Source organism: Pseudomonas bananamidigenes, from assembly GCF_001679645.1.
In the GTDB taxonomy this organism is placed as follows: Bacteria; Pseudomonadota; Gammaproteobacteria; order Pseudomonadales; family Pseudomonadaceae; genus Aquipseudomonas; species Aquipseudomonas bananamidigenes.
Genome location: NZ_LRUN01000022.1, coordinates 228,791 through 286,461, shown reverse-complemented (window position 1 = coordinate 286,461; position 57,671 = coordinate 228,791). Strand labels below are relative to the sequence as shown.

39 protein-coding genes (1 of these 39 cut by a window edge) are annotated in these 57,671 nt (G+C 60.9%); 20 read left to right on the top strand and 19 right to left on the bottom strand.

Annotated elements, in window-relative coordinates; all coding sequences use genetic code 11:
* Positions 1-162 precede the first annotated feature (162 nt).
* From mvaD to BBF94_RS09060, 5 genes are all read right to left on the bottom strand, one after another.
* Positions 163-1,164, bottom strand: coding sequence for a diphosphomevalonate decarboxylase (gene mvaD / locus BBF94_RS09080; RefSeq protein WP_065258704.1), 1,002 nt, complete (start codon positions 1,162-1,164; stop codon positions 163-165).
* Positions 1,161-2,216 (bottom strand): mevalonate kinase family protein, encoded by a 1,056-nt coding sequence (locus BBF94_RS09075; RefSeq protein WP_065258703.1) that lies wholly within the window; start codon positions 2,214-2,216, stop codon positions 1,161-1,163. The genes mvaD and BBF94_RS09075 overlap by 4 nt, the downstream gene beginning before the upstream one ends.
* 2 nt (positions 2,217-2,218) lie before the next feature.
* Entirely contained in the window at positions 2,219-3,445 is a 1,227-nt protein-coding gene (locus BBF94_RS09070) for a hydroxymethylglutaryl-CoA reductase (protein ID WP_065258702.1), read from the bottom strand.
* A gap of 165 nt (positions 3,446-3,610) precedes the next feature.
* Positions 3,611-6,022 carry a glucose/quinate/shikimate family membrane-bound PQQ-dependent dehydrogenase gene (locus BBF94_RS09065; protein WP_065258701.1) on the bottom strand — a complete coding sequence of 804 codons (2,412 nt, stop codon included), beginning with the start codon at positions 6,020-6,022 and terminating at the stop codon, positions 3,611-3,613.
* Between the two features lie 92 nt (positions 6,023-6,114).
* Positions 6,115-7,476, bottom strand: coding sequence for a carbohydrate porin (locus BBF94_RS09060; protein WP_065258700.1), 1,362 nt, complete (start codon positions 7,474-7,476; stop codon positions 6,115-6,117).
* A 299-nt stretch (positions 7,477-7,775) separates the two neighbouring features.
* On the opposite strand from BBF94_RS09060, the gene BBF94_RS09055 reads away from it, so the two are divergent.
* Positions 7,776-8,006 carry a VF530 family protein gene (locus BBF94_RS09055; RefSeq protein ID WP_065258699.1) on the top strand — a complete coding sequence of 77 codons (231 nt, stop codon included), beginning with the start codon at positions 7,776-7,778 and terminating at the stop codon, positions 8,004-8,006.
* A gap of 1 nt (position 8,007) precedes the next feature.
* A complete protein-coding gene (locus BBF94_RS09050; protein ID WP_065258698.1) occupies positions 8,008-8,652 on the top strand; it encodes a Pr6Pr family membrane protein in 645 nt (214 codons plus the stop codon).
* A gap of 78 nt (positions 8,653-8,730) precedes the next feature.
* Here the strand turns inward: BBF94_RS09050 and BBF94_RS09045 are convergent, their stop codons facing one another.
* Together BBF94_RS09045 and BBF94_RS09040 are read right to left on the bottom strand one after the other, a co-directional pair.
* Positions 8,731-9,516 (bottom strand): siderophore-interacting protein, encoded by a 786-nt coding sequence (locus tag BBF94_RS09045; protein WP_065258697.1) that lies wholly within the window; start codon positions 9,514-9,516, stop codon positions 8,731-8,733.
* On the bottom strand, positions 9,513-10,091 hold the full coding sequence (locus tag BBF94_RS09040; protein ID WP_065258696.1) for a PadR family transcriptional regulator: 579 nt from the start codon (positions 10,089-10,091) through the stop codon (positions 9,513-9,515). Before BBF94_RS09040 ends, BBF94_RS09045 begins: the two co-directional genes overlap by 4 nt.
* Before the next feature lie 504 nt (positions 10,092-10,595).
* Here BBF94_RS09040 and BBF94_RS09035 point away from each other — a divergent pair.
* From BBF94_RS09035 to BBF94_RS08995, 9 genes are all read left to right on the top strand, one after another.
* Positions 10,596-11,087: a CS1 type fimbrial major subunit gene (locus BBF94_RS09035; RefSeq protein ID WP_065258695.1), complete on the top strand. Its 492-nt coding sequence runs from the start codon at positions 10,596-10,598 to the stop codon at positions 11,085-11,087.
* A 103-nt stretch (positions 11,088-11,190) separates the two neighbouring features.
* Positions 11,191-13,713, top strand: coding sequence for a TcfC E-set like domain-containing protein (locus BBF94_RS09030; protein WP_065258694.1), 2,523 nt, complete (start codon positions 11,191-11,193; stop codon positions 13,711-13,713).
* 4 nt (positions 13,714-13,717) lie between these two features.
* Complete coding sequence (locus BBF94_RS09025; protein WP_065258693.1) at positions 13,718-14,938, top strand: hypothetical protein; 1,221 nt, start codon at positions 13,718-13,720, stop codon at positions 14,936-14,938.
* 32 nt (positions 14,939-14,970) lie between these two features.
* On the top strand, positions 14,971-15,471 hold the full coding sequence (locus BBF94_RS09020; protein WP_065258692.1) for a CS1 type fimbrial major subunit: 501 nt from the start codon (positions 14,971-14,973) through the stop codon (positions 15,469-15,471).
* A 41-nt stretch (positions 15,472-15,512) separates the two neighbouring features.
* Positions 15,513-16,736 (top strand): hypothetical protein, encoded by a 1,224-nt coding sequence (locus tag BBF94_RS09015; RefSeq protein ID WP_065258691.1) that lies wholly within the window; start codon positions 15,513-15,515, stop codon positions 16,734-16,736.
* A 44-nt stretch (positions 16,737-16,780) separates the two neighbouring features.
* The gene (locus BBF94_RS09010) at positions 16,781-17,524 is read left to right on the top strand and encodes a pilus assembly protein (protein WP_065258690.1); all 744 of its coding nucleotides are present in this window, start codon (positions 16,781-16,783) and stop codon (positions 17,522-17,524) included.
* Positions 17,525-17,539: 15 nt separating this feature from the next.
* Positions 17,540-18,040, top strand: coding sequence for a fimbrial assembly protein (locus BBF94_RS09005; protein WP_065258689.1), 501 nt, complete (start codon positions 17,540-17,542; stop codon positions 18,038-18,040).
* 112 nt (positions 18,041-18,152) lie between these two features.
* The gene (locus BBF94_RS09000; RefSeq protein ID WP_065258688.1) at positions 18,153-18,656 is read left to right on the top strand and encodes a CS1 type fimbrial major subunit; all 504 of its coding nucleotides are present in this window, start codon (positions 18,153-18,155) and stop codon (positions 18,654-18,656) included.
* Between the two features lie 44 nt (positions 18,657-18,700).
* Positions 18,701-19,954 carry a hypothetical protein gene (locus BBF94_RS08995; RefSeq protein WP_082302380.1) on the top strand — a complete coding sequence of 418 codons (1,254 nt, stop codon included), beginning with the start codon at positions 18,701-18,703 and terminating at the stop codon, positions 19,952-19,954.
* A 52-nt stretch (positions 19,955-20,006) separates the two neighbouring features.
* On the opposite strand, the gene BBF94_RS08990 is transcribed toward BBF94_RS08995, so the two are convergent.
* Positions 20,007-24,953, bottom strand: coding sequence for an NEL-type E3 ubiquitin ligase domain-containing protein (locus tag BBF94_RS08990; protein ID WP_225875042.1), 4,947 nt, complete (start codon positions 24,951-24,953; stop codon positions 20,007-20,009).
* A 224-nt stretch (positions 24,954-25,177) separates the two neighbouring features.
* Positions 25,178-28,321: a transglycosylase domain-containing protein gene (locus tag BBF94_RS08985; protein WP_065258686.1), complete on the bottom strand. Its 3,144-nt coding sequence runs from the start codon at positions 28,319-28,321 to the stop codon at positions 25,178-25,180.
* 496 nt (positions 28,322-28,817) lie between these two features.
* Here BBF94_RS08985 and BBF94_RS08980 point away from each other — a divergent pair, with 496 nt between their 5' ends.
* A complete protein-coding gene (locus tag BBF94_RS08980; RefSeq protein WP_065258685.1) occupies positions 28,818-30,236 on the top strand; it encodes an amino acid permease in 1,419 nt (472 codons plus the stop codon).
* Between the two features lie 171 nt (positions 30,237-30,407).
* Complete coding sequence (locus BBF94_RS08975) at positions 30,408-31,913, top strand: glucosyltransferase domain-containing protein (RefSeq protein WP_065258684.1); 1,506 nt, start codon at positions 30,408-30,410, stop codon at positions 31,911-31,913.
* 9 nt (positions 31,914-31,922) lie between these two features.
* Here BBF94_RS08975 and BBF94_RS08970 read toward each other — a convergent pair whose 3' ends face one another.
* Positions 31,923-33,542, bottom strand: a complete 1,620-nt coding sequence (locus BBF94_RS08970) for an FMN-binding glutamate synthase family protein (protein ID WP_065258683.1) — start codon at positions 33,540-33,542, stop codon at positions 31,923-31,925.
* A gap of 155 nt (positions 33,543-33,697) precedes the next feature.
* The gene (locus BBF94_RS08965) at positions 33,698-34,498 is read right to left on the bottom strand and encodes a helix-turn-helix transcriptional regulator (protein WP_065258682.1); all 801 of its coding nucleotides are present in this window, start codon (positions 34,496-34,498) and stop codon (positions 33,698-33,700) included.
* Between the two features lie 124 nt (positions 34,499-34,622).
* On the opposite strand from BBF94_RS08965, the gene BBF94_RS08960 reads away from it, so the two are divergent.
* Entirely contained in the window at positions 34,623-35,444 is an 822-nt protein-coding gene (locus tag BBF94_RS08960) for a carbon-nitrogen hydrolase family protein (RefSeq protein ID WP_065258681.1), read from the top strand.
* Between the two features lie 297 nt (positions 35,445-35,741).
* A complete protein-coding gene (locus BBF94_RS08955; RefSeq protein ID WP_065258680.1) occupies positions 35,742-37,067 on the top strand; it encodes an APC family permease in 1,326 nt (441 codons plus the stop codon).
* 7 nt (positions 37,068-37,074) lie between these two features.
* On the opposite strand, the gene BBF94_RS08950 is transcribed toward BBF94_RS08955, so the two are convergent.
* Genes BBF94_RS08950 through BBF94_RS08930 form a run of 5 tightly spaced genes read right to left on the bottom strand, consistent with a single transcriptional unit; the run spans position 37,075 to position 45,398 of the window.
* Positions 37,075-38,478 (bottom strand): ATP-binding protein, encoded by a 1,404-nt coding sequence (locus BBF94_RS08950; RefSeq protein ID WP_065258679.1) that lies wholly within the window; start codon positions 38,476-38,478, stop codon positions 37,075-37,077.
* Positions 38,475-40,289 (bottom strand): DAHL domain-containing protein, encoded by a 1,815-nt coding sequence (locus BBF94_RS08945; RefSeq protein WP_065258712.1) that lies wholly within the window; start codon positions 40,287-40,289, stop codon positions 38,475-38,477. The genes BBF94_RS08950 and BBF94_RS08945 overlap by 4 nt, the downstream gene beginning before the upstream one ends.
* The gene (locus BBF94_RS08940; protein ID WP_225875044.1) at positions 40,289-41,212 is read right to left on the bottom strand and encodes a cytochrome-c peroxidase; all 924 of its coding nucleotides are present in this window, start codon (positions 41,210-41,212) and stop codon (positions 40,289-40,291) included. The genes BBF94_RS08945 and BBF94_RS08940 overlap by 1 nt, the downstream gene beginning before the upstream one ends.
* A gap of 41 nt (positions 41,213-41,253) precedes the next feature.
* Positions 41,254-43,128 carry a putative bifunctional diguanylate cyclase/phosphodiesterase gene (locus BBF94_RS08935; protein WP_065258677.1) on the bottom strand — a complete coding sequence of 625 codons (1,875 nt, stop codon included), beginning with the start codon at positions 43,126-43,128 and terminating at the stop codon, positions 41,254-41,256.
* Positions 43,125-45,398 (bottom strand): EAL domain-containing protein, encoded by a 2,274-nt coding sequence (locus tag BBF94_RS08930; RefSeq protein WP_065258676.1) that lies wholly within the window; start codon positions 45,396-45,398, stop codon positions 43,125-43,127. Before BBF94_RS08930 ends, BBF94_RS08935 begins: the two co-directional genes overlap by 4 nt.
* Positions 45,399-45,654: 256 nt before the next feature.
* Between BBF94_RS08930 and BBF94_RS08925 the strand changes: the two genes are divergently transcribed.
* Genes BBF94_RS08925 through BBF94_RS08910 form a run of 4 tightly spaced genes read left to right on the top strand, consistent with a single transcriptional unit; the run spans position 45,655 to position 48,684 of the window.
* Positions 45,655-47,016, top strand: a complete 1,362-nt coding sequence (locus BBF94_RS08925) for an HD domain-containing phosphohydrolase (RefSeq protein WP_065258675.1) — start codon at positions 45,655-45,657, stop codon at positions 47,014-47,016.
* A gap of 56 nt (positions 47,017-47,072) precedes the next feature.
* Entirely contained in the window at positions 47,073-47,507 is a 435-nt protein-coding gene (locus BBF94_RS08920) for an NUDIX hydrolase (protein WP_065258674.1), read from the top strand.
* 23 nt (positions 47,508-47,530) lie between these two features.
* The gene (locus BBF94_RS08915; protein ID WP_065258673.1) at positions 47,531-48,169 is read left to right on the top strand and encodes a LysE family translocator; all 639 of its coding nucleotides are present in this window, start codon (positions 47,531-47,533) and stop codon (positions 48,167-48,169) included.
* Between the two features lie 2 nt (positions 48,170-48,171).
* Positions 48,172-48,684 carry a GNAT family N-acetyltransferase gene (locus tag BBF94_RS08910; RefSeq protein WP_065258672.1) on the top strand — a complete coding sequence of 171 codons (513 nt, stop codon included), beginning with the start codon at positions 48,172-48,174 and terminating at the stop codon, positions 48,682-48,684.
* A 37-nt stretch (positions 48,685-48,721) separates the two neighbouring features.
* Here BBF94_RS08910 and BBF94_RS08905 read toward each other — a convergent pair whose 3' ends face one another.
* Together BBF94_RS08905 and metR are read right to left on the bottom strand one after the other, a co-directional pair.
* Positions 48,722-50,227, bottom strand: coding sequence for an Ig-like domain-containing protein (locus BBF94_RS08905; protein WP_065258671.1), 1,506 nt, complete (start codon positions 50,225-50,227; stop codon positions 48,722-48,724).
* A gap of 135 nt (positions 50,228-50,362) precedes the next feature.
* Complete coding sequence (gene metR, locus BBF94_RS08900) at positions 50,363-51,280, bottom strand: transcriptional regulator MetR (RefSeq protein WP_065258670.1); 918 nt, start codon at positions 51,278-51,280, stop codon at positions 50,363-50,365.
* A 111-nt stretch (positions 51,281-51,391) separates the two neighbouring features.
* Between metR and metE the strand changes: the two genes are divergently transcribed.
* Positions 51,392-53,704, top strand: coding sequence for a 5-methyltetrahydropteroyltriglutamate--homocysteine S-methyltransferase (gene metE, locus BBF94_RS08895; protein WP_065258669.1), 2,313 nt, complete (start codon positions 51,392-51,394; stop codon positions 53,702-53,704).
* Positions 53,705-53,747: 43 nt separating this feature from the next.
* On the opposite strand, the gene BBF94_RS08890 is transcribed toward metE, so the two are convergent.
* A protein-coding gene (locus tag BBF94_RS08890) for a dermonecrotic toxin domain-containing protein (protein ID WP_065258668.1) crosses the window boundary here: on the bottom strand, positions 53,748-57,671 show its 3' portion. It continues 1,602 nt past the right edge of the window; only the last 3,924 of its 5,526 coding nucleotides appear in the window; the start codon falls outside the window, past its right edge; it ends in the stop codon at positions 53,748-53,750.

Genomic DNA, 57,671 nt, shown 5'->3' with positions numbered 1-57,671 from the left:
GCCGGCGATTATGCATCAAATTGAATGAACTGCTCGGGCCGCGACGCCCCATCGCTGAATTTGCAGCGACCCCCAAAGCCTATCCACCCCGTTTCACAGGGACAACCGACGCGCCTTGTCGGAATCGTCCCCGAAAAACACCTCGTCTGTAGGACGCAAGCATCAAAACAGATGCTGCTCCAGTCGCCTTGGCCCGTCGCCCGCCCTATCGAGTATCCAGCGCTGGATGTCAGGCAGTTTGCGCAGCTCGGCGAAGACCCTGGGGGAGTGTTGCGGCGTGCACAGCACGTGTACGTTGGGCCCGGCGTCGAGGGTGGCGCAGACGTCCAGGCCTTCCTGGCGCAACTGGCGGACCCGTTCCAGCACGGTCAGTGTCGCCGAGCGCCAATAGAAAACCGGTGGTTGCGACGTCATGGCGATCAGGTGCATTTCGATGGCTTCGCGTTCCACGGCATCGGCCAGCCGGGTGAAGTCGCGTTCGAGAATGGCGCGGCGCACTTGTTCCAGACGCTCAGGCAGCAGCTTCAGGCGGGTCGGGTAAAACTCGCTGCTGGTGGCGAGCAGATGACCCTGGCGGGAGCTGACGGTTTTGTGTCGTGCATCGACCACGGCGATCAGGTCATGCAGCGGCCAGTGGCGTGCCGGGGCGATCTGCTGGGCCGGCTCCGAGAGCAGACGCGCATTGCCGGGCCACTGCACGAAACCACCACAGACCGAGCGCGCCGCCGAGCCGGAGCCGGAGAGGCGCGCCAGATCGCTGAGGACGGGATGGCTCAGCGATTGCCCGCAATGCAGGGCAAACGCCGCCGCCAAGGCGCTGAAACCGGAGGCCGATGACGCGATTCCGGCTCCGGTCGGGAAACTGTTGGTGGTGGCGATGCGCAGCGGTTGCCAGTGATCGAAGTGTTCGCGCAAGGCCTGCAGGTGATGTTCGATCCCGGCTCGCAGGGTAGGGTCGGCCGGCACCAGTGCACCGCGTGCGGTTTTCCACAGAATTTCATCGGTTGCGCCATCGACCCGTGGGGCCAGCGTGCAGAGGCTGACGCAACGGCTGAGGGTCATGGAAAGCGAGGCGTTGTTGGGCAGTGTGTTCAGTGCGTCGCGCATGCCCCAGTACTTGATCAGTGCGATGTTGGCGGGGGAGGAGACGCTGGTGCGATTCATGGTCGGGTGATCTCGAGACCCGCCACCGCGAGAGGGGCGTCGAGTTGCCGGTAGCGCGCCAGTTCCAGCAGATTCGTTGCACCCATTACCAGCAGTGCGCCGGCCTGATCCCCGGTCAATGCTCCGGCGCCGCAGATCTTGGCTGCACCGCCAGCCTTTTCTACCGCGCGAATCAGTTGGGCGACGGCATCGGGGACGACGCCCAGGGCTTCAAGATCGGCTTCGTAATCGCGTATCACCGCGCGAACGGTTTCAGGCATCGGGCGTGTCTGGCGCAGCAAGGTACTGAAACGCTCAGTGTTGCGCCGCATGCTGGCCAGCAGCGGACTATCGGGGCCTTCGAGTCGATGGCGGGTGGCGGCAATGACCTGGCCGGTGCTCTCGAGGGCGGTGCCGGTGTTGAAGAGGCGCAGGGCGGCCGGCAGCAGCTCCGAGGTGATGACGGGTAGCGCGTGCACGTCGAGCTTGCCTTTTGCGTTGCGTCTGCCTTCGACGACCGATCCCAGCAGGCTGGTGTTGTGATCGATGCCCGATGGGTCGCCGTGCTGAAAACGTTCGATCGACAGGGCCAGGGGTTCCAGCGGGCAATCGTTTTCTGTCAGGCCGAACCATTGCATCAGTGCAGCCGAGAGAGAAACGGCAAGCGCACCCGAGCTGCCGAAACCGGCACCCGGCGGAATCTGCGATTGCACCCGCAAGGTAAAACCACGCCAGTGCTGCGGTGCGAGTCGCAGGAGGACTTCACCGATGGCGCATTTGACCAGGTGATCGTGGCCGGCGTTGGCCAGGGCGGCGAAGGTCTGTGCGCCTGGCGTGGCCTGATATCGCTTCAGGGCCATGCGCATGCGTGCGGTGTAGTCGATCAATTGCCTGGCTGAATACGTCTGTTGCAGCAACAGATCGGGCAATTGCAGTTCAATCTCGCCATCCTGTCGCGGCCTGATCCACACATTGCAGTAAAGCCCCACGGAACAGGCGATCACCGGGCATCCGTGCAGCGCCGCATGTTCGCCCATGAGGATGATTTTGCCGGGTGCTCTGGCGTGGATCATGGTCAGCGCCCGAGCCGCTGATGGGCCGATACCAGTTGATGCGAGGCCAGGGCGGCCATGATCGACAGTTCGCCGGCGAGTACCGTTGCGCCGAGAATTTCTGCCAGGCGCCGGGTGTCCTTGCCCGGTTTCTTGCTGCCCGGGATGATTCCCATCAAGGCCAGGGCTTCGCGTTGCGTACAAAGGGAGGTGCCGCCGCCGACGGTGCCCAGTGGCACGTCCGGCATCGTGACCGAGGCGTAGATGGCATCGTGTTCACAGGCTTCGAAGCAGGTGATGCCGATGGCACTTTCCGCTACTTGAGCGACGTCCTGACCGGTGGCGATGAAGAAGGCGGCGAGGATGTTGGCATGATGGGCATTGCAGCCGATGGCGCCGGCCATGGCCGAGCCCATGAGGTTTTTCCGGTACTGCAGCTCGCAAAGTGCCTGGGCATCGGTTTTGAGAATGTCGTGCAGTATGTCTTTGCTCAGACGGACTTCGGCGTGGATCCGCTGGCCGCGTCCGTTGATGAAGTTGACCATCGCCGGTTTCTTGTCCGTGCAGTAGTTGCCCGAAATGCCTAGGCACGAGACGCCGGTTGCGGGGGTGATCAACTCGCGGATGACCCGGTCACAGGCAATGCTGGCCATGTTCATGCCCATCGCGTCCTCGGTACGGAAACGAAAGCGCAGATAGATTGTGGTACCGACCACCGCAGGCTGAATGTCTCGCAGATGCAAGTGAGCGCTGCCCTGTTCGCAGGCCTGCCGGATCTGCTGGAGGTTGTCGCGGATCCAGGCCAGAAAAGTCTCGGTCTGCAGGATGCCCGTGGAGCGAAATACCGGTGCACGGGTGATGCCCACCTCTTCGACCCGAACCACTGCGCCGCCAGCTGCATGCAATGCCCGGCATCCACGGGAGGTACTGGCAATCAGCGCGCCTTCGGTGGTCGCCAGTGGGACATAGACCGGTTCCTGGGCCGTGATGGCCTGGCCCTTGACGAGCAAGGGGCCGGCGATGCCCAGCGGAATCTGGACGGAGCCGATGCGGTTCTCGCAATGGGCCGGCTGCGGTTCGCGGGTGTAATCGCCAATGCTGCGCAGCGAAGCTCCACTGATGTGTTGCAGGGCTTCACGGCGAATCAGGGCGGCTTCATTGTGATCAAGATCGGCGGGCAACTGGTGAAAGCGGGCCTGTCCCTTGGTCAGTGCTTCGATCCAGTGATTGCCAAAGCGCGTATCGGCCATGGGGGCTCCGTGATTCAACCGCTGCATGGGGTTGATGATCGGAGCAAACGGGAATAACCGCGCCTGTCAGAGTTGACAGTCTTTTATATCGATTGGCGATTGGCGCCCGCAAAAAAGGCGACACCCCATCGCAGGGTGTCGCCTTTTGTTTACCGCCGCTGAAGCTTATTCCGGCAGTTTGTACGCAATCACATAGTCACCCATCTTGGTGCCCAGCGAACCGTGACCGCCGACGACGAGCAGGACGTATTGCTTGCCGTCCTTGCCGGTGTAGGTCATCGGCGTGGCCTGGCCGCCCGCAGGCAGACGGGATTTCCACAGCTCTTTACCGGTGTTCACGTCATAGGCGCGCAGGTATTGGTCCAGCGTGCCGCTGAGGAAGCCGACGCCGCCGGCAGTGACGATCGAGCCGCCCATGCTTGGCACGCCCAGGGTGAAGCCGATCGGGATCGGTGAGCTGTCGCGGCTGGTGCCGTTCTTGCGTTTCCACACGACTTTGCCGGTGGTCAGGTCGATACCGGCGACGTAACCCCAGGCCGGGGCCTGGCACGGTACGCCGAAGGGCGACATGAACGGATGCATGATCACCGCATAAGGCGCGCCGGTGTTCGGTTGCACACCAGCGGTTTCGCTCTCGCGCTTGCTGCCGGCAGCGACTTTTTCGCGTGGCACCATTTTCGAGACGAAAGCCATGTAGTTCGGACTGGTGAACAGCATCTGGCGAACCGGGTCGACCGACACGCCGCCCCAGTTGAACACGCCGACGTTACCCGGATAGATCAGGCTGCCCTGTTCCGACGGAGGCGTGTACTGGCCTTCGTAGCGCAGTTCCTTGAACTGGATGCGGCACAGCATCTGGTCGAACGGGCTGGCGCCCCACATGGCTTTTTCGGTCAGTTCCGGGGCCAGCAGGTTCAGGTCCGAACGGGCCTGGGTCGGGGCGGTGTGGTCGCCTTTCACGGCGCCCTGTGGAACCGGGATTTCGCGGATCGGGATGATCGGCGTGCCGTCACGACGGTCGAGGACGTACAGGCTGCCCTGTTTGGTCGGGGCGATCAGCGCAGGCTTGATGCCGTCGGCGGTTTTCATGTCCAGCAGGGTTGGCTGGCTGCCGACGTCCATGTCCCACAGGTCGTGGTGGGTGAACTGGTAGTTCCAGCGCACCTTGCCGGTGGCCAGGTCCAGGGCGACGACACCGGCGCTGAATTTCTCGGCGCCCGGGGTACGGTCGGCGCCCCACTGGTCAGGGGTCTGGTTGCCCAGTGGCAGGTAAACCATGCCGAGTTTTTCATCGACGCTGGCCAGCGACCACATGTTGGCCGAGTTGCGGCTGTAGATCTGGCCCGGGGCCAAAGGCTCGGTGGCGTCCGGCTTGTCGCTGTCCCAGTTCCACACCAGGTGACCGTCGCGCACGTCGAAGGCGCGGATCACGCCCGATGGCTCGTTGGTCGATTCGTTGTCGGTGACGTGACCGCCCATGATCACCAGATCACGGGTGATCGCCGCTGGCGAGGTGGAGTAGTAGCCACCGGCGGTGAACGGGCCGATGCCCTGGGTCAGGTCGACTACGCCTTTGTTGCCGAAGCCTTCGCAGATCTTGCCGGTGTCGGCGTTCAATGCGATCAGGCGGGCATCGGCGGTCGGCAGGTACAGGCGACGCGGGCAGGCCTGGGCGACGGCCTTGCCGGCTTCGGAGATAACGGCGGAGGCAGCGTTTTCAGACTTGGCGTAAGCCGCTTCGTCGTAGTAAGACACGCCACGGCAGGTCATGTGGGCGAAGCCCTTGAAGCCGACCGGGCTCTTGATCTGCGGGTCGAAGCGCCACAGTTCCTTGCCGGTGTCCGGGTCCAGCGCCAGCACCTTGCTGTGGGCAGTGCAGGCGTACAGCATGCCGTTGGCTTTCAGCGGGGTGTTTTCGTTGGTCAGCTCTACCGGGTCATCGGCGGTCGGCAGGTCGCCGGTGCGGATGCGCCAGGCTTCCTGCAGCTTGCCGACGTTGGCCGGGGTGATCTGCTTCAGTGGCGAGTAGCGGTCACCGAACTCGGTGCGGCCATACGCCTGCCAGTCGCCGTCCGGCATTTGCGGTGCGGTGCTGGTGGTGTCGGCGGTTTCGCGACCCAGTTCGCCGAAGGTTTCGCCCGGATGGGTGAACAGGCTGGCCAGGGCGGTGACGCCGGCCAGAATCACGGCGACGGTCAGACCGCCGGTGCCCATCGGTGCAGGGCCGTTGAGCAACAGCGGGCGACGGAACCACGGCAGCAGCATCACGAAGCCGAGGACGAACCACAGGGCCAGACGCGGCACCAGTTGCCACCAGTCCAGACCGACTTCCCACAGCGCCCAGACGGTGCTGGCGAACAGCACGATGGCGTACAGGCCCAGTGCTGCGCGACGGCGCATCAGCAGCAGGATGCCGGTCAGCGTGATGCCGATACCGGCCAGCAGGTAGTACAGCGAGCCGCCGAGCGTGCTCAGCTTGATTCCCCCGGCCAGCATGGCCAGGCCCATCAGTAGAAGCAGAATGCCGAGCAGGCTCGGTAGCAGACGGCCTCGACCCGAAGCACTTTCGGTGCTCATAGTGTGGTTCTCCGTGACGTTTCAAGTAGTCCCGCGCTTTAGTCACTTTAGATGACGATCAGGCGCGGGCATGGTTCATTGCAAAATTGAAATCAGAACGACGACTGGATCTTGATCCCGCCGATCAGGGCGTCGTCGACCTTGTCCACACCGCCCGGATGGCGGATGTATTGCAGGTTCGGGCGAACGGTCAGCCAGTTCGTGACGTGCACGCCGTAATAGAGCTCGGCGCTGTATTCGGTGTCCTGCGGCGGCAGGTAGGACGGATCGTCGTAGTCGTAGACGGCGCGGGTCTGGTTGGTCGCTTCGGCGTTCTTGCGGTAGGCCGGGTTTACGTGGACACGGGCGAGGGCGAAACCGATGTCGTCTTTGGCGCGGGCGTCGAACAGGCCTTTGTAGACCAGTCCGGCCTGGACATAGTTGTCGACGGCGTTGGTTTTCTTGTCGTGCATCGTGCCGTTGGCGAACAGGCTCAAACCGCGGGAATTGTCGCTGGCGACGCTGGTGATCTGTTGCTGCACACCCAGCCACACACCATGCTTGCTCGAAGCGCTGCGATAGGCCTCGCCGCTCAGGGCCGCCGGCTGGCCGTTGCTGTCCTTATAGGCGTCGGTGGCCTTGGCGTTGCTGTAGTAGTAACCGGCACGGTATTCGCCCGGCAGGCCGTTGAGCTTTGGCGTCCACACCAGCTCGACTGGCAGGATGGCGCCCTGGGTGCCGCTGCCGCTGAGTTTGAAACCGTTGCCGCGATCGAGGTTCGACGGATTCTGCTCGTAGGCGCCGACCTGTGCGTACAGCTCCGGCGTCAGGTGATATTTGACCCGCAGCGCCCATTGGCTGACCGGCCAGTTGTACCAGATGCCGCCGACCCAGTTGCCGACCTGGGAGCCGCAGAACGCCAGGTTCTGGAAGTCGCACGGAAAGCTGTTGAAGTCTTCGCCTTCACCGAAGCGGCCGACCTTGATGTCGAGCTTCTGATCGAAGAATTTCTGCTGGTACCACATCTGCGTCAGGCGCGTGGTCTGGCCACGGCCCCAGACTTCCTGCGCCGAAGTGAAGCCACCGACACGGGGGTCGTTGATGCGATCGTTGCTGATGTTGTTGCCGCTGCGTTTGGTTACGGTCAACTGAAATTCGGCGTCGTTCCAGCCCAGCAGTTTTTGCAGGTTCAGATGGGTGCCCAGGCCCCATTGGTCGCTGTAGCGCGCGGTACGATCGTGGTCGTAGCCGCCGTGCAGGTTGCTGCCCATTTCGCCGGTGTAATCGAGTTTGAAGTCGATGCCTTTTTCCGAGAGTTCGCTGCGGGTGCCGTTCCAGTCACCGAGCATGTACGGTGATTCGCTGTCGAAGGCCGGAGCGGCCTGGGTGCAGGTGGCGAGGCCAAGGGCGGTGCAGCCGCCGATCAGGCGCAGGGTTGAGATAGCGCTGTCTCGGAAGAACGGAAAATCGGGCATTGAGTAGGTCTTTCTTGATCTTTTTGGGGGATGGCTGACCGCTACGATTTGACGCAGGGAGTGAAGCGATTCAGCAGAAGGGCGGCAGGATAATGTCCAGTTACAAAAACACAAAGTGCTTTTGCAGACATGAACCCTTTCGGATTCGGTAACAGTGCGGCAATCGATCACATTGCCGGTGTCGACGGAGCCTGCGATCTTGCGCGGTTCACCTACAGTTGAAGGAAGGCCTTCCACCGGCCCGGCCCCTCGGCTAAGGTGCGCGGCTTCTGCATTTTCACTTCGCTCAAAGGCCCGGCATGAACGAACACAATCCCGATCCGCTGCACGGCGTGACCCTCGAACAGATCCTCAATGCACTGGTGACCCACTACGAATGGTCGGGCCTGGCCGAACGCATCGACATCCGCTGCTTCAAGAGCGATCCGACCATCAAGTCGAGCCTGACCTTTTTGCGCAAGACGCCCTGGGCGCGGGAAAAGGTTGAACGCCTGTACGTGAAGCTGATGCGCACCAAGCGTCCGCTCTGAAATGAACGCGCTGTTGCGGCGACGCCTGATCACTTCGGCGGCGGTGCTGGGCTGGGCCGGGCTGGGGATTCAGCTGTACCTGATTTTCTTTGCGCGCCTGAGCGTCGGCGCCAGTTTGCTGGGCGGGCTGGTGAGTTTCTTCAGTTACTTCACCGTGATCACCAACACCCTGGTGGCGGTGGTGCTGACCTGCGCGGTGACGGATCGCGAATCCGCTGCTCGCCGCTGGTTTCTGCAACCCTGGGTCAGCAGCGGCATCGCGGTGAGCATTGCCGTGGTGGCCCTGGCGTACAGCATTCTGCTGCGGCACTTGTGGCATCCGCAGGGCTGGCAGTTCATTGCCGACGAATTGCTCCACGACGTGATGCCGCTGCTGTTCCTGGCGTATTGGTGGTTGTGCGTGCCCAAGGGCACCTTGCGCCTGAAGCATCTGCCGTTGTGGCTGATCTATCCGCTGGTGTACTTCGTTTATGCGCTGCTGCGCGGGCATTTGCTGGGGGCCTACGCCTATCCGTTCATTGACGTGGCGCTGCTGGGTTATCCACAGGTGTTCGTCAATGCCGGGGGGATTCTGGTAGGGTTTGTGCTGATTGCGTTGCTCTTCATCGGCCTTGACCGCGGGTTCACCCCTGAACGGCACAACTGAGCGAACCCTGTGGCGAGGGAGCTTGCTCCCGCTGGGCTGCGAAACGGGAGCAAGCTCCCTCGCCACCAATGTATGCAGTTACTCTTCTTCGGAGCCTGCGGCACGCCAGTAGCCGACGGCTTTGACGAACTGTTCGTCCAGCCCGTGCTCATCGAGCAGCACCCGGCGGATCTGCCGCGAGACTTTGGTTTCGGTCGCCACCCACGCATACAGATTGCCCTTGGGCACCTGCAATTGCTTCACGGTGGTCAGCAGGCTGTCCTTGTTGGCTCCACGCAGCACCCAGATCACGTTGACCTGCGCTGCGCTCTCAAGCGTTTGCTGTTCCTTGCCGTTTTCCACTTCGACCACCACCAGCGCCTTGCGATTGGCCGCCAGGCCTTCGAGTCGGCGGGCGATGGCGGGCAGGGCGGTTTCGTCGCCGATCAGCAGGTAGCTGTCGAATATGTCCGGCACGATCATCGAGCCACGCGGGCCGCCGATGTGCAGGAACTGCCCCGGTTTCACCTGTTCGGCCCAGGTCGATGCCGGGCCGTCGCCGTGGAGGACGAAATCGATGTCCAGTTCCAGCTTGTCGAGATCGTAGCGGCGTGGGGTGTAGTCACGCATTTCGGGCATCGGCACGTCGTTTTTGCCGGCACCAAGCACCAGGGTTTCCAGTGCCGCAGCCTGTTCGGCGTTCTGCGGGAACAGCAGCTTGACGTGATCGTCAGTGCCGAGGCTGATGAAGCCGGCCAGTTCCGGCCCGCCAAGGGTGATGCGACGCATGCGTGGGGTCAGGTCGACCACGCGCAACACTTCCAAGCGACGACGTTTGATTTCATGCATCACACGATGGATGCCTTGGGTCTGGGCCTCAGTCATTCGGCTTTCTCCGGGGCAGATTGAACGGCAGGGCCGTCGACGATGGCTTTGGCGGTGTCGTTGAGCAGATCGCGGACCCTCAGGATTTCTTCCGGGCTCCAGCGCCCGTGGTGCATTTGCAGGGCGTGGCGCAGGTTGTGCACCGCTTCATGGATTTCCGGCGGCCGGTCGTGGCCGCGCAACGAACGCTTGCTGACGTCGATACGCATGCGCACCCCGTCCAGTGCCACGGCCTGTTCGCCGAGGGACTGACGGCCGGCATCGGTGACCGCATAGCGTTTTTTGCCGCCCTCGGCATCGCCTGTGATCATTTCGCTCTCTTCGAGAAATGTCAGAGTCGGGTAGATCACACCTGGGCTGGGGCTGTAGGCGCCGTCGAACATGGTTTCGATCTGGCGGATCAGGTCGTAGCCGTGACACGGCTGCTCGGCAATCAATGCCAGCAACAGCAATTTCAGATCGCCGGGGGCGAATACCCGTGGACCGCGCCCGCCGCGTTCGCGGCCGTGGCGTTTTTCGAAGCCGTCACGGCTGTCGCCGTGGTCTCGGTGATGATGGGGATGATGGTCTCTCATTTCAGTCTTCTCTCGTCGTGTTTAGATACAACTTAAGATATATCTTTTGGCGTGAGCAAGGCCTTTTTTCCCGAGAGGGAATGGCAACTGACGAATGGTCGGGGAACCCGAGCGCAGTTTTTCAGGGATGTGGCGTCAACGATCCCGGTCATGCGGAAATAACCGTGAAGTTAAAGCTACCGCTCTATTAATAGTTGAGCTTATATTCTAAAAATACAAGAAAGTGCTGCTGGCCAGTATTGAAAGTGCTGTAACTTTTTTACTGAAAAACTGTATGTAGGTGAAGGCTGACAGTTGAATTTGGTTATTGTTTGTTTTTGATGTTTTTTCTTTCGAATTGCGAGGTTGTTGAACTACGCGCTCGTGGGAAGTTGCCTGCTTACTTCCGCTGAACAAGCGTCGATCATGCCCCGGCGTTGAACTTACATGTTTCAGGCCTTATCGGCCGGTATGGCATGAACTTCAATGTTCCGATTCATTAAAAAAGAAAACAGGTACTGATCGATGTTCAAGAAAACCGCAATCACCGCTTCTCTCGCCGCCCTGGCCCTGGGCTCCTCGGTGACCTTCGCCGCCGGTGAAGCGCGCCACTCCATCAGCCTCATCGCCCATGTGCCGACCAATGGTTTCTACGTGGTGCCGACCGATGCGGATCTGGTCAACAAGGACCAGGACATGAGCTATCAGCCGAGCACCGGCAAAATGCGTGAAGTCAATGGCTTCTTCGACGTGCGCAACAACAATGGTTCGGTTCACGCCAGCCTGGAAAGCGTTCCGCAACTGATTTACGGAAACGAAGTCATTCCGTTGGAAGTGGCCTTCAACAACAAGGTACTGACCCAGACTCCGCAAATGGTCGTAGGCGAGTCCGAGTCCGATGTGAACTACCGTGCGCCGCTGAAAATCAGCGCCAAGGGCACCACGTTCAACCCGGGTGATTACACCGGCACTGTCGCAATGACCTTCGACGCCGTACCTCCGGTCGCTGCGCGTTGATCCGGGCACCTGCGCTGACTGCCCGATAGCGTTTCCCGGCGGGACAACCACTCCCCGATTGTCCCGCCGGACTTCAATTCGTTCGAAATCAGAGTAAGAGTTCATGTTCCCGATGACACCCATCGCGGTCGCGCTTGCGCTGCTGTTTTGTGCTGGCGCAATGGCAGCCCCTGCTCCTGCGGGTACGACACCTCGCAGCCTGCTGGCGCAGGCCAAAGGTTTGCCGGCGGATTTCGAGGAGCATTTCTTCGACGTGCCCCTGGCGGTGCGGGTCGAGCTTGATCAGCAGCCGCTGGGCGAGGCCCTGGTGGTGCTGTCGCGCGATGATCGCATCACCCTGCTCGAATTCACCGATACCAGTGAAAACCGTTACGGTCCTGCCGAGCGGGAGAAATGGGCGGCTTATCTCAAGCCCGGCGTACCCTTGGGCGATTGCACCGGTACGTGCCCGAATGACGTGCTGGCGGTGCATTACAACCTGGAAAGCTCGCTGGTATCGATCCTCACCCGTCATGCCGAGCGCGATCTTGAAGCCAAGCGTTATCACGATCAGCCTCTGGAAGGCAGCAGCGGCCTGATGGTGCGCAACCAGCTCAATCTCAATGGTGGCCAGGATCAGGACCTGGGCGGGCGCTATGGCCTGGAGGCCAGCGGCAGTCTGGGCAACTGGAGCCAGACGTTCAACATGCAACTGGCGCGCATGGGCGGTCCCGACGACAAGCTGTACCACGCCGTGCACGAGCTTTACACCCAGCGCGAGCTGCAAGGCAGCTTCTTTCGCCTGGGCTATTTCACCCCCAATTCCGAAGGCCTGACCCGTCAGCCGCGTACGTTCGGCACCAGCCCCGACACGGCGGTCGGTGTGATGTACGGCAGCTCCGACAGCCTGGCCATCAACCATGCGATGCCCAGCGTCTACCCGATTTACGTCACTGCCAACCGTCAGGGTTCGGTGGAAATCTACCGCGACGGCTTGTTGATCAATACCCAGTCGGTGCCCGCCGGTTTGCAGACACTGGACACCCGGCCATTGCCCGGCGGCATCTATGAAGTGGAAGTCCGGCTGATCGAAGACGGCCAGATCACCTCCACCACCCAGGAGCTGGTCTACAAGCCGAACAACTGGCGCAACCTCGACGAGCGCTGGCGCTACAACCTGTTCGCCGGTGAAGAGAGCAAACTGCTCAGCAACTGGGATCAACAGGCCAGCGGCAGTCCCACGGCTGGAGCGTCGATCAACTACCTGGCGCATCCGCGGGTCATTCTCGGACTGTCGGCCCGTCAGATCCGGGAAAAGCTGCAATACGGCACGTCCATCGACTGGACCCTGGCCAATCATCTCAGCCTGTATGCCAACGTCTACCAGACCCGCGATTACGGCACTGGTCTGGACCTGCAAAGCCTTTACAACTATGGCAGCGGCAGTGTGATTCTCAGCCACAACCGCAGCTGGCTGGACACCACCAATCTCTATGACACCCTGCCGGACGGCACCCGTGTGCGCCAACGCAACGTGTTTGTCGGCCAGACCAGCAATTCATCGCTGGCGATCAACCATCGCGTCGATCAGCGCAACTCCCTCAATGCCCGGGTTTCTCACAGTGAAGGCAACGTCGAAGGCGTCGGTGTGGATCTGGGCTGGAACCGGCGCGCGGTACTGTTCGGCAACGATGCCAACTGGCGCCTGTCGCTGTTCGACCGGCCGGGCAGTTTCAGCAGCGGCAATGATCGCAGCCGGGGTGTTGATCTAAGCCTGAACCTGGCCGTCGGTGCACCGGGCCAGCAACTGACCGGCAGCATCGGTTCGCGCACCGACCGTGACGGCGGGCGCGACAACAATGCCTCGCTGGGCTGGCGCAAGGACTTCAAGGATCACGTGCTGCAGAACGTATCGGTCACCGCGCTGAGCGATACCTACGGCATGGGCCTGTCGAGCCTGGCCAACTTCCGCACCGATACGGTCAATGGCGACGGTTTCGTTCAGCGTTCGTCCTACAACAACAAGTTCACCGGCGGCCTGAACCTCGACAGCACGCTGGTGGTGGGCGGGCAGAAAATGCTGATGACCAGCGAATACGAGATGCGCGGCGCCGGCATGATCGTCGACGTCGAGTCGGACATCGACGGGATCGTCCTGCGGGCCGATGACCTCAGCGGTGGCGGCGCGGCATTGAAGCCGGGGCGCAATTTCATCCCGCTGACTGCGTACCAGAACAGCTCCGTGAGCTTCGATTTCGAGGGCAACCATGTGCCCGCCGCGACCATCGCCCCGGCCCGCACCCGCTACCACTTGAACAAGGGCGGCGTGGATTACCGGCACATCCGGGTGATGAAGACCCTCACTGTGCTCGGCCGTCTGGTGGATGCACAGGGCCGGCCGCTTCGAGGACATCACGTGATCAACCATGCCAGTCGCGGGGTCACGGAGGTCGACGGATTCTTCTCGATGGAAATGAACGCCGGCTCGCCGACGCTGGAAGTGCGTCGGGAAAACAGCCTGCTGTGTCAGTTCCGTCTCAACGAGAAGGATCATCGCAGCGAAAACAATGTGCTGATGATTGGTGACCTGCGCTGCACGCCGGACACCCTGGCCGATCTTGCATCCACCGAACAGAAGGCGGGTTGAGATCATGAAGGGATCTGCATACTGGTTGGGATGGCTGGCGGCGTTGTGCCTGCCGTCGGCTGAGGCAGTCAATCAGGAGATCCGCGCGCTGTTCCAGCCGGACTCCTCGCAGCCGAACAAGAATGTGTTCGTCAACAAGACGCCGAACAGTGGTTATTGCGCGAATTATCCCGGTCAATGTTTCGACAACAATATGTTCAGTATTCAGATACCCGTGCAGTTCTCGTCCACGCGAGCCCTGGTGCCTGGCGATGCCCTGGGTGTGAAGGCTCCCGCCAATTGGCGGCGACTGACGGTCACGAACCGGGATACACAGGAAGCCGAAACCGTTGAAGTGCGAATAGTCGGTATCGGGTCCAACTTTTTCCTGAGTGATTCGGCCGCCAATCTGACAGGGGTGACAAACATCCTCGAAGGGCATCAGAAACTCTGGACCAGCAGCAGTTGGGTCTACGCACCGTCGCCCTGCGAATACAGTGGTGTTGGCGCATATGGTCCTGCGAGCTACCTGTTTTTCTGGAAATCGCCTGTAGAGGCCGCCTGTTCCAAAGTGGCTGCGTACAGGATCCCGTCGATGTACTTCGATACGCTCAACTTCGCCTACGAACTGCGCACGCCGAATCCGTTGGGCATGTCGTCCGGGCTGTACACCGGTTCGTTGTCGTACTCCCTCGGCCCCGGCGGCGATTTCCAGATGGGGCCGATGATGGTCCCGGATGACAACAACCTGACCCTGGACTTCGTGCTGGATGTACAGCATGTGCTGAAGGTGGATATTCCGCCGGGCGGCGACAAGGTCGTGCTTGAGCCGCCGGGCGGCTGGCAGAGCTGGCTGGATCAGGGACGACACCCGGTGCGGCTGTTCCGCGATCAACTGTTCCATATCTCGGCTTCGTCGAGATTCACCATGAAGCTGGAATGTGAAGACCGGTTGAACAACGGCTGTGCAGTCTCTGATCACCAGCCTCCCTCCACCTATAAGGCCGAAGTCACAGTGTCCGTCAGCTTGCCCGACGGGATGACCGACAGCAGCGGACGTCCGGTCAGAAACCTGCCGGTGACCCATGTGCCGACCGGTGTGATCCACGTCGGCACCTATGTCGATCGCAAGCCGGGGACCCTGCACTTCAACATGAACGCACAACACACCAAATTTGTGATCGACAACTACGGGGATCGTCCTTTCAAAGGTAATTTCACCGTGATCTGGGATTCCGAAGTCTGACCTTCCTCTGCGAGCGGGAACAGGGATTGAACATGAACAAGCATTGGGTTGCCGGCACGTTACTGGCCGTGGCCGGGGCAATGAGTCACGGAGCGTGGGCGGCCCGTGAGGAGCGTACCTTCGAGGTATTCGTATCGGTTCCGAAGCGGCCGTTCTACATCGTCCCCACCGAGCCGAACTGGATTCACCGGCCACAACAACTGCCCTGGAATGTCGCGAACGCGACCATGGGCGGGCTGCGCAAACATTTCGATGTGCGGCATGACACCAGTGCCATCGAAGCTCGCCTCGACGGTGCGCCTTACCTGTCCAATGGCAGGTCTGGCGAAGACATCCCGTTGCGGGTCAGTTTCAACGGTGTCGAGTTGAGCCCTGACATCCAGCCCAGGGAAGTGGTGTCCCGTACCGACGCGGCCACAGGTAGTCGTGTGCTGCTTGAAATCCAGCCCGTGAAACCTCCCGGCGGTTACCGGCCGGGCGATTACGCCGGCAGCGTCATGCTGCTGTTCAACGCCAGAGCGCCCGGCGAATAGGGCCACGCGACAACCGACTGAATGACAAATGGATTGAAAACATGAAAAGGACAACAGCCTGGCTGGGGCTATTGATGTTATTGGCTCTGTCTTCGGCGGAGGCAGCGAATCAGGAAATCAGGGCGTTGTTTCAACCCGACCCTTCGCAACCGAACAAGAACTCGTTCGTCAACAAAACGCCGAACAGTGGGTACTGTGCAACCTATCCCGCCGAATGTGCGGCCGGCAACCGGTACAGTTTCCGGATACCGGTCCGGTTTGACTCGACACGCGCCATCAGCGGTGACCAGCAGGTGGGATTCAAGGCACCGGCCAACTGGCGTACGTTGACGGTGACCAATCAACAGACCCGGGAAAGCGAAACCGTCGAAGTGCGCATCAGCGGGATTGGTTCCCAGTACGTACTGAGCGAGCCGGCAGGCTATCTGATCGGATCGCCGGGTTATGACTTTGAAGGGCACACCAGGCTCTGGACATCCGGGCGCTGGGAATATCCGGGGTCTCCTTGCAACCCGGGCCCGAGCAGAGGTGATTACACACCGACCACCTATCGTTTTTTCTGGAATACCCCTTTGGGAGCGTGGTGCCAGAAGAGGCTGGATCCGCGTTATCGGATTTCGGCAATGTCCTTCAATACGGTCGACTTCGCCTATGAGTTGCGGATGCCCAATCCCTTGGCGATGTCGTCCGGGCTCTATACCGGTGCGCTGACTTACACCCTTGGTCCCGGTGGGGATTTCGAGATGGGACCGGGGATGGAACCCAATGACGGCAGCCTGACCCTGAACTTCGTACTGGATGTGCAGCACACACTGAAAGTCGAGTTGCCACCCGGCGGGAGCAAGATCGCGCTGGAGCCGAAAGGAGGTTGGCAGCAATGGATCGGCAGCGGTCGCCGGCCGACCGAAATCTTTCGCGACCAGCCGTTTTTCCTGTCTTCGTCATCGCGCTTCAAGGTGATGCTGCAATGCAGTTCTCTGGGCGGTTCGGACTGCAACATCGGCAACAACCAGGTGGGCTATTCCATGTTTCAGGTACGGCTCACGATGCCACCGGGCATTGTCGGCCCGGGAAATCACGACGGCTGGTCCAGCACGCTCATCCATAACCTGTGGATCGGGCCGTTCGAACCCAGCCGTTACATCGATCGCAAACAGGGAATGCTGCGCTTCCTGATTTCCCCCCGATACATGGATTTTCTCAGGCCCGGCATGAACGGCACGCTGACGGGCAACGCCACGATCATTTTCGATTCGGAAGTATGAGTGCCCGATACGCGGCCATTCCGTTTTTTCATGAGGTTGAAACGATGACACGTCTGTTTTTGCTATTGCTGTGCGCGGTGTTCTGGACAACGGCCAACGCCGGGCCGCAGATAAATGTCGGTACGGTGTACGACTATATGGACGGCGAAAAGAGTACCTACCTGAAGCGGGTATTCAACAGCGGCGACGCCACTGCATTCGTCAAGGTGAACGTGTTGGAAATCGTCTACGACGGCGAAGGTCAGCCCAAGGAAGTCCCGGTCATCAATGCCGCCGATGGTGCGTCGCGCAACGGTCTGATGGCCAGCCCGGCGCGGCTGATCATCCCGGCCCAAGGCATGCAGGGCACTCGGCTGCTGTATATGGGAGATCGTGATCGAGAGCGCTATTTCCGGGTGCGCTTCGTGCCGGTGGTGCCGGAGAAGGAAGACGACTTCGTGGTCTCCAGTGAAGAGCGTGAAGACTACAAGAAGACGCTGTCGGCCGGCGTTAATGTGATGACTGGATTTGGCACGGTGTTTTTCGTACGCCCGAAAGATGCCCGCTACGAAACTGTCCTCAATGACACCGGCAGTCGGTATGAAGTGCGCAACAACGGCAACACGGTAGTGGTGGTCGACGAGTTCAAGAGTTGCTCGCTGGACAAGGAAACCGATTGCGGTGCGACCGTCAAACACCATGTCATGGCTGGCCGTACGTTCGGTTTCGACAAGGAAAAAGGCCGCGAATACCGCTTCAAGCTTGTCGAAGGCGAGCGCAAACAGGATCTCAAGGTCGTCAGTCGCTGACACCCAGGAAACCATATGAACAAGCATTGTATGGCCGTCGTGCTGGCGGCAATCACCGCGTTGAACATCGGTACGGCATGGGCGGCAAGGGAAACACTCAACTTCGAGGTCACGCTGACGATCCCCAGCCAGTCGTTCTACATTCTGCCGTCGGAGCCCGACTGGATTCACCGTCCGCAGCCACTACTCTGGAACTACCCGGATTCAACACTTGGCGGCTTCAGCAAGAACTTCGATGTGCGGCATGACACCAGTGCCATCGAGGCACGTCTGGATAGTGCGCCGTACCTGTCGACAGGCAGGCCCGGTGAAACCATCGATCTGCGTGTGCGCTTCAACAACGTGGAACTGAGTGCCGATCCGGTTTTTCGTCAGGTGCTTACGAAGGCGGAGGCGGCATCCGGCAAGCGGGTGCCGTTGCAGATTGACCCGGTCAAACCGGTAGGCGGTTACAGGGCGGGAGACTACTTCGGCAACGTTCTGGTGCTGTTCAACGCCAGGGCCCCCGGAGCATAACGGCGACGGCCGTGATCGGTATCCGCCGACGGATAAGGGAAGGATCGCAGCCATCGCCATTCAGGAGAGCCGTCAGGGAGGCGGCTTCCTTATCGACGCAAAGGGAAGTGACATGATCAAGCAAGCGGTCATTGCCGTGTCCGTGGGCGTTTCGACTCCGATGGCCGGAGGCGTATTCGCGGCGCAGGAGAAACACATCTTTGAAGTCTCGGTGGATATTCCGGTCCTGGAGTTTTATGTGATACCCAGCGAATCGGACTGGATACACCGTCAGCAGACGCTGCCCTGGGACGTGAGGACATCCACCCTCGGAGGGTTGCGCAAGAACTTCGATGTGCGCACCGACAGCAGTGCCATCGAAGCCCGTCTCGAAAGCTTCGCCATTCTCTCCAGCGGCCAGGACTCGCGGGACGATATCAGCCTGCGTGTCATCTTCAACGGCGTCGAATTGAGCCACAACCCGGTACCACGCCAGGTCGTGTCCCGCGAGGAGGCGGTGGCGGGCAAGCGGGTGAGCCTTGAAATCGAACCCCGGGTGCACCCGGACGGGTACACGCCGGGAGACTACTACGGCAGCGTCAACATCATTTTCAATGTGGCGGCCCCGGCGGGTTGAAGGCTTGAAAAACAACAGACCGATTGCTGAGCAAGGAGCTGGTAATGGTTTCAGGGATGTGCAAACGCAACAGATTCAATCAGAAAAAATGGTGGTGCGGTGTATGCGGGGGGCTGTTGTCATCGGCGGCATTGGCAGTGACCCAGGAAATCCGGGCAGTCTACATTCCCGACCCGGCCAATCCGCAGACCAACACGTTCATTGACCAGACACCCCAGAGCGGTTATTGCAGGACTTACCCCAGCGATTGCAAGCCCATGTCCGGGGTCCGCTTGCCGCTGCGTTTCGCTTCGGTGCAGGCCATCGAACCGGGAGCGTCCGAGCGCAACGGTGCAATGTTCAAGATGCCGGCGCAATGGCGCAGTCTGGTAGTTACCAACGTGTTTACGGGTGAGTCGGCGACGGTAGAAATGCGTATTGGCGGTTTTGGCTCCCAGTACGTGTTGAGTGATCCTGCAACCGCTCTGACCGGCGAGACCGACGACCCACAGGCTCATCACAAGCTATGGGGCACCAGTTGGGGTGTTTCTCCGTTACCTTGCAGGCCGGGCGCGATGTCATCCCTGGGCCCGGATTTTTTCCAGTTCTTCTGGAAAGCACCAGTCGACGATCCTTGCGTCAAGAAGGCAGCCTTCGTGATTCCGTGGATGTCCTATGGCTATCTGGACGTCGGCTATGAGTTGCGCATGCCGGACCCGCTGAAGATGTCCGCCGGCCTGTACACGGGGCAGTTGACCTATGGCACGGGGCCGGGCATGGACATCGACAGCGGCGACAATCTGCTGCCGGACAACTCGGCCGTAACCTTCAGATTCGTACTGGATGTGCAGCATGTGCTCAAGGTCGACATTCCTCCCGGCGGCAACAAGATCGCGCTGGTGCCGCAAGGCGGCTGGCAGGCCTGGCTGCAACAGGGGCGCAAACCGGAGCGGCTGTTTCGCGACCAGACCTTCAACATTTCATCGTCGTCGCGATTCAAGATGTTTCTTGAATGTCAGTACGGCGGCGTGCAGTCCTGCGGGTTGCGGGATTCGGAGGGAGGCGCCACCGATGCACAAGTGTTCGTGAGTGTCAGCTTGCCCGACAGCATTACCGACAGTGCAGGTCAACCGGTGCGCCGTCGGTCGTTGACTTCCAACTCCAATGCCCCGGCGTTTCAGCCAGGACGGTTTCTTGATCGGGCGGCGGGGACGTTGCATTTCGAGATCCCCAGAGACTACGTCGAGCAAATGCTGCAGCCCGGCCAGGCCAGGCGTTATGCCGGCAATGTCACGGTGATCTGGGATTCGGAGGTCTGACTTCCTTCCAGAGGGCAACCGCACCGGTTGCCCTCTGGAGCTGCCAAGTGTCTCAGATCCCTGCGCGTTCCATGGCCTCGCGGGTCAGTTTTCGCTGCAACGCTTTCTCCTGATGGCCAATGTTTTCAAGTAACTCGACATAAGTTTTCTGGCTCATTTTTTCCGCAGTGAAAACGACGTCCTCCGGTATGGACAGGCGCTGCGCCAGATCCGCGACGGTTTGCCTGAGTCCGGGAGAGCGGCCGCCAGACTCGACCCAGCGTTCCTGGGCCGATTGCAAGTCGATCAACAGGTCGGCCTTTTCCTGGTGCGCACGGGTATTGGCTTCGATTTCTCCTGGCCAGGTTTCGCGCAGATAACGATCCCAGAAGGCCTGGTCGAGCATCTGGTCGGCCAGGCCGTCACCGGCTTCGGCGCCGAGTATCTTTTCGTATGCCGCATCGATCATTTCGTCACTGACCCCCGCTACGCGGCGAAACTTCATGGCTTCGGACTGCCAGGGCAGTTCAAGGCGTCTGGCCAGACCGGTTTCATAGGCCAGGTGGACTTCCACCTCGTCGGGTTCGCTCTGCCGGGCGGCGATATCGGCCCGGGCGATTTCGTTCACCTGGCTGAGCCGTGCAGCGCCTTTGGCCAGGGTCACCAGTGCGCGCTCGAGTTCCTCGGGAGAGCGGGAAAAGGTCCGTGCCTCCGACTCCAGTACGCGGACTCCCATGCTGTTGAACAACTGGGCGCCGGCATCTTCGCAACCCTCGGGGTCGGTCGACATCAGGAACAGTTCCTCACGCAGCCGGGTATCGATGTCCATGGCGTCGATCATGCGCCAGACACGGTCGGTCAACTGATCGAGCGCCGTCCCCCCCTGTTGGTAGTCCGCAGAGTAGGTCAGATCCTGCAGCACCTTGAAAAAACCATCCGAGCCAGGTTCGCTGGCCAGTTCGTGCCACGCCTCTGGTCGCAACGTGCCGATGCCAGGCGTTTCATCCGCCAGTTCGGTGTCAACAGAAACCGGCCATTGCTCCAGCAAGTCTTCGGCAATGGTCGCGTAGCTTTGCGAAGGGCGCAGGCCCACTGATCTTCGATATTGCTCGTAGGTGGCGCGTGCGCGCCTGGCAAGCCGGTCCAGATGCACACGGGTACGGGCGACCAGCCACGCTTCATTGGAGCCGGGTGTGACTTCGGGGATGTACCTGAGCGGATTGTTGCCCAGATCAAGAAAGAACCCTCGAGGGCGGGGAACATCGAACAGACCCAGCGGCCAGGCGTCGATCTGCGTATTGATCAGGCTCAGGATTCGCAACCTCGGCATGCGCCCGACCGACAGAGGCATGCTGACGGGATTGTTGTCCAGTCTCAGGATTTCCAGGCGTGTCAGCATGTTCAATTGCTGCGCATTGGTGGGTGTCAGTTGCAGCTGGTTGTTGCTCAGACGCAGGGTTTCCAGGCGCTGCATCTGGCTGATGCTGGCCGGCAGGGTCTTGAGACCGCAGTGTCTGGCGCTCAATTGACGCAGTTGAGGGAAGTCCTTCAACAACCCGTTGGCGGCCGAAGAGAATCCCTGGCCGTCCAGGTTCAGTGTCGTGACCTGATCGAGCCAGGGTTTGAGGCCGTCCGGCAACTGCCCCCACCAGTGTTGAAGGTCATGGGGCAGCATCTCTTTCGACAAATCCAGTGCATAGCCGCTTTCAAGGCTGGTGCTGCGCTCCTGGAACACCTCGGATCGGCGTTCGAAGCAGTCCAGCAAGCGGTCAGCGATGAAGCGCCCGCCTTTGTGCTGATAGTCATGATAGGCGCGGGGCAGGTTGGCGTCGGGACTGTCTGCATCCCAACTGCTCAGGAAGCTTTGTCTCCAGGTTTCCAGTTTTTCCTTTAACGTCTTGAGCTCACCTTCAAGCCGCGCGATTTTCCAGTGTGCATCCCCCGTGGAGTGCAATGAGCGGGTGAAAGTCGCCACTTCTGTTTCGCTGAAATGCGGGTAGAGATTCCTGACTTTCTCTTCCACGGTCAGCGGCGCCTTGAACAGCCTCGGGCCGCGCAACAACAATTCGGTTTCCAGCGGTACGAACGGGCGGATGGGAGGGTGCGCCAGCACGATCCGGCGCTCGGCTGGCGTCTCGGTCAACGCCATCACCCATTGCCTGAGCATTCTCCCTTGACCTGTGCGGTAGCCCAATGCGGTGCGCCTGGCCTCGGGGATGGCCGACAGAACCGCCTCATAGAAATCGCTGGCGTCCTGGACTCTGTTGTCAGCGTTGTCATGCACTTCATAACGGCCGTGTTCATTCCTGATCAGCCTGTGCACTGTGGCGGCATCCTCTCGGCCGGCGCTGCATCGCAACTGCCCCTCATGAGTGCCTTCGCGCACCTCGATGCGCAGGTTTTCGAAAACGTTGGTGTAAATCTTCAAGGTATTGAGGGCGAGCCGTTCGGTGTCGGGTGTCAACAACGCCGGATCCTGCATCCCCTCGTTGGCCCGAGTCGCCAGAACTTCGAATTCGATTTCGCGAGCCTGACTCTTCAGTCGCAGAGGAATTCGTTGCTGCTCGGTCATGATGCTGTGTTCGGCAGCCGTCGCCTCGCTGGCCACCGAGTCGGCAAGCCGTGCGGACAAGTGCGGGAACCGGCGCTGGATCAACTGGGCCAGCGTATCGACAGTGCGATTCTTGAAGCGGTAGTGATAATCGAAGATCTCGCTTTCACGGGTTTGCACGATATCGGCCAGGCGGTTGCGCAGGATTTGCGCCCGTCGGGCTTTCGGGTAGTTCCCGCCGAGCAGGGATTGCATGTCGGCGTCACCAAGAAAGTCCACCAGCCGTTCAGGGAGTTTGTTGTCCATTACCTCGGCAATGCCGATGGACAAAATCTGAGTGGAAGATGCGCCAGGGTTGCCGTATTGCCTGTAGGCACCGGTCAGATCGTTGTTTTGCCAGACCTTCAGGGCCTTGTCCGCAGGCCAGCCCGGCATGTCAGGGACTATCCGGTCGAACCAGTGCGATTCCGGATAGAGCGGTTGCCCGGTACGAATGAGCTCGCCGACGTTTTTGGTTTCCTGCCAGGTCTTGAAGCGGGTGAGCGTATCGTCCAGCAACGGCGGCGGCGGGCTGTTTTCCACATGCATCCGGCGCAGCGAGTCGAGCGGCGTGTCACTGATCCGGCGTATTCGTTCCAGTTCGGCGTCACTCAAGCCATCGACCGAGTGACCCATCCGGCGCATCAGGCGCGGACCTTCCCACTCATGGGGGGACTCGGCCTCGTGTGTCCAGGCCCCCCGACCGTTGTGTCGCAGTCGCGGTGAGTAAGCCTGCGGTCGGGAAGGGTGCTCGACACGATAGTGACCGCTATGGCGATCGAACCTGACCGCATAGTGTTTGCCCTCAAGTGGCAGAACGGTCTTGCCTGCATGTTGATGCAGGCCCAGAGCATCAGGTCTTGAACCATCCGGCAGTGTCAGTTGCGACTGCTCGTACGGCTTCAGATCCGGGTGCCACAAGCGCGTGCTGCCATCGAACGAACGCACCGTTTTCATGTTTTCAATCAAGGGAGACAGCTTCAGCAGCAACGGCCTGGCGATGACGTCGCCAATGGCGAAAGTCGCCAGTTGCAATACATCGTTGACCACCCCCACCACATGCTCGGCGGCTTCTTCCCAATGGGCCAGCGTCAGATCCACCACACCTTCGATGACCTCGTTGGTCAATTGCCAGGCGGTGTAGCCCAGCATCGCGAGGCCGACGACAGGCACGAAGGGCGCGGCTACCATCACCGCCACGTTCAGGATGTCCTGGGCAACCTTGAAGACATTTGCCCACCAGTCTGCGCGAGCGCTCTTGTCCGCGTCGGCGGTAGGCACGGCGATGTTGCGTGCATCGTTGAGGATCTTGTCGAGCTGCCGCTGATAGAGAGATTCCCACACTGGCCCGGTGAAGGCTGTCGCGCCATATTGCAAGTTGGGGTTGCTGATCGGTGTTTCGCGCCATGAGGGACGCGGGTCTCCATATTTGTGCTCAAACCATTTCACCTGCAGCAGGCGCTGTTTGAGGTCGGCGAAGAAGTGCCCGCGCTCATGGTGATCGACGAACTGACTGAAGAACTGCCAGTAATTGCCACCGGTGGAGCGCAGGATTTCGTTCCTCTGCAACTGGCGGGTCAGTTCCTCGAGAAAGGCCAGATGGGAGGCGTACTCCTTCAAAGGATGTTCGGGATCGTGGGGGACGTAGACGACGACGCGCGTGGAATGCAGCGGCTGAGCGGGATCGGGGCGCAGGATCAGGATGCCGGTCAGCTTCAGATCCATGATGTTCAGCTCGCAGGCCTGCATCGGCTGCTGACCGAGCTTGAGCGCCACGCGACCATCGAGCAAGACGCGGATCAGTTGAAAGCCCTCGCGGCTGATCTCCTTCCGTGCCAACGCCATGTGCGCGGCCGCCTGCAGCGTGGCCTTGTGACTCTGCACAATCAGTGACTGCACATAGCTGCGCGCCACCGGCTCGTTGTTCAACAGCATGTCCTGCAGGTGCGCTTGATAGAGCCTGCCGATATCCAGTTCCCGACAGAGTGTCTGGAACTGGGCAACAGTCATCAATCGATCCAGTGGTGAAATATCGTACTGATCGCTCACATGTTCTCTTCTGACGAGAAATGCGGAGTTCGGCGCATAAGTTTCGTTATAGGAAAAGTTGTTCAGTGCGGCTTCGAGCAATGACACTTTTCTTGTGGTTGATCCACTTAATGTTTCTATCACGTACCAGGGTGATCTGGCTTCGCAGTACAGCATCAGAAACGTATGCTCGATATCGACGTCGATGCCGGTTTTTTCCCGCAAACGGGCTTTCAGCAACGGTGCGGCAAACGAATGAATGTCTTTCAGTCGGTTCAGTGCCTTGTCGGCACTGTTACGGGCTGCCCAGGCGTTTTTATTGACCCGGGCCAGTTGCGGCGTCATCCACGGCTCACGGCGAGGTTTGATTTTTCTCAATGCTTCGCCGTGTTGCGGCTTCATCTCTATGAATACCGGATCGATCGCGATTTGATTAATTCGTAATGTTGCCCTTTGTATTCAGTTGTTGCAGTCATGGGTACAGCCTTGAATAAGTCAGGAAGATTCAGCCTAACGTTCAAGGGGGCAGAAAATTAGTTCAAAAGCCTGCTGTTCGAGTGCGAACCTGGCAGGCGAAGCATTGAATATTGGAATGCATAAAATAATTAGTTATTGCCTCCACAACTTCAATCAGGCTTAAGCGATGGCAGGTTCATCAGGGCCACCTGGGGAACCTGCGGTGGCCGGCACTGCGAATCGCTGCCCGGTTGCAGATACGGCATCAGAATCGGCGCCATACCCTTGAGTACCTGCACCGGCAGGGCCGAGGTGAACTTGAAGTTCTCCGCCGAGCGCCCCGGAACGAACGCAGTGAGCGTGCCGAAATGGTGATCGCCAATGTAGAACACGAAGGTCGCCGTGCGGTTGATCGACTTGGAACTCAAAATGCGTCCGCCGGAACCGATGGCTTCGATGCGGTTGTCGCCCGTACCGGTTTTTCCACCCATGGTCAGCGGTGTTCCATCGTTCAGTCTGAAACTGCCGGAAACACGTTTGGCGGTTCCCGAGTCCACCACTTGCGACAGTGCCTCGCGCATGGCAGTGGCCACTTCCGACGGCATCACCCGTTTGCCGACATGCGGATCATTGACCAGTTTGGTCTCGTAAGGTGTGCCGGCGGCAAAATGCAGGCTGTCGATACGTAGCGTCGGCATGCGCACGCCGTCGTTGAGGATGGTGCCGATCAACTCGGCCAGCGCGGCGGGGCGGTCGCCGGAGCTGCCGATGGCGGTGGCCAGCGACGGCACCAGATGATCGAACGGGTAACCGACCTTCTGCCAGCGCTGATGGATGTCGAGGAACGCTTCGATCTCCAGCATGGTGCGGATGCGGCTGTCACGGGCACCTTTGTGTTTGCTCTTGAACAGCCAGCTGTAGACCTCCTGGCGCTCGAACTGACTGGCCTTGACGATCTGGCTCCAGGTCGCGTCCGGGTGATTGAGCAAGTAGCCGATCAGCCACAGGTCCAGCGGGTGGACCTTGGCGATGAAGCCCTGGTCCGGCAGGTCATAGGTGCCGGGACCGTAGGCCAGATAAAGCCGTTCGAGGCGCTCGTCGGTGAGCTTTTCAGTGAGTTTCACACCCTTGAGATGCGAGCGGACGAAGGTGTTGAAGTCTTCCTGGCTGGCGTCGGGCAGCAGGTAACGGTGCACGGCAGCCATGCGGATCGGGGTCGGGCGCATGCTGTCGAGGAAGGTGTCGAGACGGGCCTGGGTGTCCTTGTTCTTGTACTTCTTCCAGAACTTGAGCAGAAACGAAGTGCCCTCGCGGTCGGCGAACGAGGCGAGGTATTCCTGGCGCCGCGGGTCGCGGTCGTCCTTGAGCAGTTCGGCGCTGTTGTTGGGGCCGGAGTAGGTGGTATAGCGCACCAGGTCGCGCATCAGACGAATGAACGGCAGGTTGATCGACTCGCGCAGGGCGTCGCGCAGGGTCGGCATGCGGCCGTTGTCTTCCTTGCGAAAGTTGTGGAACACATGCAGCCCGCCACCGGTGAAAAACGCCTCGCCGGGGCTGGCGGAATATTTGCGGTCGAGGGCCGCGGAGAGCATCTTCGACAGGTCGTGATCCTTGTTCTGGATCAGGTAGTCGGTCACCCACTGGGTCAGGCGATCCTGATCCGGCACCTCGACCTTTTTCAATTCCGGCACACTCATGGCGCCGTACTTGTCATGCAGTTCGGAGATGATCTGCAGGTAGGTGGTGAGCACCCGCATCTTCGCCGTGGAGCCCAGTTCCAGCTTGCTGCCCTCGTTGATGTCGAACGGCTGGTCGGTGCTGTCGGTCTGCACCCGTACCCGCGAGCCGTCCGGTGTCAGCTCGAACAGGGTGAAGCTGTAGCGCACCTGGGTGGTGCTGGTGGGTGTCAGCAGACGTTCGCCGAGCAGGCCGATTTCGGCGGCGTAGGCGGGGTCGGCGAGTTTTTTCAGGTAGGCGGTGGCCTGGGTTTGCAGCTCCCCTTGCAGGGTGCTGGTGGCCGAGAGGTCGAGGCGGTCGAGGTCGTACAGCGGACGATTGAGCATCGACGCCAGACGGCTGCGGGCGACGCTGATGCCTTTGTTGGTTTCGATCGGCTGAATGGTTGGCTGGGTCTGCCAGTCGCGGTAAGTGACCTTGCTGGCCAGAGCCGCATCGGCGAGGGCGGTGTCGATCACCCCGTTCTGTTTGAGCAGGCGCAGGTGACTGTCGGTGAGATCGGCCAGCTCTTCCCGGCCCTTGGTCAGGTAATGAGAAGGACGGCGCTGGGCGATCATCAGCGAGAGCATTTCCCGCAGGGCCAGGCCTTTGTCGGCCAAGGTTTGCGGATCGGTCGCGGTACTGGCCAGTTTTTTGTTGGCTTCATTGAAATCGGCGCCGTACCAGACCCGCAAGCCTTCGGCCATGCCATGGACTTCACCGTGCCCCGGCACTGCCGACAACGGCACGCTGTTGAGGTAGTCACGAATGATGTTGCGCCGCGCCGGCAGGGTGTCCGGGCCGGCCTGATAGGCGCGGACACTGGCGGAAATCATCTGGCGGATTTTCTCGGCACCGTTGACGGTCAGCCCGTCAGGCGAGTGGCGATATTTTTCCAGCTGTGTGGCCAGTGTGCTGCCGCCCGCCGATTGCCCCGGCAAGTGCAGCAACTTGGCGACCTGCGACCAGGCCGCCATACCGAAGCGCGGCCAGTCCACCGCCGGGTTGGCCAGCGGTTGTTTGGGGTCGAGCAGGAAACGGTTTTCGATGAACAGCAGGCTGTTGACCACCACCGGCGGGATCGACTCGAAACTTGAATACAGCTGTTGCGGATAGTTGTACTGATACAGCGGCGCGGCCCGGCAATCGGTAATCGACAGCCCGGCCTGGATTTTCTCGGAGTAGGGCACGAACAGGCCCTTGTCGGTATAGCCGAGCAGCGCCGGCGAGAAGCGCGTCTGTTCGGTGATCACGTAATTGCGCTTGAGCAGTCGTGGCAGGAATTCGTCCAGCGAGCTGTAGCCCAGACGCAGATCGAACGGCCCGTTGCCTGGATAACGAATGGCTTCGCTGGGACCCGGTTGCAGTTCATAGGTCAATCTGGCGGCGTACTGGCTGACCTCGCGGGATTGAAAACGCGAGGTGCGCATTTCCTTCATCGCGGCCAGGCCCACCACAATCGCAATGATCACCAGCAACAGCCAGAAAGCCTTCCACCCATGCTGGTTACGACGGGGTTTCTCAGGGACAGGCGCTTCATCCACACGTTCAGTCGGAACCACTTTTTCACTCGAATCGGTTTGCCACAAAGCGCCCATAGTCGATTGATCCATTCACGCAGATTGATCGGACTTGACTGAAGCTTAGTCGGTGGTTGGCGGGGGTGAAAAAATTGTGAAGCTTCGACCCTGAACAAATCTGCGCAGCGGGCAATCCGTCGGCAGTGCGTGTGCAGGTCTCGGGAAAGGGCGAAACAGAGCGGTTGGCGGGTAAATACGACTTGGGTAGGGGCATGACGCTGCACCCTTGCTGTGCAATACTCGGCGCCCATTTCGGCAGTGAATAATCCGGTTTTTTCAGGAGTGTTTGTCTCGAAATCTCGATTCATAACGATGCTTGTCGCTGAATAAGTCGGTTTTTAGAGTGAAATATCCTGCTGGAAGCTTTTTATACTGCCAGCCCCGCTGATCCTCAGGCCCGGACCTGGAGGACGCGTCCGCCCACGAGGTCGATGCGGTGTCGGGAAGCCAGGGCTTATCGGCCGACGCTTCGACACTCGGTGGTCTATCCAATAACAAGACGAGGAAGTCCCCCATGCCAGTCGGCAATCACCCGCCCCATGGCGAGACCGCGAACGGCGGTCCACTCAAACGCGAACTCGGCGAACGGCATATCCGCCTGATGGCGCTCGGCGCCTGTATCGGTGTCGGTCTGTTCCTGGGTTCGGCCAAGGCCATCGAAATGGCCGGCCCGGCGATCATGCTGTCCTACATCATTGGTGGTCTGGCGATTCTGGTGATCATGCGCGCCCTCGGCGAAATGGCCGTGCACAACCCGGTGGCCGGCTCCTTCAGCCGTTACGCACAGGATTATCTCGGCCCGTTGGCCGGGTTTCTCACCGGCTGGAACTACTGGTTCCTGTGGCTGGTGACCTGCGTTGCGGAAATCACTGCGGTAGCCGTGTACATGGGCATCTGGTTCCCCGATGTGCCGCGCTGGATCTGGGCGCTGGCGGCGCTGGTCAGCATGGGCTCGATCAACCTGATCGCGGTGAAGGCCTTCGGTGAATTCGAGTTCTGGTTCGCCCTGATCAAGATCGTCACCATCATCGCCATGGTGCTCGGTGGTATCGGTATCATCGCGTTCGGTTTCGGCAACGACGGCGTGGCGCTGGGGATTTCCAACCTGTGGACCCACGGCGGTTTCATGCCCAACGGTGTCACCGGCGTGCTGATGTCGCTGCAGATGGTGATGTTCGCTTATCTGGGCGTCGAGATGATCGGCCTGACTGCCGGTGAAGCGAAGAACCCGCACAAAACCATTCCCGGTGCTATCGGCTCGGTGTTCTGGCGGATTCTGCTGTTTTACGTCGGCGCACTGTTCGTGATCCTGTCGATCTACCCGTGGAATGAAATCGGCACCCAGGGCAGTCCGTTTGTGATGACCTTCGAGCGTCTGGGCATCAAGACCGCCGCCGGCATCATCAACTTCGTGGTGATCACCGCCGCGCTGTCGTCGTGCAACGGCGGCATCTTCAGCACCGGGCGCATGCTCTACAGCCTGGCGCAGAACGGCCAGGCGCCTGCCGCCTTCGCCAAGACCTCCAACGGCGTGCCGCGCCGGGCGTTGCTGCTGTCGATCTTCGCCCTGCTGCTGGGCGTACTGCTGAATTATCTGGTGCCGGAAAAAGTCTTCGTCTGGGTGACTTCGATTGCCACCTTCGGCGCGATCTGGACCTGGGTGATGATCCTGCTGGCCCAGCTGAAATTCCGCAAAGGCCTGAGCGCCAGCGAACGTGCCGGCCTGAAGTACAAAATGTGGCTGTTCCCGGTCAGCTCGTATCTGGCGCTGGCGTTCCTGGTGCTGGTGGTGGGCCTGATGGCTTACTTCCCGGACACCCGCGTGGCGCTCTATGTCGGCCCGGCATTTCTGGTGCTGCTGACTGTGTTGTTCCATGTGTTCAAGTTGCAACCGAATGATGCGTCGCGAGGTGCGGTGCGCTCGGCTTCTTGATTCATCAGTGCTGCAACCTGAAAGCCCCGGTCGATTGACCGGGGCTTTTTTCTGGGCGGGAGGTTGATGCCGCTTGTCTGAAACCCGCGTAAAAAACGACCTCTGACTTCGTGCCACGTTCCAAGCTTTATAGACGCAGTTTCCCGCGCAGCAGTGAACAGAGGCGCCGGTATGAGGATGAGTGATTTTCTCGTACGAGAACTCGGCCGCCGTCAGGTCGTGCTGTTTTTCCTGTTCGCCACGATGCTGTACATCCTGCCGCTGCTCCTCGCCGATTTCCCTTATATCGACGACAACTGGCGCTCTCTGGCTGCCGGCGATGCCTGGGCCGGGCAAGGGCGGTTGTTCATGGACTGGCTGTATCGGGCGCTGACTTTCACCGGAGCTGCGCCGAACATTTTTCCTTTGCCGCTGCTGATCGTCACTGCAGCCATGTCATTGGCCCTGAGCCGACTGACCTTTCACTACTTTCCCGAACCGACGCTGGCCTGTTGTCTGGTGCCGTTGCCGCTCTGGTACAACCCGTTCCTGTTGCAGAACCTGTCCTATCAATACGACGGCCCGGGTATGGCCCTGAGTCTGGTGGCGGTGATTTACGCGATCACATTTGGCGGCACTTCCCGGATACAGCGATGGCTGGTGCCTTCGGTGTTGCTGGCGCTTGCGATCGGGCTGTATCAGATCAGCCTGAACATATTTCTCGGGCTTTGTGGTGTGGAATTGCTCAGGGCTGTTCATCGGCGCCTGCCCTGGGCAGAGCTCTGGCGCCAATCAGGCTGGCGGCTGGCGCAACTGGTGCTGGGCGTGTCGATCTACGCGATCACGGCCTATCCGTTCACCGATTCAACACGCACCGAATTGCTCGACTTCAGTGCTGATCCACTGCTGCAGATCAGCATCAATTTTGATCGGGTCATGGAGAAGGTGGCGCTGTTGTTTCACGGTGGTCATGCGGTCGTGTTCGCCGTGTTGCTTGTCTGTGCATTAATCGGTGGTGTGAAGCTGGGACGGCAGATTCACCAACGTCAGGAACCACTTGTAAAGGGCCTGCTCCTGAGCTGTGGCTGCCTGCTGACTTTGCCGCTGATGGTGCTGCTGGTGCCGGGGATGACGTTGTTGTTTCGCGACTTCAACGAAGGTGCGCGAACCCTGATGGGGTTCGGCGTGCTGCTGATGTTGCTGTTCTATCTGGCCCGTATCGGATTGACGTCGCTGCACTCGCAGTTGCCCCTGTTGTTGGCGATTCCGCTTCTGGCCACGCTGTCGCTGTCCTTCGCTTACGGGAGGGTGCTGACCATGGAAAAAACCTTCGCCAGCAGTGCTCTTTACAGCCTCAGTCACGACATTTCTTCCCATCGTGAACTGCGCGAAGCCAAGCGGATTTATATGTCGGTCACTTACTCCGTTCGCTGGCTTGCAGGCGCGACGGGCACGTTCAAACAGCTGCCGGTGCTGCGTTACCTGCTGAACATCGACTATTTCATGCTCGCGGAAAACCTGCCCTCGGCCGGCATCACCAACGTCGTCGCCGAACGTGAACGGCGCAATGCCACCCGCGTCGGCTATCAGGGTTTTCCAGCCCTGGTGGACAGTCTCTATTACCGCATCTATCTGATCGGTGATTACGGTTTCATCGTCATGAAAGAGCCGCCCCATGGTCGGCTCTTGAATTGGTGAGCGTTACCGCTAGGCCGCCGCGATGTCCTGCGGCTCAAAACTGTCCGCCCGCGCCATCTGCCACATCCGCGAATAGAACTCGCCGTTCACTTCCCCGGTGAGCAGTTCCCCCGGTTTCAGGAACACGTGCAGCTGAGAGAACAGCTTGATTTCGGTGGCCGACATGCGCCGTACCAGATGCTTGGCCGAGAGTTGCGACGGGTGATCGAGGCCGGCGGCGGCGAGCATTTCCGCCAGTGCCTTGAGCGTATTGCGGTGGAAGTTGTAGACCCGCTGGGCCTTGTCCGGCACCACCAGTGCGCGCTGGCGCAGGGCGTCCTGGGTGGCGACGCCGGTCGGGCATTTGTTGGTGTGGCAGCTTTGCGACTGGATGCAGCCGATGGCGAACATGAAACCCCGCGCCGAGTTGGCCCAGTCGGCGCCGATGGCCAGCACGCTGGCGATGTCGAAGGCACTGACGATCTTGCCGCTGGCACCGAGCTTGATCTTGTCCCGCAGGTTCAGACCCACCAGGGTGTTGTGCACGAACAGCAGACCTTCGCGCATCGGCACGCCGATGTGGTCGGTGAACTCCACCGGCGCGGCGCCGGTGCCGCCTTCCTTGCCGTCGACCACGATGAAGTCCGGCAGGATGCCGGTTTCCAGCATGGCCTTGGCGATGCCCATGAACTCCCACGGATGGCCGAGGCAGAACTTGAAGCCCACCGGTTTGCCGCCGGACAGTTCGCGCAGTTGCCGGATGAAATGCATCATCTCGATCGGCGTGGAGAACGCGCTGTGGCGAGACGGCGAAATACAGTCCTCGCCCATCAGGATGCCGCGGGTGTCGGCGATTTCCTGGGTGACCTTGTGCTTGGGCAGAATCCCGCCGTGACCGGGTTTGGCGCCCTGGCTCATCTTGATTTCGATCATCCGCACCTGCGGGTTTTGCGCCTGGGCGGCGAAGCGCTCCGGGTCGAAACGGCCGTCGCTGGTGCGGCAGCCGAAGTAGCCGCTGCCCAGCTCCCAGGTCAGGTCGCCGCCGTGTTCGCGGTGGTAAGGGCTGATGCTGCCTTCGCCGGTGTCGTGGGCGAAATTGCCGAGTTTCGCACCCTGGTTCAGCGCGCGGATCGCGTTGGCGCTGAGGGAGCCGAAACTCATGGCCGAGATGTTGAACACCGACGCCGAGTACGGCTGGGTGCACTGCGGGCCGCCAACGGTGACGCGAAAGCTGTTCGGATCACTCAACGGCGCCGGGCGCATCGAGTGGCCGATGAACTCGAAGCCGGACTGATACACGTCGATCAGGGTGCCGAACGGTTTGTCGGCGCTTTCGTTCTTCGCTCGCGAGTACACCAGCGAACGCTGGGCGCGGGAAAAGGGCAGGGCGTCGCTGTCGGACTCCAGCAGGTACTGGCGGATTTCCGGGCGAATCCCCTCGACCAGATAGCGGATGTTGCCCAGGATCGGGTAGTTGCGGCGCACCGCGTGGGGGCTCTGCATCAGGTCGAACAGACCGAGCAGGCTCAGCACCCCGGTGACGGCAGTGATCGGCCACAGCCAGTCATGGTCGAGAAAGGGCAGGCTGGCGAGGGTGAAAACCACGCAGACGGCAAAGAAGGCGTAGCGGCTCAGGAGTGACAGGCTCATACGGTTTCCCTGGTTCGGACTCGGATTGTTCAGCGCCGCAGATCCTGTGGGAGCGAGCTTGCTCGCGAAAGGGCCGTCATGTCAGACATGTCTGTTGGCTGACCCACCGTAATCGCGAGCAAGCTCGCTCCCACAGAAAAGCGCACTGCGCCGTATCAGGCGTTCTGCGCCTGAAGAAAGATCGAAAACAGCTCCGACTGGGATTTGATTCCCAGCTTGCTGTACATGTGTTTCTTATGGACTTTCACGGTTTCAACAGAGATTTCCAGCTTACGGGCGATTTCTTTACTGGAGCAACCGCTGAGCATCAAACGCCCGACATCCAGCTCCCGGGCGGTCAATTGCGCGCCTTTGAGCTGCTGCACCGACGCTTCGAGCTGCACCCGCCAGTCCGGTTGCGCCGGCGACGGGGCGAGGGCGACGATTTCATTGATTTCGTAGGGCAGGCGCTGGCGCAACAGGCCGAGCACCCACGGCTGGATCAGTGACAGCAGGGCAATCTGCTCGCCATTGAAGCGCTGCTTGCTGCCCAGTGACAGGCACAGCGTGCGGTCGCCTTCGAGCTGGCAATTGAACTGGATTTCGTCGGCCACCACATTCAGACGAAAGTATCGCTGGTAATACTCGGTCAGCTCGAAATGCTCCGGCGCGACCTCCGACAGGCGATACAACCCGGTGCGCGATTGCTCGCGGCAGGCGATATAGAACGGGTCGAGCAGGTACAACCCGCGCAGGTAATCCTGGAACAACTGGTCGGGACTGCCGTCCTCGCCCGGGCATTCGGCGAACACCTGCGGGTGACGGTCGGCGCTGAACAGCAGCGCCACCCAGCTATCGAACGGCACGTACTGGTCGAGCAGGCGCACCAGTTGCGCCCAGAAATTCGGCTTGTCGAGGGCGTCGATCAACTGCCCGACGGCGCGGTGCCAGGTGATGTCGTCAAACGAAACAGTCATGCCTCTACCCCTATCGGGTTACCCCGGCCGCGTGATTCCCTGGCCGGTCGAATGGGAAGCATACTGGCCCACAGACCGCCGCCGGGCAATCCTTCGACCCCGGCGCTCATCACAAGGACTCCCCATGAAAGTCGAACTCGCCCAACTGGCGGGCCGTGACAAAGACACGGCGTACAACCTGGAACGCGCCCTGGCGGCGATTGCCGCGTGCCCGGCCGACACGCAACTGATCGTGTTTCCCGAGACCCACCTGATGGGCTTCCCGACCGCCGACACCGTGGCGCAGATCGCCGAGCCGCTGGACGGGCCGACCGTCAGCGCGGTGCAGGCCGCTGCCCGCGAACGCAACCTCGCCGTGGTGATTGGCATGGCCGAAAACGACAACGGCCGCTTCTACAACACCACGCTGCTGATCACCCCCGAGGGCATCGCCCTGAAATACCGCAAGACCCACCTCTGGGCCTCGGATCGCGGTGTGTTCGAAGCCGGCGACCGTTACGCCACCTGCCTGTGGAACGGCGTGCGGGTCGGTCTGCTGATCTGCTACGACATCGAGTTCCCGGAGTCCGCCCGTGCCCTGGCGCAACTGGGGGCTGAATTGCTGATCGTCACCAACGGCAACATGGACCCTTACGGCCCGACTCACCGCACCGCAATCATGGCCCGGGCCCAAGAAAACCAGGCGTTTGCACTGATGGTCAATCGCGTGGAAGCGGGGGATGACGGGTTGATGTTCGCCGGCGGCAGTGCGCTGGTGGACCCGTTGGGCACGGTGCTGTTCGAGGCCGGGCGTGAGGAAGGGCGGTTCAGTGTCGAGCTGGATTTCGCTCAGCTGGAGCTGGCGCGCAAGGATTATCGCTATCTGGATGATCAGCGGTTGAAGTTGCCGGGGGAGGTGGTGGAGCGGGATGGTGGTGTTCGGGAGCTTTTGATTCCTGCCCGTTAACCGCTGCCCTCACCCTAACCCTCTCCCAGAGGGAGAGGGGACCGACCGAGGTGTTCATACGAAGTACATCGACCTGAGAAATCGAGTTGAACTCAGGTTTGAAAAGCCCCCGATCTGCTCCCTTTCCCCCTCGCCCCCGCTGGGGGGAGAGGGCTGGGCGGGCGGCGTTCCGATGAGGGGGATGGATCTCAAGTCATACCACTATTCAGATGACACCAGAACAATAACCAAACACCCAAAACACTCGCCGAACTCGGCCTCTGCCATAAATCCAATAAAATCCGGAGTAAGTCGCCCATGGCTCGTTTGCAACGCACCCTTTCGCTGGGGTCGGTGGTGCTGTTCGGCATCGCCTACATGACGCCGATCATTGTCCTCGGCACCTTCGGCATCCTCGCCCAATCCACCGCTGGCATGGTGCCCGCCGCGTATCTGGCGGCGCTGGTGGCGATGTTCTTCACCGCCATGAGCTATGGCCGCATGGCGGCTGCATTCCCGGTGGCCGGCTCGGCCTACAGCTATGTGCGAAAGGCCATCAGCCCGAAACTCGGTTTCATCGCCGGTTGGGCCGTGCTGCTCGATTACCTGTTTCTGCCGATGGCGATCTGGCTGATCGGCGCCGCGTACCTCGCTTCGGCGTTCCCGTCGATCCCGCAATGGATCTGGGTGCTGGCCTTTATCGGCATCACCAGCGCGATCAACATCATCGGCCTGAAGCTGGCCAACGGCATCAATGCCTTGCTGATGCTGGTGCAGTTTCTGGTGCTGGTTGCCTTTGTCGCCCTGTGCGTGCATTACCTCAGTGGCGACGCCAGCACGCCATTGTGGTCGATCAAACCGTTCCTCAACGGCGACATGCAAATGCCGTTGATCATGAGTGGCGCCGCCATCGCCTGTTATTCGTTCCTCGGTTTCGATGCGGTCAGCACCTTGACCGAGGAAACCCGTGATTCACGCCGCACCATTCCCCGGGCGATCATGCTGATCACGCTGATCGGCGGGCTGATTTTCGTTGCTGTGTCGTACTTCGTGCAGGTCGCCCATCCGTCGTTTCAGTTCGATAACGTCGACTCGGCGGCCTATGAAATTGCGCGCAACATCGGGGGTGACCTGTTCGTTTCGATCTTCCTGATCGGCCTGATCGTCGGTCAGTTCGCCTCGGGTCTGTCTGCCCAGGCCAGTGGCTCGCGGCTGCTGTTCGCCATGGGCCGTGACGGTGTGTTGCCCAAGTCGTTCTTCGGCACTTTGCACGAGCGTTTCGGCACCCCGGTCAACAGCATCCTGCTGTGTGCGGTGGTAGCCTTGCTGGCGCTGAAACTCGACGTGACCACCTCGACGTCGTTCATCAACTTCGGCGCGTTCCTGGCGTTCAGTCTGGTCAACCTGTCGGTGATCTTTCATTACTGGATCGGTGGCAAGAAGAAAGGCCCGCGCGAGTTGATGCTGTTTCTGGTCTTCCCGTTCATCGGTCTGGCGGCGGACTTGTGGCTGATGGTCAGCCTCGATCACCTGGCGGTGTATCTGGGCCTGAGCTGGCTGGCGATTGGCGTGGTGTATCTGGCAATGCTCACGGGTGGTTTCCGCCGCCAGCCGCCGGAGATGGATTTCCAGGAAGCGAGCTGACCTGACATCACGCCGCAGGCCGGGTCTGGCGCAACGGCAGTTGCACGCGGAACGTGGTGCCGACGCCCGGCGTGCTGCTGACTGAAATGTCCCCGCCGTGCTTTTTCACGATGCCGTAAGACAGCGACAGACCCAGGCCTGTCCCCTGGCCTACGGGTTTGGTGGTGAAGAACGGATCGAAGATTTTCTGCAGGGTGTCGGGCGCGATGCCCGAACCGTTGTCGGCCACTTCGATGATCGCCGACTCTCCTTGCACAGCGGTGCGCAGGGTAATGGTGCCGCGTTCGGCGCCCATGGCCTGCGCCGCGTTGACCACCAGGTTCATGATGACCTGATTGATCTGCGAGGGCAGGCATTCGATCTCCGGAATGTCCTGATATTCCTTGACCACGTCGGCCTTGTATTTGAGTTCGCTGGCGACGATGTTCAGCGTCGAATCGATCCCCTGTTGCAGGTTCGCCCATTGCCATTGCTGTCGGGCGTCGACCCGGGAGAAGTCCTTCAGATCCTTGACGATCTGCCCGACCCGGCCGATGCCTTCCTTGGATTCCCGGATCAGCACCGGAATGTCTTCCAGCAGAAAATCCACTTCGAGGTGTTCACGCAGTTGCTGCAGTTGCGCGGCCTGTTCGGCGGACAGGCTCTGTTCGGCGGTCCGACAGGCGCCGAGCAGGGTCAGCAGTTGCTGAAAGTAGCCGTCGAGGGTGCCGAGGTTGGAGGAAACGAATCCGATCGGGTTGTTGATTTCATGGGCGACGCCGGCGGCCAGTTGCCCCAGCGAGGCGAGTTTTTCCGATTGCACCAGCTGGCCTTCCAGTTGCTTGCGTTCGTCGATTTCCCGTTGCAGGGCCTCGCTGGCCTGGCGGAACTGGGCGGTGCGCTGGTCCACCAGGTGTTCCAGATGATGCATTTGCAGCGATGCGCGTTCGGTCATCTGCCATTTGGTCAGCAGGGTGTTGGCCATCTGCTGGACTTCGATGTTGTCGAAGGGTTTTTTCAGGATCAGCAGCCGGTCATGGGCGTGCAGGCGATCGAGCAGTTCATCCCAGGAATAGTCGGAATAGGCGGTGCAGACCACCACCTGCAATTGCGGATCCTGCAGCCACAGTTGCTCGATGGTCTTTGCCCCGTCCCAGCCGTCGGGCATGCGCATGTCGACGAAGGCCAGCGCGTAGGGGCATTGCTCCTGCAAGGCCAGGTTGAGCTTGGCCAGGCCTTCTTCGCCGCCATAGGCGGAGTCCAGTTCGAACGCGTCCCGCCGGGGACGGGCGGGTGCACCGAACAGGGCCGCTTCCATTTCATCCAGCTCCACCGACTGCGCCCGGTTGGGTGTCAGGATCTTGCGAAAGTCTTCGTGGATCGACGGCATGTCGTCGATCAGCAGGATGCGGCGGTTCGACAGTTCGCTCATGCGTGCTCCGTTACCTTGATCAGCGGAATCTGCAAGGTGAACACGGCACCCAGTCCGGGCCCGTCGCTGTGGGCGGTGAGGTGGCCGTTCATTTCGATGGCCGCCAGGGCGCAACTGTGCAGACCGAAGCCGTGGCCATCCTTGCGGGTGGTGAAACCGTGGGCAAAGATCCGCGTCATGTTCTCCGGTGCGATGCCTTCGCCATCGTCCCTGACGCTGATTTCCAGAAAGCCTTCATCGACGATCCTCACCCCCAGGGTAATGGTCCGTGGGCGGTTGCTGAGGTCGGCCATCGCGTACTTGGCGTTGCTGATCAGGTTGATCAGGATCAGCAGCAGGCGGTGCTTGTCGCCCATCACCTGGGGCACGTCGCCGTATTCCTTGACCACCGTGACGTGATGCCGGGTGAGCGCCCCGGCATTCATGCGCAGGGCGTCTTCGAGCAGTTCGTTGATGTACAGCGGCTCGGTCATGCTGTTGGCCCCGGCATAGGATTGCTGGGTGGCCACGATGTCCTTGATGTGATCGACGCTCTTGTTCATCTGGGCCAGTTCGTCGGCCATTTCCTGTTGTTCCTGGGCGATGGCGCCCACCAGCTGATTGAGGTAGCCGGGCAGCAGTTTGCCCTTGGCATCTTCGGTCAGGAACGACCCGAGGTCGTGCGGGTGTTCGTTGATCAGTTGCATCGCCTTGCCCAGCCCCAGGGCCTTGCTGCTGTGCAGTTTGCGCGAGATCAGGTCGGAAGAGATGTTCACGCTGTTGAGCACGTTGCCGACGTTGTGCAGTACGTTGGTGGCAATTTCCGCCATGCCGGCCTGGCGTGCGGCGTCGAGCAGTTCGCTCTGCGCGTTCTTCAGTTCGCGGGTCCGCTCGTCGACCCGTTGTTCGAGCACATCGTTGGCCGTCTGCAACGCCGCATTGACCCGGTTGATCTCAGCGAAGCTGCGAATCAGGCGGATGGCCAGCCACAGCAGCGACAGCATCAGCAGGACAGAAAACACCAGCAGATAGAAATGGTACTTCTGGTCGGTTCGTTCGGCCTGCTGCTGATCCAGGTCGAGCATGTTGGTGATGGTATCCAGCCGCTCGGCCACGGGTATCGCCTCGATCTGATCGAGCAGGTGGTTGACGATCGGTTGTTCGCGCAGGATCAGGGCGATGTGTTCGCTGAGGATCCTGATCGGCATCTGAAAGTTCGCCGGCAGGCGTTGCGCATTCACCGCCAGTTTGTTCAAGCCCACTTCAATGTCCGAGGCCTTGTCGTCGGAGGCGACCTGAGCGAACTCCAGGGCGCTGAGCAACAGGTCATAGGTGTCGGTGACGATGTTCTGCAACTGGATCTTGTCGAGGTCGGACAGATTGGCCAGTTGCGCCTGAATGTCATCCTCGGCGCTCGGCAGAAACGCCAGGGAGTTGCGCAACAGCGCGTTGTGCGACTTGAACTGTTCCACCAGTCGGGTCTTTTCCTGCATGGCGTCCAGAAAGCGTTCGCGGGCATGGTCCCATTGCCTGGATTCGTCACTCCGCTGTCCGGTGTCCATGGATTCGAAGCGTGCCCACAGGCGATTCATCTCGTTCATTGGCGAGACCAGCGGGTCGTAATTGTGGGTGATTGCCACCCGGGCCTTGAGGACCTCGCTTTCCCACTGCGAATCCTGTTGCTTGATCTGACGGATCAGGTCCCGGGATTCGGTGTAGGTGGTGGTCTGCTCGGAGCTGGACTTGAGGTAGAGAAACACCAGGATCGAGGCCAGCACGACGGCCAGGAGACTGAGCAACAGCAGGCTGCGCCGCCCCGAGACGGTGGTCATCATGGCTGGCCCTCCCAGTGTCCGGTCAGGGTCTTGAGAAATTCGATGATCAGCGCCTTGTCTTCCTCGCTCGGCATGCGCCCCAGCTGATACTGGAACATCACGTCCACGGCCCGTTCCAGAGTGGGCGCCGAACCGTCGTGAAAATACGGCGCGGTCAATGCGACGTTGCGCAGGCTCGGCACCTTGAACACGGCCCGATCGGCCTCGTCTGCGGTCACGTTGAAGCGGCCCTGGTCGGCCTCCGTCGGATGGCCACGGTCGGCGATGTAATCGCCGAATACCCCGAACTTCTGATACATGTTGCCGCCGATGTTCACGCCCTGATGGCAAGCGATACAGCCGTAGTCCTTGAAGCGCTGATAGCCGTATTTTTCATCGAGGGTCAGGATGTCGGTGTTGCCTTGCAGGTACTGGTCGAAACGTGAACCCGGTGTCAGCAGAGTGCGTTCGAAGCTTGTCAGGGCGTTCTGGATATTGGCTTTGGTCACGGCGTCCGGGTAGGCGGCGCCGAACGAGCGCTGATAGTCAGGATCGCCGGCAATCCGCTGCACGACGGTGTTCCAGTCGTTGCCCATCTCGTGGGGACTGGTGATGACGACATTGCTTTGCTCCTCCAGCGTCTCCACGCGCCCGTCCCAGAACTGGCGGAAGTTGAGGCTGGCATTGAATACGGTCGGGGTGTTGACCGCTACCGGCAGGCCATCGAACCCGAGGGACAGGGCCCGGCTGTCGGCACCGTTCTTGTCCAGTTGATGGCAACTGGCGCAGGACAGGCTGTTGTTCACCGACAGCCGTGGGTCGTGGAACAGTCGGCGCCCCAGTTCGACCCGTTCCGGATCCTGCCGCGGCATGTCGGGCACGGGTTTGAGGGGTTCGTCCAGCGGCGCGGCAGCGATGCCGGTGCAGCAAGCGAAAAGCATCAGGCACAGAACTCGGCATGACCGGTACGTCGTCAGCGTATTCATGCCGCGCTCCATGGGCCGGGCAAGCCGGCAACCAGCAGGCGGGCGAAAGCATCCGCCGGCAGGGCTTTGCTGAAGTGGAAGCCCTGGCCCTCCTCGCAATGGTGTGCTCTGAGAAAGGCCAGCTGTTGTGCGGTCTCCACGCCTTCGGCGATGACGTTCAGGTTCAGGCTCTTGCCCAGGCTGATGATCGCGCCGACCAGCGCGGCGTCGTTGCTGTCATGGCTCAGGCCGCGAATGAACGATTGATCGATTTTCAGGACGTCGATGGGGAAACGTCGCAGATAACTCAGGCTGGAATATCCGGTGCCGAAGTCATCGATGGCCAGCCTGACGCCCAGCACCTTCAAGCGATTCAGAGCGCGCATGGTGGCGTCGACGTTCTGCATCAGTACGCCTTCGGTGATTTCCAGCTCCAGCAGACGGGGATCCAGCCCGGTCTGTGCCAGCACCTGTTCGATGCCCTCGACGAAAAGGCGCTGGCGAAAATCGATGGCCGAGGTGTTGACCGACATGCGGATCGGCGGCAGGCCCGCCGTCTGCCACTCACGGGTCTGGCGACAGGCCTCGCCCAACACCCATTTGCTCAATGGCACGATCAGGCCGCTGTCTTCGGCCACGGGGATGAACTCCGACGGAAACACCCAGCCGTGTCCCGGTTTCTGCCAGCGCACCAAGGCTTCGGCACCCACCACGCGACCGCTGGCCAGATCGATTTTCGGTTGGTAGTGCAGGACAAATTCGTGCCGTTGCAGCGCCTGACGAATGCCGGTTTCGATACCTTGCTGTTCCCTGGCGCGCTGGTTCATGGCTTCGATGAAGAAGCTGATCTCGTTCGGGCCGTTTTCCTTGGCGCTGCGCATGGCCGTTTCAGCTTTTTTGATCAGCTCGATGGCCTCCAGACCGTCGTCGGGGTAGAGGCTGATGCCCAGGCTGGCGGTGACGCTGAGGTCATGGCCGAGGATCGTTTGCGGAATACGGATGGCCGCCAGCAGTTTTTCGGCGATGCCGTGAGTCTGGTGGGGATGATCGATGTCGCTGAGAATCACCACGAACTCGTCGGAGCCGTAGCGAAACACCGAGTCGGATTCGCGCACGGTGTTCTGCAGTTGCTGGCCGACCCGTTTGAGCATTTCGTCGCCGGCGGGGTGGCCGAGTGCATTGTTGATACGCTTGAAGCGATCCATGCCGAGAAACATCACCACCAGTTGTTTGTCGTGACGCCGGCAGGCCGCCAGCGACTGACTCAGGCGGTCCCCCAGCAAGGTGCTGTTGGGCAGGCCCGTGAGGCTGTCGTATTGCAGCAGGTGCGAGACCTTGAGCAATTCATGCACACGCGCCTCGATGGTTTTTTCGAGGTTGAGCATTTTCAGTGCTGCGTCCTGAGCCAGTTGCCACTTCCAGGTCAGGGCATTGGCCATCTGGCGGATTTCCAGCGTGTCGAACGGTTTTTTCAGGATCAGCAGTTGATCGCCGAATTCCAGGCGTTCGGCCATGGCTTCCCAGCTGTAGTCGGAGTAGGCGGTGCACAGGGCGATTTGCAGGTTCGGATCGATCGCCCAGAGTTTTTCGACGGTTTCCAGACCGTCCCAGCCCGGGGGCATGCGCATGTCGGTGAAGGCGAGGGCATAGGGACGGCCTTCGTCCAGCGCATCCTGCACCAGTTTCAGGGCTTCCTGGCCCTGGTAGGCCGAGTCGAGCTGGAAGGTCAGGTGCGGCGTTTGCCGGGTGCCGAACAGCGTCTGTTCGAGGCCGCTCAGATCCCTGTCGCTCTCCTTGTCGGGACAGAGGATCTTGCGGAAGTCGGCATGGATCGCCGGTGTGTCGTCGACGATCAGGATCCGCCGGTTGGTCTGGGGAAAAGGCGCTTTCATCCGTCGTCCTCCCCGGCAAGCGGGGTGCTCGCGCTCCCGGCCTTCAACAAGCGGGCAGCCTGCTCGGGACTGACGGCTGCACTGAGGCACAAGCCCTGTACGCTCTTCAACGTTGTGCTGGACGCAAGTGGCGCGCCCTGATCCGAAGACTGGATGCCCTCGGCGCTGATGTCGATCCCCAGATCCCGGGCGAAATTGACGATCGCCCGCAGCCTGCTGGCCCCCTCATCGTCCTGGGCCGCATTGTCGATCAGGGACTGGGAAAGCTTGAGGTGATTGACCCGGTAGGTCTTCAGGTAATCGAACGATGAATACTCGGTGCCGAAGTCATCGATGGCGATGGTCACACCCAGTTCGCGCAGGCGCGGCAGCGCATCGTTGTGGGTCCATTGGGTCTGGGCCAGTGTGGCTTCGGTGACATCGAAGCGCAGATCCCATGGCGCCAGTTCCCAGCGGGCCGCGATGCGCAGCACGTCGTAGATGAGTTCGGGTCCGCTCTTGAGCTGCGCCAGGGAAATCTTGATCGCCATCACCGGCGGTGCCACACCCTCGTTCTGCCACTGGCGCATCTGCCAGCAGGCCTGATTGAGGATCCAGCGCCCCAGTGGAATGATCGCGCCGGTCTTTTCCGCCGCCGGCACGAAGGCCGAAGCCGGCAGCAGGCCGAGCCTGGGATGCTGCCAGCTGACCTGCGCGGCCATGCCCAGAATCCTGCCGCTGTGCAGGTCCACTTCCGGCAGGTAGTCGAGTTTCAGGCCGCCCCCGGTGAGGGCCGTCATCAGTTCCTCGGTCAGGGTCATGCGTTCGGCCACTTCCCGGGTGATTTCCTCGGAATAGAACTGATACTGGTTGCGCCCCGTCTCTTTGGCACGGTACAGCGCCATGTCGGCGCCGGCCAGCAGACTGTCCGCATCCAGACTGGCGGAGCGGTAAAGGCAGATGCCGATACTGACGGAGATGTGTACGGCGTTGCCTGCCAGGTGATAAGGCTCCAGCAGCGCATCGCGGATCTTGGCGGCAATGGCGGCGGACTGGGTCGGATCACTGACGTCCAGTTGCAGGAGCGCGAATTCATCGCCACCCAGGCGCGCCACCACGTCGTTTTCCCGAACGTTGGACCTGATCCGCCGCGCCACCTCCTGCAAGAGCAGATCGCCGACCGGATGACCGAGGGTGTCGTTGATCCGTTTGAAGTGATCCAGATCCAGGTAGAACACCGCGAAGGGCGCCGCTCCCCGGCGGGCAGCGGCAAAGGCCTGGTGCAGGCGCTCGATCAGCGTGGCACGGTTGGCCAGCCCGGTGAGGCCGTCCGTGCGGGCCAGATGGGCCATTTTCTCCTCGGCCAACCGGCGTTCGGTGATGTCGAGAATGATCCCTTCGACTTCCAGCAGGCGGCCATCCTGATCACGCACCGGCACGTAACGGTTCTCCACCCAGCGCCAGGAGCCGTCACCGGTGCGCAGGCGAAACTCGATCGAAGCGCCTACGGCATCGCGCTCCAGCACCCGGGCCATGGCGGCGTCGACACTGGCCTGATCGTCGGGGTGGATCAGCTTTCGCGCCCAGTTTTGCACCCCCACCAGATCGGCCGCCGCATGCCCGTAGCGGGTGATGTTGTGGGACATGTACATCAGCGGAAACGACGGCTCGCCGCGCAGCCGGTACAGGATGGTCGGGCTGTTCTGCACGATGATGTTGGCATCGGACAGCTCGCGCGTGCGTTCCTGCACGGCCTGCTCCAGCAGATTCATCTTCAGCGCGGCGTCTTCGGTCATTTGCCATTTGACGGTCAGGGCACTGGCCATCTGACGGATTTCGATCGCATCGAACGGTTTTTTCAGGATCAGCAGGCGATCGTTCAGGGGCAGCCTGCGGTCGATCTCTTCGAGTGCATGATCGGAATAGGCGGTGCACAGAACCACTTGCAGCTTGGGATCGACCTGCCAGAGTCGCTCGATGGTTTCCAGGCCATCCCAGCCCGGCGGCATGCGCATGTCGATGAAGGCCATGGCGTAGGGACGACGGGCGGCCAGGGCGGCTTCGATCTTGTCCAGCGCTTCCCGGCCCTGAAAGGCCGAGTCCAGTTCAAAGGGGTCTCTGGAGGAGTCCGCCGCGCTGGACGGGGTGCCGAACAACAGGCTCTCGGTTTCGTCCAGATTGCCGTCCGCAACGCTGGAGGGTTTGAGGATTTTTGCATAATCGTCGTGGATCGACGGCGTATCGTCGACGATCAGCACACGGCGATTGACCGGGCCGGGCTGTGCGCTCATGACGCCATGCCTGCGGGTTCACGCACTTTCGTCATCGGGAGCATCCTTTTCCCCTCGCTTCAAGCCTGCGCACTGGCCGATGGTGTTGTTCGGTGACTTGAGCATAGTTGTCCGGACGCGACTTCGCCTGCCGTGTTGTAAACGAGGATTTACAGGTCCGCCGCGAAAAATCATCTAGCCTTTCATGCAGGCGCGGGCAAGCGGGGCGGTCTGTCGGTGCGTCTTCCTTATCCACCGTTTTGCGCGAGGCCTCGCCATGGAAGAGCAACCCGTCCCGACTTCGGCCCGACGACCCGCGGTTCTGCTCGTCGATGACGAGGAACCGATCCTCAACAGCCTGCGCCGTCTGCTGCGTGGCCAGCCCTATGACGTGTTGCTCGCCACCGGCGGTGCCCAGGCGCTGGAAATACTGGCGCAACGCCCGGTCGATCTGGTGATGAGCGACGCGCGGATGCCCAACATGGACGGCGCCACGCTGCTGGCTCAGGTTCACCGGCTCTATCCGGCGACCACGCGGATCATGCTCACCGGCTATGCCGACCCGTCGGCGATCATCAAGGCCATCAATGAAGGCCAGATCGACCGTTACATCAGCAAACCCTGGAACGATGAGGAAATGCTCCTGGTTCTGCGCCAGGCGCTGGAGCACCAGCATCTGGAGCGTGAGCGCCAGCGCCTGGAAGAACTGACCCGGGTACAGAACGAACAGTTGAGGCTGCTCAACAGCACCCTGGAAAAACATGTCGCCGCCCGCACCGCCGAACTGCAGCAGACCGCCGACATGCTCGACCTGGCCTACGAGGAGCTCAAGCACAGTTACGTGACCGGCACCGAAGTGTTCTCGCTGCTGGCCAATCTGCGCCTGCCGCCGGCCAAGCAGACCAACCGGCAGATCATCGAACTGGTGCGCGCCTACTGCAAGGCGCATGGCCTGGACGAAGCTGCCAGCCGCGACCTGACCATGGCTGCGGCGCTGTACAACATCGGCAAGCTGAGCTGGACCGACGGCATGATGGCCACGCCTTCCGACCTGCTGCACAGCACTGACCGCGACCGTTATCGGGCCTACCCGAAACAGAGCGAGTCGCTGCTGATGACCCTCGATCCGATGAAGGATGCGGCGCGTCTGATCCTGCACCACCAGGAGCGTTGGGACGGCAGCGGTTTTCCCGACCGGCTCAAGGGCGAGGCCATCCCTTTCGGCTCGCGCCTGTTGAAGCTGGCGGTGGACTTCGTCGAGTTGCAGCGCGGGCTGATTCTGGAGCGGCAGATGAACAGCGACGAAGCCTTGCTGTACCTGCGCCAGTACGCCGGCAGGTTGTACGATCCTGACCTGATCGAAGACTTCATCCAGGTCTGCGCGGCGTTCCTCAACGATGTCGTGCTGGCCGACCCGAACGTCAAGGTGCTGGGCACACGGGAACTGGCGGCGGGGATGATCCTGGCGCGCAATCTCAATGCCGACAACGGCATGTTGCTGCTCAATGCCGGCAAGGTCTTGAGCGCTCTGCTGGTGGACAAACTGATCAGCTTCGAAGCCATGGAAGGTGCAAGGTACAAGGTGTTCGTCAAGGTCCCGGACGACCTGGAACCGGCGCTCGAAGCCCGGGGTGGATGACGTCGCTGTCATCGGCATGGGATCCTTGCGGTTTTATCGACGCCAGTGACCGACCCATGACTTCTGCATCGACTGTAACCCCACGCATCATTCGCATTGCCGCCGCATTGCTGATTGGCCCCGATGGCCGGACCCTGCTGGTGCGCAAGCGTGGCACCACGGCGTTCATGCAGCCCGGCGGCAAGATCGAGCCCCACGAGTTGCCGGTGCATGCCCTGGCCCGTGAGCTGGAGGAAGAGCTGGGGCTGGTGATCGATCCGGCGCAGGCGAGTTTTCTCGGCCAGTTTTCGGCACCGGCCGCCAACGAGCCGGGGTTTGTCGTGCAGGCCGATATCTTTCAACTGCACATCGACGCTGAAGTGTCGCCGGCGGCCGAGATCGAAGAGGTGATCTGGATCGACCCGGCCATCGACGGCGATGTGGTTCTCGCCCCGTTGACACGGGACCTGATCCTGCCGTTCCATCGAGCCTCGCTGACTGCGAACGCCTGATCATTCACGCCAAGGACTTCGCCATGATCCCGTTGCCGGACCTGTTGATTTTTGCCGCCGCCGCACTGCTGATGGTCCTGACGCCGGGGCCGAACATGATCTACCTGATTTCCCGTTCGATCTGTCAGGGACGCAAGGCCGGGGTCACATCGCTGCTGGGGGTGGTCGCCGGGTTCTTCGTGCATATGTTTGCGGCGGCGGCGGGTCTGACGGCGGTGTTTCTCGCGGTGCCGATGGCCTATGAAGTGCTGAAGTGGGCCGGTGCGCTGTACCTGCTGTGGCTGGCCTGGCAAGCGGTGAAACCCGGCGCGCGCTCGCCGTTCGAAGTGCAGGCACTGCCGGCGGACTCCTCGCGCAAACTGATCACCATGGGTTTTCTCACCAGCGCCCTGAACCCGAAGATCGCGGTGTTCTATCTTTCGGTTTTCCCACAGTTCATTACCCCCGAGCACGGCTCGGTGTTCAGTCAGAGCATCATTCTCGGCCTGACCCAGATCAGCGTCAGCTTCAGCGTCAACCTGTTGATCGCCCTGTCGGCGGCGGGAATCGCCTCGTGGTTCGCCAGCAACCCGACCTGGCTGGCGGTGCAGCGCTATTTCATGGGGGCTGTGCTCGGCGGTCTGGCGGTGCGACTGATGCTTGAGCAACGCAAGGCAGCCTGAACATGTGGATCGAGCGGCTCGACGCCAGCCATGCGCTGGCCTATCGGGAGTTGATGCTGGAGGCTTACGACCGGCATCCGCAGGCGTTCACTTCCAGTGTGCGCGAGCGGGCCGCGATGCCGCTGAGCTGGTGGGAATCGCGCCTGACCGGCAAGCTCGACGTGGTGTTCGGTGCGTTCGAAGCCGGTCGGTTGGCGGGTATCGTCGGTCTGGCGTTCGAACCTCGGGAAAAGGCCCGGCACAAGGCAACGGTCTTCGGCATGTATGTGTCGGCTGAATTTCGTCAGCGCGGGCTGGGCCTGAAGTTGATGGAAGCGGTGCTGGGGGAAGCGCAGCAGCATCCGGCGCTGAAAGTCATTCAACTGACCGTCACCGCCGGCAATGACGCGGCGTTCAATCTGTACCAGCGCTGCGGCTTCCTTCAGTTCGGTCTGGAACCGATGGCGGTGCGGGTCGGCGAGGATTACTTCGACAAGATCCATATGTGGCGTGAACCGCGTTCACGTTCTGAATGATGAACGAGGGAGACTTGGCCTCTCCCTCGTTCATGCTTCAAATCAGTGGCAGCGCTTGAAGAGGCGGGCCGCTGTAGAGCGGGGCCTCGTCCAGAGACTCCATGATTCCACCGCCGCCACCACTGCTGCGGATCACACTGATATTGCGAATACCGAAGTCATTACCGTAGCCGTTGTTCTGATGGTTCTGAATGTAGAAGCGGACGATACGGCGGGCGGGGACGTTGATGCTCAGCAGGAAGTCATACCAGATACCGTTCTTCGGTACTTCGCGTACCGCACCATCACCTCCCGCGATGCCGCACTGCAATTGCAGGATCGGGTTCGGAATACCGGGCGCAGGGCTGTCGGCAACGTGACAGGCTTGCATCCGGAACGTATAGGTTCCCGGCGGGCAATCGAAATCCTTGTACATCACCGTCCCGGCAAACCCGCTGATCGGGCCTTGATCGGTGAAATTGAAAAATGCCCTTACGCCTGCGTGTACCCGGATATAGCCGGAGCGGGCTGCGTTATGCAGGAGCCAGCCGTTGTAGGAGCCGTTCTGAAAGTCGGTGTAGTCATCTTTCCATTCCGACACGATATTGACTCGCCATGGCGCTGAATCCGGTGCGCCGGCGGGCAGTGGCCTGGCAATGAACGTGTGAAAAAATACCGCCAGTCCCGAAATGCCGTAGCTCCAGTCACCACTGACGTCAGCCGTGATGTTCTGTCTGACCGTGCCGTTGAGCAGAATCTGCAACGCTTGATTGGGAGCAGTCGTCCCTCTCAATGTGACACCGGTCTGAAAGGTTGAACCGCCGTTGGGCACGCTTGCCCCGGATGCGTCTGTCAGTGATGTGATCCTTGTTTCCACCACTTGTTTCGTATCGATGGTGATAGTGGTCGTCGGTGATAGGTTGCTGTTGGTCAACTGATCGGTCACCCGGGCATTCACCGGATGAGTGCCATCGCCGATCTGCTGGAGTTCGGCGGCGGTCAGGCTGTAAGTGATCGGTTTGGCGGGGTCGGGGTTGGTGAACGTGATGCTCCAGATGCCAATGGTCAAGATGACCGTGTCGTAAGGCCGTGCGTAACCGACGGTGAGGGTGATGATCGCTGGCTGCCCCGGGCCGATGCTGGACGGATGGCCGACGCTGATGGTGGGCGCCGGCTTGTGATACAGCAGCTGGAGCGCGGGCGAGTCATCTTGATTGCCGCTGACTCGTGTCACTCGGTAGAACACGTCGTTCACACCGTTGATGAACCAGAGCTCCGGCAAGTGCAGAAGGAAACGATCGCCTTCTTCACCCGGCATGATGGTTTTGCTGACGTTGGTGCGAACACCGTTGACGAACAGCGTCACGACATCAAAAGCCGCCATGACCCAATTCCGCAAACCGGTGATCGGCTCGATGACGATCTCCAGTCCCTGCGGCGTGAAGGCAGAGAGGGGGATACCCCCATGAGCCATCGAAGGCGGCTGCACCGGTGTTACCCATTGCGGTGGGTACACCGGAAACAGAGCCAGCGCGTCGCTCACTGCTTGTGATTGAAGGTTCATCGCAGTCTCCCGGCCTGTCGGCCCATTGAGTCGGGCCTCCATCACACACGGGAAACGCAGAACCGCCTACTGTCAGATCTGACAGGTGAACGTGGTTTCAGGACGAATGGTCGCCATACGTTCAGATACGACGCCTCAACGAGCCGCGCTGACCCCATCCAGCGTCGAGAACGACGTGTCCTTGGCCGTCAGCAGGAAGTCGCGCATATAAGGCGCGTCCAGCATGTCGGCACGGATCGCCGCGTACAGGGTCGCGAACAGGCCTTTCTCTCCCAGCCGCTTGGCCTTCACGTAGCCCCGCGAACTGTATTCATGCAGTGCCCAGTGCGGCATGCCGCACACGCCCCGGCCGCTGGCCACCAGTTGCATCATCATGACCGTCAGTTCTGAGGTGCGCACCTGCGCGGGCTCGATGTCGGCGGGTTCGAGGAAACGGGTGAAGATGTCCAGCCGGTCGCGCTCGACCGGATAGGTGATCAGGGTCTCGCTCAACAGGTCTTCGGGGACAATGTAGGGCTTGCTCGCCAAGGCATGCTGGTTGGCCACCGCGAGCATGGCTTCGTAGGTGAACAGCGGCACATAGGTGATGCCGGCGATTTCCAGCGGGTCGGAGGTCACTACCAGGTCCAGATCGCCCCGGGCCAGGGCCGGCAGCGGAGCGAAGGAGAAACCCGAGGCCAGGTCGAGTTCGACTTCCGGCCACGCATCACGGAACTGGTCGATGGTCGGCATCAGCCACTGAAAGCAACTGTGGCATTCGATGGCCATGTGCAGACGCCCGGCGGTGCCCCCGGCCAGACGCCCGATGTCCCGTTCGGCGGCGCGCAGCAGCGGCAGGGTCGCGTCGGCCAGCTGCAGCAGGCGCAGGCCGGCGCTGGTGAACCGCACCGGTTTGGTCTTGCGCACGAACAACGGCATGCCCATGCGTTCTTCCAGTTCCTTGAACTGGTGGGACAGTGCCGACTGGGTCAGGTGCAGGCGATCGGCCGCATCCACCAGACTGTCGGCTTCGCGCAGGGCATGCAGGGTTTTCAGGTGACGGATTTCAAGCACCGCAGGCTCCATGAGGGAAATTTGTGATCAACACGAAAAGGTTGAGTTTGTCTCATGTTGTCCTGGCTGTCGACAATGGCGCCATCTTTTATCCAATGGAGAACACTCGACATGGCCGTGGCCCACACCCTTGGTTTCCCCCGCATCGGCGCCGACCGCGAACTGAAAAAAGCCCTTGAGGCCTACTGGAAGGGCGATCTCGATCAGCCAGCCCTGAATCAGGTCGGCCGCGAGCTGCGCGCCAGGCACTGGCAATTGCAGAAGGACGCCGGCATCGAGCTGTTGCCGGTCGGCGATTTCGCCTGGTACGACCAGGTACTGACCCACTCGCTGACCTTCGGTGTGATTCCCGAGCGCTTCGACGGTGTGCGCGACGAACGCGGTCTGCCGACCCTCGACACGCTGTTTGCCATGGCTCGCGGCGCCACGGCGTCCTGCTGCGGCGGTGAGCACGGCAAGACTCAATATGCCCAAGAGCTGACCAAGTGGTTCGACACCAACTACCACTACCTGGTCCCGGAATTCACTGCAGACCAACAATTCAAGCTGAGCTGGGAACAGCTGTTCGATGAAGTCGAAGAAGCCAAAGCGCTGGGGCACAACGTCAAACCGGTGATCATCGGCCCGTTGACTTATCTGTGGCTGGGCAAGGCGAAAGGCAATGACTTCGACAAGCTCGACCTGCTCGAGCGCCTGCTGCCGGTGTTCAACGAAATCCTCGGTCGCCTCGCGGCGCAGGGCGTGGAGTGGGTGCAGATCGACGAACCGATCCTCACCCTCGATCTGCCGCAAGCGTGGAAAAACGCCTTCGAGCGCGCCTATCACATCCTTCAGTATTCGCCGCTGAAAAAACTGGTGGCGACCTATTTCAGTGGCCTGCAAGACAACCTGGGCCTCGCCGTCGGCCTGCCTGTACAAGGTTTGCATATCGACGCCGTGCGTGCGCCGGCGCAACTTGGCCAGGTGCTGGATCGCCTGCCGACCTACAAGATTCTCTCGGTGGGACTGGTCAATGGTCGAAACGTCTGGCGCTGCGAACTGGAGCAGGCACTGGCGCAGTTGCAACCGGCGCAGGAGCGTTTTGGCGACAACCTGTGGGTCAGCAGTTCCTGTTCGTTGCTGCACAGTCCGGTGGATGTCGAGCGTGAAGACAAGCTCGATCCGGAACTCAAAAGCTGGCTGGCCTTCGCCGTGCAGAAGTGCAGCGAAATTGCCGTGCTGCGTGATGCGCTGAACGATCCACAAACACCGAAAGTGCAAAAAGCACTGGCTGAAAGCCGCGCCATTCAGGAAAGCCGCGCTCGCTCGCCGCGTATTCACAAGGCCGATGTGCAGGCGCGCATCGAAGCGATCAATGCCCGCGACAGCCAGCGTCATTCGCCGTTCGCCAAGCGCATCGCCGCGCAACAGGCGCGTTTGAAATTGCCGACGTTTCCGACCACCACCATTGGCTCGTTCCCGCAGACCGGTTCGATTCGTCTGGCCCGCCAGGCGTTCAGGCAGGGCAAGCTGTCGGCCAACGACTACCACGACGCCATGCGCAGCGAAATTCGCCACGCGGTGCAAGTCCAGGAACGTCTGGGCCTGGATGTGCTGGTGCACGGTGAAGCCGAGCGCAACGACATGGTCGAGTACTTCGCCGAGCAACTGGACGGCTACCTGTTCACCCGTTTCGGCTGGGTTCAGAGCTATGGCTCGCGCTGCGTGAAGCCTGCTGTGATTTACGGTGACCTGAGCCGCCCGAATGCCATGACCGTGGACTGGATCACCTACGCCCAGAGCCTGACCGACAAAGTCATGAAAGGCATGCTCACCGGTCCCGTGACCATGCTGATGTGGTCGTTCCCCCGCGAGGACGTGTCGCGCAAGGTCCAGGCGCAACAACTGGCGCTGGCCCTGCGGGACGAAGTGACGGATCTGGAACGTGCCGGGATCAAAATCGTGCAGATCGACGAAGCGGCGTTTCGCGAAGGCCTGCCGCTGCGCCGCGAGCAATGGCAGGAATACCTCGACTGGGCCGTGGAAGCGTTCCGCCTGACCGCCTCGGGCGTGAAGGACGAAACCCAGATCCACACCCACATGTGCTACAGCGAGTTCAATGACGTGATCAAGGCCATCGCCGACATGGACGCCGACGTGATCACCATCGAAACCTCGCGTTCGGACATGGAATTGCTCGAAGCCTTCGAAGCGTTCGATTACCCGAACGACATCGGCCCGGGCGTCTACGACATCCATTCGCCACGGGTGCCGGACACGACGGAAATGGTCAAGCTGATGAGCAAGGCCGTGAAGCGGATTCCGGCCGAGCGGTTATGGGTCAACCCCGACTGCGGCCTGAAGACCCGTGCCTGGCCGGAGACCGAAGCGGCGCTGGTCAATATGGTCGCGGCAGCCCGGCAGCTGCGCAGTCAGTTGGCTTGACGCACAGCAAAACGGGGAGCGGCCAACCGCTCCCCGTTTTGTATTACAACGCTTCGAACCAGGGCAAAACCGGCGAGCGTTTGCCGATGTCGGCATACGGCAGCGCGGCGTTGTCGGCGTGAGTGAGGTAGCGGTGCTCCGGCAGCTTCAGGTGCGCTTTCTCGAACTCTGCGAATGACGGCCTGGGTTTGTTGTAGTGGAAATGCGCATACCACAGCAGACGCGGCGGTCGGGCACTCAGATCGTGGATTTCGTATTCCTGCAGATGGTCTGGACGACCGTCGTTGCGATTGCGCAGTTGTTTCATCAGGGCCACCTTGCGCACTTCCACGGCATTCTGCCGGAGCAGGTCATCGAGCATGCCGTCGGTGGGTTTTCGACTCCTCAGGGTTTGCCGGGTACGCAACTGCCGCCCGGTGAGGCGCAATTCGTCGGCCTTCGATTTCAGTTCGCCGATGATCGGGTTCTCTGCCGACATCGCTTCAATGTCTCTGGCCCGATGGCTCAGGTCATCGGCTTCGCTGAGCATCATGTGTTCCAGATCCACCGGGAGCATGTCGCGCTCGGCGTGTCCCTGCACCTTGGCCTGATAGGCCGCTTGCCCGTCCAGACGCTTGCGGGCATCGGCCAGCAGCGATGCGAGGTTGCCGGACGGCGCGGGATGCGGTGTGTTCACCTTCAGCAGGCGAAATTTGCCGTTGTCGGCCTGCTCCCAGACCTCCCGGCCTGCCTTGCCGTGGTTAAGGACGAACTGCCGCTTGCGGGTTCTGGGTTCCCAGTTTTCCACCCCGATCAGCCATTGCTGGTCTTCGGTCTGGAAAATCTTTTTCTCGCTTTGTCCCGTCGTACGAGGCGGTGCGGGATGATCGATGGCCTTCCTGGCGCGTTCGGCCATGGCTTCGATGCCGGCCATCAGCGGTTCGAATTCTTCCATGTGAAAGTACTGCGGATAGCTGGCTGTCCACTGGTTCATTTCCCGGCAGTAGCGGGCGTAGGTGTCGAGGCAGTTGCCCAGGATCTGTGTGCGCTGCGCACGGTTGGCGCTGACTTCGGACAGGCTGAACTGGGTGAAGAGCGCACGGTCCATGTCGATGCGCAATTGCCAGGCCCTTTGTTGCAGGTAGAGCCAGGAGACGTCGCCGGTGTTTTCGAAATTCTTGATGGACTCCAGGCGGTGAGCGGTCTTCAGATATCCCAGATTGAAGTCGTTCATGCGCCCGTTCAAGTAGGTGACTGCCTCGGTCAGTCTGGCCTTGTCCGCACGTACGCCGATCAGCGCGTACCAGCGGTTCATGTCGCCCATGAGTGCTTCGACCTCTTCAATGGCGGTGGTCACATCGACGCGCAATCTGCGCATTTCCTGCAGCAGGGCCAGGCGTTCGGCAACCGCGTTGTCCGGCAGGGCATCGAGGGTCGCGTGCCGGGTGTCGATCTCGTCGAGCCATGCGTAGATCCGGTGGTTGGCCATATAGACACGGTGCTTGAGGCGGTCGGTCACTCGTGCGGCGTCCTGGCTTTGTATTTCAAGCAGGGCGCGCAACTTGTTGCCATGGGTGAGGGGACGCAGCTCGGCGACTGTCTGGTATTGCCGGGTGAGCAGGGCAATGTCGTCCTCGCAGGCTTTCTGCGCGAGGCTTCTCAGTAGAGCGTCATCGGGAGCCTGGTTGTAAGCGTTGATCGCCCTGTCGGTTCGTTCGATCTGAGGATCGAGGCGGTAACTCAGATCATCACACTCAAGGGTCAGTTGATGATGTCGGCGATAGGTACGATCGACCAGCCAGCGAGGTAGACGCTCACGGATTGCCAGTGGCCAGAGCGGGTCGAGTGTATCGGCCATATGTCCGAGCACGCCGCCGCCACCGGCACCGCCGCCTTCGAAGGTGGTGCCGTAGACGCCGAACCAGGTGTCCCACTCTCCGGCCTCGTTCAGGGCAATGGGTTGCCTGTAGGTATTCTGCGAAGTGCCGCGCAGGCGCCAGTTGCGGGAATCGCGGCTCCATTCGACCTGATAGATCCGGCCCTGGCGGACAATGAAATCGCCGTCGGCATGTCGGTAGATGTTGCGCCAGACGCCTCCCTCGGCCGGTCGCAGCCCCGCCAGCGAGACGGGTTTCTCATATTCGTAACCGGCAAAGCGCTCAACGATGCGCCGGGCCTGTCGGGCATCGGGAACGGTCAGCGTACCGACCTCCGGGACCAGGTTTCGCAGCAGGCGGGCACGGGTGGCCGAACGGGCCGTCAGGGCTGCACTGGCGCCAGGCACGATGTCGATCAAGGCGTCGATCAGGCACAGCAGCACCGATTCGACTTCGGCCAGGCCGTCGCCGAGCCGGCCCCGCAGAAAAGCGGCCACTGCCTGGTTGGCCGCGTTCCAGGCGTCGTACAGGGCGATGGCACTGCCAACGAATGGCAGCATGCCGAGGGCCATCTTCAGGTAATCGAACACTCGCGTGCCCTGCAGGGCATAACGTTCCCGATACAACGCGTCGTTGGAGCGCGAGGAACCGCGATGGGCTTCGATCAGACGCCCCATGTGAGCATTGAGCAGATGGGCTGCCAGCGATGTGCTTGCCGGCCAGCGCGGGCCGACACCGATCATGGCATCGAAGCGTTTGTCCACTGCCTGAGCGATACGGCTTTCGTGGGCCTGTACGCTACCCTGCAAGGCCCGGCCGGCCAGATAGCGGATCACCTCGTCCTGGCTGCAACGGTTGAACAGATCCTTGCGGGCGGCTTCAAGGCTGTCGTATCGGCGCAGAAACCTCGCGTCGGGAGCGTCCGGCAGATAGAGCAGTGTCGTGCCGCTGATTTGCTCTTCGATGAAGGTCACTCCCGACAGCGTGACGGGGCCTTCATTCGGTGTATCAGTGCCACCGGCAGCGAGGAATGCAGGAAGCAGCGCAATGCGTCGACCGAAGGCTGTCCAGGCGTCGGGCGTGTCGGCGTCGATGGCGGTTTCGAACAGGCTCAGGTCAGAGCCGCCAATGTGGTGCTGCAACCGTGCGCACCGGCCTTGCAGCTTGAGCATCACCCGCCAGGGTTCGAGCAGGCATTCCTGACGGTGCTCGCGCTGGAACGGTGGTTCATCCGTCGTGCCTTTGAAGGTGTCGTAAATCCTTTGCTCGTAGACCTTGGGCAGGTCCAGTTCCGGCATCAGTTTGCGCAGGTAGGCCTGGGTAATACCGGCAGTGAGGGTCTGACGCTCCCGCTCATCGGTGGCGCTGACTTCGATGCGCATGAAGCCAAGGCGCAGTGGCAGTTGTTCAAGGTTCATCGACGGGGTGTTGTCGATATTGAGCTGGGCCAGGGTTTCGAGGGACATCCGGCTGCGGCTGGCGCTGGGGACAGCGACCAGTTTTTGCGGCGTGCCCGGTGCACCGGGCGCACTGAAGGCCTGTTTTTGCAGGGCAACCGAGTCCGGCAGATCCAGTTGTACCGAAAAGTGCCCCTTGAGAGAAAAGTCCCGACGCACTCGGGTGTGCAGATGCTGTCGAGTGAAATCCTCCCGGGGGGGCAGAGCGACGGTCAGCAATTCGTGACTGCGGTGCATCGCAGTGATCCAGGCCTGGATCAGTTCCTTGAGTGTGCCTCGTTCGTTATCGCTCAGGTCGGTCAGCCATGCCGGTGCCTGGGTGGCGAGGGTCGCGCTGCGTTCCTGCTGGATGCGATGAAACAGCGCCAGGCGCCGCGCGGTATCGACGGGCACCTGTAGCAAGGGAAATGTCTTGCGGCGCAGTTGCTCCAGTTCATCTGCACGCTGTCGGGCCTGTGAAGACTCGCTGTATCGCTGGCGAATCGTCGCCGCCTCGGTTTCATATTCGCCGGTCAACTGATTCAACATGGAGAGCAACGGGTCACCGGTCAGGGTGTTGAATTGCAAGGTTTGCTGTGCGTCACCGCCGTGCAGCCTGAACACTTGCCGTTCAAGTGCCTGGCGATTGGCGAATCGCTGCAGGCCGCCACCGCT

Bases quoted from the DNA above. Each gene is read 5' to 3' on its own strand.
- mvaD (WP_065258704.1), bottom strand. From the start codon at position 1,164: ATGAATCGCACCAGCGTCTCCTCCCCCGCCAACATCGCACTGATCAAG.
- BBF94_RS09075 (WP_065258703.1), bottom strand. From the start codon at position 2,216: ATGATCCACGCCAGAGCACCCGGCAAAATCATCCTCATGGGCGAACAT.
- BBF94_RS09070 (WP_065258702.1), bottom strand. From the start codon at position 3,445: ATGGCCGATACGCGCTTTGGCAATCACTGGATCGAAGCACTGACCAAG.
- BBF94_RS09065 (WP_065258701.1), bottom strand. From the start codon at position 6,022: ATGAGCACCGAAAGTGCTTCGGGTCGAGGCCGTCTGCTACCGAGCCTG.
- BBF94_RS09060 (WP_065258700.1), bottom strand. From the start codon at position 7,476: ATGCCCGATTTTCCGTTCTTCCGAGACAGCGCTATCTCAACCCTGCGC.
- BBF94_RS09055 (WP_065258699.1), top strand. From the start codon at position 7,776: ATGAACGAACACAATCCCGATCCGCTGCACGGCGTGACCCTCGAACAG.
- BBF94_RS09050 (WP_065258698.1), top strand. From the start codon at position 8,008: ATGAACGCGCTGTTGCGGCGACGCCTGATCACTTCGGCGGCGGTGCTG.
- BBF94_RS09045 (WP_065258697.1), bottom strand. From the start codon at position 9,516: ATGACTGAGGCCCAGACCCAAGGCATCCATCGTGTGATGCATGAAATC.
- BBF94_RS09040 (WP_065258696.1), bottom strand. From the start codon at position 10,091: ATGAGAGACCATCATCCCCATCATCACCGAGACCACGGCGACAGCCGT.
- BBF94_RS09035 (WP_065258695.1), top strand. From the start codon at position 10,596: ATGTTCAAGAAAACCGCAATCACCGCTTCTCTCGCCGCCCTGGCCCTG.
- BBF94_RS09030 (WP_065258694.1), top strand. From the start codon at position 11,191: ATGTTCCCGATGACACCCATCGCGGTCGCGCTTGCGCTGCTGTTTTGT.
- BBF94_RS09025 (WP_065258693.1), top strand. From the start codon at position 13,718: ATGAAGGGATCTGCATACTGGTTGGGATGGCTGGCGGCGTTGTGCCTG.
- BBF94_RS09020 (WP_065258692.1), top strand. From the start codon at position 14,971: ATGAACAAGCATTGGGTTGCCGGCACGTTACTGGCCGTGGCCGGGGCA.
- BBF94_RS09015 (WP_065258691.1), top strand. From the start codon at position 15,513: ATGAAAAGGACAACAGCCTGGCTGGGGCTATTGATGTTATTGGCTCTG.
- BBF94_RS09010 (WP_065258690.1), top strand. From the start codon at position 16,781: ATGACACGTCTGTTTTTGCTATTGCTGTGCGCGGTGTTCTGGACAACG.
- BBF94_RS09005 (WP_065258689.1), top strand. From the start codon at position 17,540: ATGAACAAGCATTGTATGGCCGTCGTGCTGGCGGCAATCACCGCGTTG.
- BBF94_RS09000 (WP_065258688.1), top strand. From the start codon at position 18,153: ATGATCAAGCAAGCGGTCATTGCCGTGTCCGTGGGCGTTTCGACTCCG.
- BBF94_RS08995 (WP_082302380.1), top strand. From the start codon at position 18,701: ATGGTTTCAGGGATGTGCAAACGCAACAGATTCAATCAGAAAAAATGG.
- BBF94_RS08990 (WP_225875042.1), bottom strand. From the start codon at position 24,953: ATGAAGCCGCAACACGGCGAAGCATTGAGAAAAATCAAACCTCGCCGT.
- BBF94_RS08985 (WP_065258686.1), bottom strand. From the start codon at position 28,321: ATGGGCGCTTTGTGGCAAACCGATTCGAGTGAAAAAGTGGTTCCGACT.
- BBF94_RS08980 (WP_065258685.1), top strand. From the start codon at position 28,818: ATGCCAGTCGGCAATCACCCGCCCCATGGCGAGACCGCGAACGGCGGT.
- BBF94_RS08975 (WP_065258684.1), top strand. From the start codon at position 30,408: ATGAGGATGAGTGATTTTCTCGTACGAGAACTCGGCCGCCGTCAGGTC.
- BBF94_RS08970 (WP_065258683.1), bottom strand. From the start codon at position 33,542: ATGAGCCTGTCACTCCTGAGCCGCTACGCCTTCTTTGCCGTCTGCGTG.
- BBF94_RS08965 (WP_065258682.1), bottom strand. From the start codon at position 34,498: ATGACTGTTTCGTTTGACGACATCACCTGGCACCGCGCCGTCGGGCAG.
- BBF94_RS08960 (WP_065258681.1), top strand. From the start codon at position 34,623: ATGAAAGTCGAACTCGCCCAACTGGCGGGCCGTGACAAAGACACGGCG.
- BBF94_RS08955 (WP_065258680.1), top strand. From the start codon at position 35,742: ATGGCTCGTTTGCAACGCACCCTTTCGCTGGGGTCGGTGGTGCTGTTC.
- BBF94_RS08950 (WP_065258679.1), bottom strand. From the start codon at position 38,478: ATGAGCGAACTGTCGAACCGCCGCATCCTGCTGATCGACGACATGCCG.
- BBF94_RS08945 (WP_065258712.1), bottom strand. From the start codon at position 40,289: ATGACCACCGTCTCGGGGCGGCGCAGCCTGCTGTTGCTCAGTCTCCTG.
- BBF94_RS08940 (WP_225875044.1), bottom strand. From the start codon at position 41,212: ATGCTTTTCGCTTGCTGCACCGGCATCGCTGCCGCGCCGCTGGACGAA.
- BBF94_RS08935 (WP_065258677.1), bottom strand. From the start codon at position 43,128: ATGAAAGCGCCTTTTCCCCAGACCAACCGGCGGATCCTGATCGTCGAC.
- BBF94_RS08930 (WP_065258676.1), bottom strand. From the start codon at position 45,398: ATGAGCGCACAGCCCGGCCCGGTCAATCGCCGTGTGCTGATCGTCGAC.
- BBF94_RS08925 (WP_065258675.1), top strand. From the start codon at position 45,655: ATGGAAGAGCAACCCGTCCCGACTTCGGCCCGACGACCCGCGGTTCTG.
- BBF94_RS08920 (WP_065258674.1), top strand. From the start codon at position 47,073: ATGACTTCTGCATCGACTGTAACCCCACGCATCATTCGCATTGCCGCC.
- BBF94_RS08915 (WP_065258673.1), top strand. From the start codon at position 47,531: ATGATCCCGTTGCCGGACCTGTTGATTTTTGCCGCCGCCGCACTGCTG.
- BBF94_RS08910 (WP_065258672.1), top strand. From the start codon at position 48,172: ATGTGGATCGAGCGGCTCGACGCCAGCCATGCGCTGGCCTATCGGGAG.
- BBF94_RS08905 (WP_065258671.1), bottom strand. From the start codon at position 50,227: ATGAACCTTCAATCACAAGCAGTGAGCGACGCGCTGGCTCTGTTTCCG.
- metE (WP_065258669.1), top strand. From the start codon at position 51,392: ATGGCCGTGGCCCACACCCTTGGTTTCCCCCGCATCGGCGCCGACCGC.